This window comes from Paenibacillus silvestris (assembly GCF_009882985.1).
GTDB classification, from domain to species: Bacteria; Bacillota; Bacilli; order Paenibacillales; family NBRC-103111; genus Paenibacillus_E; species Paenibacillus_E silvestris.
Genome location: NZ_WTUZ01000034.1, coordinates 1 through 41,601 on the forward strand (window position 1 = coordinate 1; position 41,601 = coordinate 41,601).

Below are 41,601 nucleotides of genomic sequence, written 5' to 3' on the forward strand. Positions count from 1 at the left end.
GCTAAGCACCGAAGTGCTCCGCTCGACTTGCATGTATTAGGCACGCCGCCAGCGTTCGTCCTGAGCCAGGATCAAACTCTCCATTGTAGAAAAGCTTAATTGTACTCATTGACTTGCTAGCGAGATTTTGCAATCTCTTTTAAAGTCGATTACTCGACTGTGCTTATTCACTCGTTGTTCAGTTTTCAAAGATCAATTTCTTTCCTTCACTGCCGTGTTACCGAAGCAGCGAAAAGTAATATACCATGTCGAAATTTGATTTGCAAGCATTTTTTTAAATTCTTTTTTCGACATGTTTCTGAGTGCTGTATAACCTGTCTTTGAACGACAGATTAGGAATATACCATGGTTCCACAAGGATTACAACCTCTAAATTAGACTGCAAGCCCATGAAAAAAAGAACAAAGCTGTATCCCTACAACTTTGTTCTTCCCTTTATAGTGTAGCACTCACCCTTAATACCAGCTTGTAAATACAGAAGAAGTCCCATAAGCCAACGGAATTGCGGCCCCAATCATCACGATTGGTCCCCACCAAGTGAAGAAGGAAATCCCCAGACATAGACTAATCAGGATCAGTGCAGGCAGTACAAGTATAGGTGTCGATAATTGGAGAGCCTGATGTTTCGCTGTATCCTGGATAGGAAAAAGGGTTAAAAATGGTGATCTTAATTCGTCTTTACAGAATGATTTCCTCCAGAATACCAACGCGATTGCGGCAACAATCCAGACCACAATTTTAAGACTACCTGGCATTATAAACATTGCCGCACTGATCAGAGCCGCAAATTGGATCGTTTGCTTCCACTGCGTGCCATTTCTGAAGAAGGATTTTACTAACAAATCAGCGATTCCGTTACCAGCGCCTTTCCCCTTAAACAAGCGTTGCGAGTTTTTGAAAAATAAAGGGCGTCTGCGCTTCGGTTTCCTTTTTCGCTCCGTAACACGAATTAACATCAAAGAAACGATCCGCATCCGTGAATCTCGCTCTCTGGCGATATCAGCGAAGAAGGCCCCTTTCTCTTGCAAACGCAGCTTGCTTACCACCACAGCCAGTACGAGAAGTAGTAACAGAATCGCCCAAATATAAAGTGCGTTCTGAATGACCATTGCAACCAGCTCTTGATATACGAAGAACAGCCCTGCAAAAGCAACGATCCGCAATATCCAATGGAAGAATCCCTGCATGCGAAGGGCTACTAATTGGCGAAGCAAGCCTAGATTAATTTTCAGCAGATAGGTAAGCAACCACAAGGCAATAAGCTGAGGCACGCGAAAGCCATACGTCTGAACAAGCAAAGGAAGAAAAACGAGCACCAATAGAAGTGTTGTAAACCCCTGCAGCACAAGGGAGTATCGATGTCCAAGACGCATGAGATGCTGAAACCATCTCTGGTTCTGCCGAAGGAACAGCTGATCGCCTTCCTCTACAAAATACCGTATCGTTCCAAACCAAGTGAACAAATAAAAGACCAAGCCCACTAGAAACAACGTGATAAAGCTGAACCAAGCAGGCTGTGCAGCCCACCAGGAGTAATATTGATAACCAGCCACAATGATCAGCGGAATGACAAAATAGATCGCAATAACCCAATCCACCGCCATGCGTAACGCTTTATACTGAAATAACCAATCCGATCGAACTCGCCGGGCAAAAAGCTGAAAGCTATTTTTCAAAGTACGGTCCCCCTCTCTATAGTAAGGAATGGAAGCAGTCGAATAATGGCGCGTCCGGCATGCCGCTTTGTTCTTGAATGTCCTTCAGAGACCCATTAGCCACCAATCTGCCGCCTGACAGGAGCACAAATGAGCTGCAAATCCGTTCTGCCGTATCTAAAACATGGGTACTCATTAGAATCCCGGCACCACGCTTACGCTCCTCATCCAACATCCCTATGAAATCTTTGATCGCCTTCGGATCCAATCCAATGAAGGGCTCATCAACAATATACACGTCTGGTTTATTCAAAAAACCTAGGATCAGCATAATTTTTTGCTGCATCCCTTTGGAAAATTTGCCTGGTAATTGATGCTTCTCATCCAGCAGCCGGAACCTGTGCAAGAGATCATCCGCACGCTCCAGAAATACGGCTCGATCCAGTTCATAAACAGAAGCAGCGAATTCCATGTGCTCCCACAACGTCAACTCATCATACAGAATAGGATGCTCTGGAATATAAGCGTAGCTTTTTCGCTCACCCATAAAAGAAACCTTCCCTTTGAAATCCTTCAACAAACCCAGGATGCTCTTCATCGTCGTGCTTTTGCCAGCTCCATTGGGACCTAACAGACCTACAAGCTCACCTTGCCGCACCTCAAAATGAATGTTTTTAATAATATCCGGAACCTCGTCATAACCAGCCTGATCTATATGTACTTCTAATACAGCTAATCGTTCTTCTGACATTACGGTCACTTCCCTTCTACCCTCATCCTATATAACGCATCTTTACATTTCTGCCGCTTTTTTTCAAGCTATCAATCCCAGATGTATATAATTCTATGATTTGGTCAAATCTAGTATCTATTACTCTATCAATTCATCTACTAACAAAAAGGAGGTGCAGCACATGAAGACAGACACGAAAAAGAACGTCTTGCTCAATCGCTACCATTTTCTGATGTGGGCAAAAACAGGCGACACCATGTATTTGAAATTAATTGGAAACGCTATGTCACATTAATTGAACTCATACCTATCAGCTAAAGCCGTTAAGGGCCCTGTCCCTTCGGCTTTTTGGCGTTTCCACGTCATATTCATCTCCCGCCCGCATAAAATGTTAAGTGAACCAAGAAACCATCCTTAGCGCGAGGGGGGTGTACATCATGTCCGGGCAGAACGAGCATGGATCGGCTTATTTTGAAAAAATGTTGAATATCATTGATGTCGGTGTTCATCTCATTGACCGTGAGGGAATCACTATTTTCTATAATGATAAGATGGCGGAAACAGATGGGCTGAAGCGTGAGCAGGTTGTCGGGAAAAATTTTTTTGAGCTGTTCCCTTCTCTAACCAACGATACGAGCACCTTCATGAAGGTTCTGCAAACGGGTATAGAACTCCGCGAGAAAATCCAAACGTATGTCAGCGTCACTGGCAAAAGAATTACCACAATTAACAGCACGTACCCGCTTCTGGAAAATGGGGAAATTATCGGCGCCCTTGAAGTGGCCAAAGATATTACAAGCATCGTTCATCTCCATGATCAAATTCTAGACCTTCGGCATCAAATTTACGAGTCCCCCTCCAAAGATAAGAAGATCACGAGCACCGCACGCTACCATTTCAGCGATTTAATTGGCAGTAATGAGGCCTTCCTTCAGACGATTTCCTTTGCTAAAAAAGCATCGCGTACAAGCTCGCCTGTTCTCATATGCGGCCCTACCGGCACGGGCAAAGAATTAGTGGCCCAAAGCATCCATAATGCCGGGGCTCGCAGAAGCCGTCTTTTTATTGCGCAAAATTGTGCAGCTGTCCCCAACGAGCTCATGGAAGGCATCATGTTCGGAACGGCAAGGGGCGCATTCACAGGGGCAATTGACCGTGCTGGCTTATTTGAGCAGGCGAATGGCGGGACGCTTTTGCTCGATGAATTGAACAGCCTGGATCTAGTGCTGCAGGCCAAACTGCTGCGCGTGCTGCAGGACGGCCTTGTTCGCCGGGTTGGGGGGACAAAGGAGCAGCAGGTGGATGTCCGCATCATTACGGCCATGAACATTGATCCTAAGGAAGCCTTGGATAAAGGGCTCTTGCGCAGCGATCTTTTTTATAGGCTGAATGTCGTAAATCTAACGCTTCCTCCGCTCGCTGAACGCAAAGAGGATATTCCGATATTGACGAATCATTTTATAGATACATTCAATGACCTGTTTGGCATGAAAATTACGGGCATAGCGCCAGCAGCCATGCAGCGTTTGCTCGACTATCACTGGCCGGGAAATATTCGCGAGCTAAGCCATGCAATTGAATCGACCTATAATATGATGGAGCTGGAGTGCGAAATTATTGAAGAAGCTCACCTTCCCGCTTCGATTGCGGGGAACAATGCTCTCCGAATGGAGCAGCAGGTCGAGAAGTCGATGATCTCACGCGGATTAACCGACAAGGTGAAGCAGCTGGAAAAAGAAGCGATTGTGAATGCGCTCACTCACCATCAGTACAATATTACCCTCACCGCTCAAGCTCTCGGCATCAAGCGTCAAGCCCTGCAATATAAGCTTAATCGCTATGGCATCGTGAGAAAGCCTTAGTCTGTCAGACTCCGCAAGGAGTCTTTTTTGCGTTTTCCTTTTGGTGTGAGGAAATGTTGGCATGCTTTTTGCATCTTCTATTACTGAGCAAATATCAATACTGGAGGTGCCATGATGGAACGACGTCACTGGAAGCAAGTTGCGCTATGGAAAAACGTCACGGATGAGCAGTGGAATGATTGGCTTTGGCAGCTGACACATACCATTCGTTCCTTGGATGATTTGAAAAAAGTCGTGAATCTAACCCCTGAAGAAGAAGAGGGCGTGCGTATCTCAACGCAAACGATCCCTTTGAATATTACCCCCTACTATGCATCCCTGATGAATCCTGATGATCCGAGATGCCCGATTCGTATGCAATCTGTCCCTGTATCCGCCGAATTGCTGAAAACAAAATATGACCTAGAGGACCCTCTGCACGAGGATGAAGACTCCCCTACGCCTGGTTTAACGCATCGGTACCCGGATCGGGTGCTTTTTCTAGTGACCAATCAGTGCTCCATGTACTGCCGTTACTGCACGCGCCGCCGATTCTCCGGTCAAGTGGGCATGGGCGTTCCCAAGAAACAGTTGGATGACGCCATTGCGTATATCCGGAATACGCCTGAGGTGCGCGACGTTCTGCTATCTGGCGGGGATGGGCTGCTGATCAATGACAATATTTTGGAATATATCCTGAAAAATTTGCGGGCGATTCCCCATGTCGAGATCATTCGGATCGGTACGAGGGCACCGGTTGTTTTTCCGCAGCGGATTACGGAGCATCTATGTACCATCATCAAAAAGTATCATCCTGTCTGGCTCAATACGCATTTCAACCACCCTCTGGAAATGACGGAAGAAGCGAAAAAATCATGCGCCATGCTCGCCGATGCTGGTGTCCCGCTGGGCAATCAGTCCGTAATTCTCGCGGGCATCAACGACAGCACCTATATTATGAAAAAGCTCATGCATGATCTTGTAAAAATACGCGTGCGCCCTTATTACATTTACCAATGTGATTTGTCCGAAGGCATCGGCCATTTCCGGGCACCGGTATCCAAGGGGCTTGAGATTATCGAAGCACTGCGTGGACATACATCCGGATATGCGGTACCTACCTTCGTAGTCGATGCTCCCGGCGGCGGCGGCAAAATTGCGCTTCAGCCGAACTATTTGATCTCGCAGAGCCAAGATAAGGTGATTTTGCGCAACTACGAGGGCGTCATCGTCGGGTACCCGGAGCCGAAGAACTATGTGCCTGGCCGAGCAGATGAGTATTTCAACGAAATCTACGGGATTGAGAAGCAGCCTGAAAGCACAGGCATTATCGCGCTGATGAAAGATGAAAAATTCAACTTGGTGCCAGAAAATTTGCACCGGATTGGCAGAAGGAAAGCCTACTCAGAGGCGCCAGAGCATGCCTCATTGAAGGACCGCCGGACGAAACGGGACGAAATGAAGGATAAGCTGATGAAGGCGCAGCAGAAGGAGGGTAAATCTGGTGCTGCGGAAGACAGCCCGCCGGAGGTGCTGGGTGAGGGTAAGGAGCCTAGTGCGGAGAGCTAAAGGCGAGTAAGTGACGGAGGAGCTTGAGGCGGAGCGCTGAGGGAACTACGGTCCGCTAATCTGCAAGAAAGCGGCTTTCCGCCGCATCGCGGGGAACTACGTTCCCCTATTCGGCCATTTCCGGCTGAAATCCAGTCATTTCAGCGGAAATAAGGCCCTGTAGTCCCCATAGATGCCGAATTTGCCTTTTTTCGCTGAATTAGCGCCCTACAGTTCCCTCTTAGCACGCACGTGTGTTGCCATATTGCGCCAGAATAAACAATGAAGGGGAGCCCCAAGTAGAACATTCTACTTAGGGGCTCCCCTTCAACTTTTATCGATGGAGCAGTCAGCGCTACTTTTTAAAACAAATCAGCTTCAGCTCCGTCAGCTCTTCCACAGCGTACTTCACGCCTTCGCGCCCTGTGCCGCTCTCCTTGACGCCGCCATACGGCATATGATCTACACGGAAGGTGGGAATGTCATTAATCATGACGCCTCCCACCTCTAATGCTTCGGCAGCGGCAAACGCAGTCCGAATATTTTGCGTATAGATCCCCGCTTGCAGACCGTACCGGGAGTCATTAACCAGCGCTATCCCCTCCTCGACGGAGGCGATTTTATTGATCATCACAACGGGAGCAAAAGCCTCCCGGCAGGAGATGCTGGACGCCGCTGCAACATGCAGCAGGACTGTCGGATGAACGACATTCCCCTCCTTCTTGTTGCCGGTGGCGACAACAGCTCCCGATTGCTCGGCATCCGCAATCCACTCCAACGCCCGCAAAGCTTCATGCGGAGCGATAACTGCCGACACATCCGTCTTGGGATCAAGCGGATTGCCTAATTGAAGCTGCTCCGTCTGCTTGACGAACTTCCCTACAAATTCGTCAAACTGCTGCTCATGCACATAAATCCGCTGAATTGAAATGCATACCTGACCAGCATAGGAGAAAGCTCCTGTAACCGCCCGCGCGATCATGCTGTCCACATCCGTCCCTTGATCCACAATGAGCGCAGAATTGGAGCCTAATTCTAAAATCACTTTCTTCAGACCTGCCTTACTTCGTATGGCAATCCCGACCTCAGGGCTTCCTGTGAAGGTCACCGCCTTCACTCTTGCATCCGTCACCAGCTTATCGCCAATAACGCTCCCGCTCCCAGTTACAACGTTAAGCGCCCCTGCGGGGAGCCCCGCCTGCTGCAGAAGCTCCGCCAGCAACAACGCAGAAAGCGGCGTCTGCCCGGCCGGCTTCAAAACAATTGTGTTGCCCGCAGCCAGCGCAGGCCCCACCTTATGCGCAACCAAATTCATCGGAAAGTTAAACGGTGTTATAGCCGCAATAACGCCTAGTGGCTGGCGGATCGTATACGCCACACGACCCTCCCCGCCAGGCGCTGCGTCCATCGGAATCGTTTCGCCGTGAATCCGCTTCGCCTCTTCCGCAGCGAACTTGTACGTTGCGATGGTTCGCTCCACTTCAAGCCTCGCTGTTTTCAGCGGCTTCGCCGCTTCAAGCGCGATAATTCCAGCGCATTCATCCGCCCTCTCGCTGATTAAGGCCGCCAGCCGCTCCAATATCGCAGCACGTTCATGTGCCGGCATACGCGCCATCGAAGGTCTGGCTCGTTCAGCCGCCTCAAGGGCATACTGCACTTCAGCCGCTCCTGCGTAGGCAATCTCGGCAATTTGTTCACCGCTGTAAGGTGAGAATAAGGGCCGATATTCGCCGGCTTCTACCCATCGGCCCTCAATGAATAAATGCTTCTTCATCCTGTTTCCCCTTTTCTAACTGCCGCAAGCCCTGAACGCTGCCTCCAGCACATCAAGGCCCTCAGCAAGCTGTTCATCAGTGATCACCAGCGGACTTAAGATACGAATTACATTTCCGTAAATGCCTGCGCTCATTACAATTACACCATGCTGATGCGCCTCATGCAGAATCTGGGCCGTCAGCTCCTTATCCGGTGCTCGGCTCGCTTGATCTATCACGATCTCAATAGCACTCATAGCACCCAATGTGCGCACATCTCCGATAAAGCTGAGTTCCTGCTGCAGCCGTCCAAAACGCTCCGTGACCGCTGCACCGATCCGGACAGCTCTATCAACCAGTTGCTCGGCCTCCAGCATCTCAATGACTTGCAGAGCAGCAGAGCAGCCAAGCGGGCTGCCGCCATATGTCCCCCCAATTTCTCCAACGCCGGGGGCATCCATAATTTCAGCCCTGCCGGTCACAGCACTGATGGGGAGACCTGCTGCAATGGATTTGGACATTGTCATGAGATCCGGCACAACGCCGTGGTGCTCCATCGCAAACATTTTACCCGTACGCCCGAAACCCGTCTGCACTTCATCAGCGATAAGCAATATTCCATATTTCTCGCAAATCGCTTTGACTCCTTGAATGAATCGCGTGGATGGGATAACAAATCCCCCTTCGCCTTGAACCGGCTCCAGAATCACAGCAGCGACGTCCTCGCCCGGAACCTCAGACAAGAAAATATCATCAAACCTCTGCAAGATGAAAGCATCCAGCTCATCCGCAGACATGCCACCAGGAGCACGGTAGTAGTAAGGATAAGGCATTTTATAGGTGTCAGGCGCAAAAGGACCGAAGCCATTTTTGTACGGTTTCACTTTACTCGTGAGCGACATCGCCATGTAGGTTCTTCCGTGAAAGCCGCGCTCAAAGGAAATAATCGCTTTGCGCCCCGTATATTTGCGGGCGATTTTCACGGCATTTTCAACCGCCTCTGCTCCGCTATTCAAAAAGAATGTTTTTTTCTCATGATCACCTGGCGTTATTTCGTTTAATTTCTCAGCAAGAGCCACATAGGGCTCATACATCATCACATGAAAGCATGGATGCAAATAGTTGTCCAGCTGCGCCTTCAGCGCTTCCACCACTTTGGGCGGACAATGGCCAACATTTAGAGAACCGATTGCACCAGCGAAATCGATAAATGTATTCCCGTCGACATCGGTAAGCAGGGCCCCCTCCCCTTTTGCCGCAAAGGTAGGTACGGTATTGAACGGCCCCCGCGGAATGCTGGCCATGCGCCGCTTGAGCAGCTCCTGAGCCTGTGGCCCCGGCAGAGAGGTCTTCATGTCGATGTACTTCGTCCTTCTCTCCCTCACATCCATCCCCTATGCCTCCATTCTGTCAAAACCGCACCACGCAATCAAGGTTAGCGCGATAATCTCAGCTGCCACGAACACATCCTCCAGCACAATGTGCTCATTCGGGTAATGCGCCACTTGCGTAATCCCTGGGCCAAAAACAAGGCAAGGCGTATCGCCCAGCTGCGTTAACAAGCCGCCGTCTGTGCCCCAGGGCGATGCTTCGATGACAGGCTCATCTTGTTTTACCGCGCGAAATTGCTCCATAAGCACTTGCATCAAAGGGTGCTCGGGGTCAACGCTGCCCGGAACCCATTGCGCTCCGAACCATGTTAATTCAGGCGGATGCTCGGCAAACCAAGGATCTACATCCTTCAACTGCTCCAACCACCCTAGCATTTCCTCCTTGGCATCTTGCAGCTTCTCCTCAGGTGCAACGCCCATGCGCCCCTCGAGCTTTACCGTATCTGGCACAGAGGACGGCCAATTCCCGCCTTGAATGACACCCAAATTAATGGGAATCGGAATGGGATTATTCGCGTACAGTGGATCTGTGATCCGGGAGTTCCTTTCCTTCTCAAGCGCTAGGATATGCTGAACGACCTTGATGCTTTTCTCGATAGCGCTAACCCCTTCATACCTTGTTCCACCATGCGCCGAACGTCCCTTGACTTCAATGCGGAACCACATCGAGCCTTGCTGTTTGGGAAAAATACGGAAGTTCGTCGGTTCCGGAATCAGAGCTGCGTCAGCCCGGTAACCTCTTAGGATAGCTGCCAGCGTCCCCGCCCCGCCGCTTTCTTCTTCCACAACGCTTTGAAAGATAACGTCGCCTTTCAGCTTCAATCCGAGACCTTGAATAGCCCCCAGAGCAAGCAAAAGCGCTGTATTACCGCCTTTCATATCCGTTGAGCCACGTCCATATAGCTTGCCGTCAACCACTTCACCGCTATAAGGATCGTACGCCCACTGATTCCGCTGACCCTCTGGTACTACATCCACATGACCGTTCAGCAGGATCGAACGTCCCCCACCTGTCCCCTTCCTCACTCCCACAACATTGGGACTACCTGCAAAGCGGCTCCGTGGTGAGCAAAAATAAGGATGACCTGCAAGCTCCTCTCCGTCCGGCTCCCACATATCCACATCCATTCTAAGACCCCGCAGCTGATCGGCAACAAGTAGTTGAACTTCCTTCTCGTTGCCTTGTGTGCTTGCAATTCGGACCATTTGCTGTAGCAGTGCGGTCCCTGCCTCACGATGAAGCGTGATCCACTCATGAATTCTTTCTCGCAGTTCAGCCTTCGGATTCGGCAAAGGAATTCCCTCCTCTTTCACTTTCCACTATGGAATGTAAGTAATATGCTCAGGAATGATCAAAGCCGCTTCGGTATGGCGGACGACGTCATCGACGGTATAAGGAGTCATGATCTCCTTCAAAAGCAAGCCATGTTCCGTCACTTCCATCACGGCCATTTCCGTAATAATCAGCTTCACACAAGCCCTAGCGGTCAGCGGCAAATCGCAGTGCTTCTTCACTTTGGATTCACCCTGCCGATTGACATGGTTCATGAGGACGATGACTTTCTTCGCTTTTTGGGCAAGCTCCATCGCCCCGCCGATGCCGGCCACCCGCTTGCCAGGCACGATCCAATTCGCCAAATCACCGCGTTCGCTAACCTCCAGCGCCCCAAGGATCGTAATATCAATGCAGCCCCTGCGAATCATGGCAAAAGCAATTGAGCTGTCGCAATAAGAGGCTCCACTCAGAATCGTGAGTGGATATCCACCTGCATTGCAGAGGAACGCATCTTCTTCCCCTGGTTTGGGGGCTCCGCCTGCGTACAAGATGCCATTTTCAGCATGAAAAATGATTTGAACACCCTCCGGCACATAGTCCGCAACCTGGGTTGGGATGCCAATTCCCAAATTGACGGCCATGCCGTTCTTTAATTCCTGAGCGGCTCGTTTCGCTATTCGGTCACGGTTTTCTTTTCCCATACCCATTGCCAATTCACTCCTTTGCTGAGGATGACCATGTCGACGAAAATGCCCGGTGTGACAATACTTTCGGGATCCAGCGCACCAAGCGGCACAATTTCGTCGACCTCGGCAATGGTGAATGTCCCGGCCATCGCCACGAGCGGATTGTAGTTTCGACCGCTTTTATCATAGACAAGATTGCCGAAAGGGTCCGCCTTCAAAGCATGCACAATCGCCACATCAGCCGTCAAAGCCGGCTCGACCAAATACGTCCGCTCGTCGATCGCTATTGTCTCCCTGCCTTCTCCCATCATCGTCCCGATGCCGACGTCCACCAAAATGCCTCCGAGGCCGACGCCGCCTGCCCGGATTTTCTCCGCCAGTGTGCCTTGCGGGTAAAAAACAACCTCCATAGAGCCGTCCTCCATCATTTGACCCGCGTTAGGATTGGAGCCGATATGGGAGGCAATCACCTTGCGCACCCGTCCAGCGGTCACTAAACGGCCAATCCCAATATGCGGAAACCCGGTGTCGTTGCCGATAATCGTTAGGTCTTTGACCCCTTTATCTAAAATGCCATCGATCAACGTCGGAGGTGTGCCGATACCGCCAAACCCGCCGTACATGAGCGTGCAGCCGTCGTTAATCGCATGAAGCGCCTCTTCCAAGCTCTTCACTTTGCTCAGCTCAGAACTCTCCATCCTTGCCACCTCCTGCCGACTCTTGCGTCAACTCATCCATGACTTCGCGAATCGATGCCTCCAAAAGCTGGGCAAGCTGATCCATCTCCGCTTCCGTAATCACCAGAGGCGGCGCCACAATAATGGCGTCCCCAGCTCCATCCACAGCGCCAGCTGCGGGATAAACGAGCAAGCCTTTATCAAAGGCTTTATCTATGATCCGGGACGTGATGCCCGCAGCAGGCGGGAACATCGTTTTATCATCCCGATTGCGAACGAATTCGAGAGCGAGGAGAAGGCCTCTCCCCCTGACATCGCCAATGATTTCGAGGTTATCCGCCATATGACGCAGCTTAGCCAGTAAATAAGCTCCCCTGCTTCGAGCTGATTGCGTGAGTTGATGCTTCAGGGCATAGTCCAGTACGGCCAGCGATATGGCGGCTGACTGCGGGTTGGCGCTGTACGTATGGCCGGCCATGATACTTTTGGAACCCTGCAAAATAGGTGCCATCACATGATCCTTCACCAGCGTAGCGGCCATCGGTGTGTAGCCGGCGCTCAACCCTTTCCCGAGCGCTATCAGATCAGGCTCTACGCCTTCATGCTGCATCCCAAACATTTCCCCCGTCCGAGCGATACCGGTCATCACCTCATCAGCGATAAACAAGATGTCATAGCGATCACAGATTTCCTTGATTTTCTTAAAATAGCCGGCAGGCGGCACAATCGCCCCTCCAGCAGCCCCAACAATGGGCTCTGCAATGAAAGCCGCAATATGTTCGGCGCCGATTCGTTTAATCGCCGTTTCCAAGTCGTCTGCGCACGCAAGCTTGCAAGAAGCTGCATTCATTTTGAACGGACAGCGGTAACAATAGGCGGGAGCAACGACTGGAAAATCCTCTAATAGCGGTATAAACCGCCTTCGTCTAAGGACGTGGCCAGACATCGAAAGCGCGCCCATGGTAATGCCGTGATAGCTCATCCGGCGTGATATCACCTTGTTCTTCCCGAAGCGGCCCTTCTCTTGCCAGTGCTGAATGGCAATCTTCATCGCCGTTTCTGTCGCTTCGGAGCCGCTGTTCACGAAGAAGGCCCAATAGTCGCCTCCTGGCGCCAAATCGCTCAGCTTCTTCGCCAGTTTCTCTGCCGGCTCACTTGTGAACTGTGAACGGTATACGAAAGATACCTTGCTCGCTTGCTCCATCATCGCATCGATGATGTCCTGCACGCCGTGCCCGATGCCGGCCGTCACTGCCCCTGACGATGCGTCCAGATAGGCCTTACCCTGCTCATCGTAGAGGAATACTCCTTTTCCATATTGAACCGTGGGATAAGGATGATCCAACACCGGCTTAATTAAATGCTCCCGCTCCATAAGGCACCCCCCACTATCAGCCATCACTTTTATTTGAGGAACATATTCTTAACCCGGGGGGCTTTCAGCAGTTCGTCATAGTGAAAGGTGCTTCCGAGCGCAGAAACGTCATGCCAATACAGCATCTCTTCGATCTGCTGGGCCGTGCCTTCGAGCACGTACGTTCGGCAGTTCGCGCACTCAATTGCGGGCACGCTCAAAATCTGTACAGCCATCCTCCCGTCCGGCATGATCCAGTAGCAATCTTTTACCCCTTCACGGACATCTTCCGTCTCGCACCACATGCACTGCATAAGCTCTCAGCCTCCTTCATGAGATTGGGTTTGCGCAGCAGCTGCTGCCTAATAACGAAGCAAAATCCATGCCAACTTTGGACCAACAGCGTAAACTTTTGGAAGGCTAATCTAACGCATCCAAGCATATAACCATGTTAAGAAGAAGGAGGGACTGCGAAATGCCAAATGATCTGCCAACATCCCACATGGAAGTTGAAGCCGGCAGCGATTATACGGTAAGCTTTTACCTCGATTTCATGAACAAAAGATTGCGGATAGACGACTATCAAGGCAATGTCCATGCCATCTACGAGCGTATAGCTGATGTAGCCAAGAGTTATGCGTTGACCAAAATTTTCATCAAATCACGCGAGCAGGATTGGCAATTTTTTTTGGGAAAAGGCTGCATGCTGGAGGGCATTTATAAAGGATATTTCCGTGGTATGGACGCTTACTGTATGGCGTTTTATTACGATCTGGAGCGGCGGACCAGTGATTATTGGATGGAAGAGGATCAGATTTTGCACAAAGTGCTAGCGCTTTCCCGGAAGCCCGATCGGCCCGCTGTACCGGAACATTTGGATCTGCGTATAGCGTTGCCCAAAGATGCAGAGAAGCTGTCGCGATTGTACAGCCAGATTTTCCAAACGTACCCAACACCCATGAACGATCCTCAGTATGTTGCCAAAACCATGCAGGAGGGGACGATTTATTATCTCGTCGAATCGCAAGATGAGCTCATCAGCGCTGCATCTGCTGAAATCAACACGATGTACGCCAATGCGGAAATGACGGATTGCGCCACACTTCCAACCTTTCGCAACCAAGGGCTCATGAGGCTTCTGTTGCACGCTTTGGAGGATGAATTGGTCGCTCGCCAGATTACCTGCGCCTACTCGCTGTCCCGAGCACTTTCCTTTGGCATGAATGCTGTTTTCTATCAAATGGGCTATGCGTATTACGGCAGGTTGACGAAAAACTGCGATATCTACGATAAATATGAGGATATGAATTTATGGGCCAAAACCTTAACTCGGCCATGACCCTCTAGGTTAACTATATGCGCTTCCTTCTCAGGGAAGAAGAAATGCCTAGCTCCTCCCGATATTTCGTGACTGTACGGCGTGAAATCTGGATGCCCTCCTCTTGCAGCAGCACAGCCAGCTTAGGATCCGAGTACGGCTTAGCAGGGTTCTCGCTGCGAATCCATTCCTTTAATCTGGCTTTGACACGCTCGGAGGACGCCGTATCCCCACAATCTTGGGGCAAGCCTGATGGAAAAAAATGCTTGAGCTCGAAGATGCCCCATGGCGTCTGGGCATATTTGCCGGCCGTTGCACGGCTGACTGTTGATTCATGCATGCCGAGCTTACTCGCAATATGTTTCAAGTTCATCGGTTTGAGATAGGCCGTCCCCTTCCAAAAAAAATCGCTTTGTTCTTCTGCGATGGCCTGAGCTACACGAAAGATCGTCTTACGTCGCTGCTCCAAGCACCTTAAAAAGAACATCGCCGATTGCAACTTGCCGGTTAGAAAGCGAGCCGCTTCGTTCGTATCTTTTCCTTCCTTCACGAGTCGCTCATAATAGCCATTCATCGATAGCCGAGGCAGCGCTGCCTGATGAGTGAACACTACAAGCCTCTCGCCTGATTTTTCAATAACGACCTCCGGCATCAGATAGTGAATGGCTTCAATATGAAAAGCAGCCCCAGGCCTAGGATTCAACCCCTTGATGACGTCCACGGCTGCTTGAATTTCTTGCGGAGAAGCTTGTAAGCGCTGCGATAGCTTATGAATGCGAAAATCGGCAACATCCTTCAGATGATGGCGAATGAGTGTGGCGACTAGCGGGAAGCTCTCGGTCAAAGACTGTACCTGCAAAAGTAGGCATTCCCGCAAATTTCTCGCCCCTACACCAGCAGGCTCAAAGCTTTGCAGAATCGTAAGTGCTTGCTCCACGAACTCACGCTCCACTTTCATTACATCTGAAATTTCACATATCGAAGGAACTAGATAGCCATTGCTATCCAAATTTCCGATCATAAAAATGACAATTCGGCGCACGCTTTGCGGCGCTTTTTTCATGAAAAATAACTGCTCCTTCAGATGTCTCTCCAGGGAGACTTCATTCGAAGCGGCATGATGCAGCGGATCAAAGGGAGCGTCGCCATCTCTCTTGCGGTTAGGTCGAGGAGGAACAGGACCACCTACCGATCGTTCGTTAGCAGCGGCATATTCCAATACCGGATTCTCGTTCATCTCCTGCTGAACAACCTCCAGCAACTCAGGTGTCGAGAGCTGCAGAATCGATATGGCTTTGCGCAGCTGCGGTGTGAGCCGCATTTTCGCCGATTGTTGTTGGAACATTCCGTATCCTGAGCGCATGAACATCATTCCTTTAGGTTGTTGCTATAGTGTATTCACGTCAGGACGAACGTTTGCCAATCCGTCTGTAAACAGCAAAAAAGCCCGCAAAAGAGCCCCTTACGCGCTTAAATCTAGTAAATTTTCATAGAATACGTATAGAAAAATAGAAATTGGACGAGTCTAGTAGCTATAACTCTATTAACTTTTTGAGGAGGAGCTATGATGTTTCTAAGAATTTTGTTTACGACTCTGACAATTCCTTTGTTAGTAAGCTTATGGCTTGCAGATAAAGCCTATTCCTATCCCAGCAGCGACGCGTTCACGGACCTACCGCAATCTTACAGTCTTGTAGCAAATACCTCTGCCGTTGAGCCTGAAACCACCACCACCACTGCCACCGTACCGCCGACAACGCAGTATCAGGTTAACCGAGGAGACACCTTGTTCAAAATCGCACGTGATTTTGAAGTGGATGTGAACGACCTCATGACCGCTAATGGGATTGGTGATCCGCGCGGACTGACCATTGGACAAACCCTGAAGATCCCTTCAGGCGGAACAGAAACGGCTGCCACGAACACACAGCCCAAAATCATTAAGAAAGTGATCAATACCACACTGACAGCCTATACGGCGGGATTCGAATCAACCGGTAAAAAGGCCTCCCATCCTACGTACGGCATCACCTTCAGCGGGTTAAAAGCGAAAGAAGGACGGACGATCGCCGTCGATCCAGCCGTCATTCCACTAGGCTCTACCGTATTCATTGAGGGGATCGGCATTCGCAAAGCGGAGGATATCGGCTCGGCGATTCGCGGTTCGAGAATTGATGTGTTCATGAACGATTTGAGTCAAGCGCAGGAATTCGGCGTGAAGAAGAATGTGAAAGTTTATTTGCTAAATCGGGAGAACATTTAGTGGTGTGAGCGGTGTGAGCGGTGGTTCCCTCCCTAGTCGCTTTCGGGGAACTACAGGCTGCTATTTCGCTGAAAAGCCTTAGCGGTATTCTCGTTAGGGCTTTGAAATTTGTTGTTGGCAGGTAGGTAGAACGTTGGCTGTATGGTGGATAGGGTGTTGGGAAGGTGTGGAATTGGTAAAGCAGCAAAAAAACCTGACGGTATTTCATTTAATCCGTCAGGTTTTTAATGATTTCTACGAATACGAAGCAAGTTTATGAAAAACAACGTTCATCTCACGCAGTCCCTCATGCAGCGCATCAATGGATACATCGCGAATGACACATGCATCGTCCAAAGCAATGGTAGCAGCAATCCCCGCTGCCTGCCCCAGCGCATAGCAAGTAGGCTGCACACGCATAGAAGACATCGCTACATGGGTAGCGGAGATGGAACGGCCGGCGACGAGCAGATTTTCCACCTCTTCGGGCACCATGCAGCGATACGGAATATCGTAGCCGCTGACTTTGCGCTCATCGGTCGTCTTTTTGCCATCGGGACTGTGGATGTCGATCTCGTAATTCGTCTGGGCGACCACGTCTTGGAAGCGGCGACCTTCCACCACATCCTGCTCCGTCAGTGTGTACAACCCCTGAATTTGATTCGTTTCCCTCACGCCAACCTGATTGGCTACATGGGAAAGCGCATAGGTCTCAAAACCGTTCCGCTGTAAATAATGCACAATGGAGAATACCTGTCTCAGCGCTTCCGTTTCGGCGTAATTGATGTCCTTGATCTTCGCGCCGTTACCTTTGACCCGCGTCATGTTCACCAAGAGCTGACCATCCTTGTTGCGCTCCCAAAATAGATGACGTCCCTGCGGCAGATCGGATACTTTTTCATAATAATAGCAGCTTTCCGGCAGGATCGGAGTTACGGGCTTGCCTGTGTTTTGCATCATAAACATAAGCGTCATCGGCTGGGTCAGCCCATCCTCGATTCTTCCCGACGTATGAGGCACTCCAGCATCGAGAGCGACTCTGCCATCTCCAGTGCAGTCTATGAATTGCTTAGCTTCAAAAGCCTTCAAGCCTTCACGTGTGGAGGCAATCACTGCTTCCAGGCGAGCTCCATCCTTGACCGTCCCAACAAATTCGGTATGGTAGATGACCTCTACGCCTTCCTTTTTCATTTTCTCATTTAAATAATACCGTAGTTCAAAAGGTGAATATTGCGGGGCGATGGACGTGTCATGATGCTCCGGCAAATATTCGGCCAGCACCTCTGCGATCATCTCACGGTATATGCCCGTTACGTTCCCAATCGGCATAAAAATACTTACATTACCCAAAGTACCCATACCGCCAAGCTGCCCTGATTTTTCGAGCAAAATGACTTTCTTGCCTCTTCTTGCCGCAGAAATAGCAGCCGCTGTTCCCGCAGGTCCCCCTCCGATTACGACAATATCCGCGCGATCATAAGTCTCTATCTGTCTTTGAAAATCATACGTTCGTTTTTCGCTCATAGCAGCCTCCCGGTAACAAAGTGTTGTGAATTCCATGACTTCATTATAGGGGAGCTGCGAGCGAATGGCTTTGTCAAAATGCATAGCAAATGTATCAAAACGTCTTTTTATGAATGGCGCCTAACTTGACTTGGCGGATATCCAAAACGCTGCTTATACATCTTGGAAAAATGGTGGACGCTCGAAAATCCGCAGCTGTCCGCAATATCCTGAAGTGGCAAATCCGTGCCACGAAGCAGATCCGTCGCGTAATCAAGGCGCAGCTTAAGCAGAAATTGATGAGGGGACACTCCGAATTGGGAGCGAAAATGCAAGGAGAAATAAGAGCGGGACATGAGCGCCTTATGTGCCATTTCCTCCACAGACAGCGGTTCCGACAACCGGTACTGCATGTAGGCTGGCACCCAACTAAGCGAGGTGGAGCGGCTGTGCTCGGAGGTGCTACGGGTTGTGTATTCTTTTAACAATTCCAGTACAATCTCTGTGGCGTGCACTTGCGCTTGAAGAAGGTCCAGTGCATTTTTGCGGCCCCAGTGTGCAATTGTTTGCTGGAGAGTGTCTAACATCCATTCGTGTCTCGAAAGCATCAATAGATAGGGAATGGAGATATCCGTGAATGTTTGCAGGCTTGGCTGTAGAGGAACCGCTTCTGGGTTATAGCCGTCGATGGGCACGATCATTTCCGGACGAGCTTCGAATGGGGAGGGAAACAATTCCATATGCAATGACATCAGACTAACGGGTGATTCGGATTCCATCTGATGCACAATCCCCGGCTGCACGAAGATGAACTGCCCCTGATTCACCCCATAGTACTCCCCTTCTACTTGAAGGCGAAAAGCCCCTTCCTGCACATATAGCAGCATGTAGTCTGTGATGATTCTCGGCGGCGTTTTCCATTGCTGAAAATGCAGAAGGTCCGCATAACGAATGTACGGCTGCAGCTCTTGATTTAAAATCGATTCGGCGGACATGGGGATTCTCCGTTCTGAAGGGTTTTTCTGATGATTCTATTGTAAAAGAATAAAATAGTGTTGCCAATGATCGCCATAGACTATAATAGAGTCAAAACCCAGGATGAAGGGGCGACGTCGATGCTGCAGACCGTAACCGGACTTATCCATGAAAAAGAAGCTGGAACTATTCTCGTTCACGAGCATGTCCTTGTTGGATTTGTGGAGGATGGCAAGTTAACTCCTGAGGATTACGACCGAGATGAAGTTGTGGCCTCCATCCTGCCGCTGCTGATGCAGTTGAAGGAAGCTGGCTGCTCTACATTTGTAGATTGTGCGCCGGAGTATTTGGGGCGTGACCCCTATGTTCTAAAAGAGCTGTCTGCTAAGTCTGGTCTGCGCTTCGTGACGAACACCGGCTTTTATAAGGCGCCATATTTACCGCCATTCGTTTATCAAGCAACGGAGCGCGAGTTATCCGATCTATGGACTCGTGAGGCGCAAAACGGTATTGGAGATAGCGGCGTCTTCCCTGGTTATATCAAAATCGCTTTAAACGACGGCACGTCGATCAATGAAACGCAGCAAAAAATTTTGCGGGCTGCTATTCGCACGTCCTTTGAAACTGGATTGCCGATTCAATGTCACACCATTGGTGGGGATACCGCCCTGCATGCTGGCGAAATCATGCGTGAAGCCGGCTACGACCGGGAGCGGTTCATCTGGGTGCATGCCCAAACTGGCAAGGATTTGACCGTCCATCAACGGTTGGCAGATGAGGGCATGTGGATCTCGATTGATTCCATTCTGCCAGGCACGTATGACAAGCATGTGGAATTACTGCAGCAGCTACGGAATCATGGTGTAAGCAGCGAGCAAATCCTGTTATCTCAAGACACAGGCTGGTACACGGTTGGCGAGGAGAAAGGCGGTAATCTTCGGCCCTATCACCATCTGCTGACCGATTTCCTCACCTATGCGGCTCAGCAAGGCTTGGACCTGGATTGGCTTCAACAGTGCGTTACCCGGAACGCTTATCGGGCGATGCGTATACGGAGCTAGAATGATGAAAAACCAGCAAGCCCCTGCTCTTGGGCTTGCTGGTTTTTTTTGGAATTGAGGGAACTGGAGTCCGCTATTTGAGTAGAATCAAAGTATTTCCTATTCTGAGAGAACTACAGGGTCCTAATTTGGTCGATAAGCTTGATTTTCGGCAGTAAATCTACAAATAGCGCCCTGTAGTTCCCGCCTACTCGCAAAACCTTCACTTTCGGGGCAAATAACGCCCTGTAGTTCCGCTAAAAGGCTATTGGGTTTTACAAATTACAAAACCCAAGCGTCCAAGCTCTCGAGATGAGCTTCGCCCTTCTCGGCGAACAGCTTGATACCCAGGCTAGCCGCTGCAGGGTAAATCCGATTCGTGACGGTTTTCATGCCGTCATTGGCGAAGAGCTCGACCGACGAGCGGTCGAGGAACAGATGCAGTTTCACGCGGCCATCCGCCATCGGCGCCAATTGCACTTCGCTCACGCCCGCTTCGCCTGCGCCGGAGTGCGTGCGATCCATGCTGAGCTTGCGCTCAGCTGCCGAATAGCACACTTTCGTATACTCGGTGCCATCCTCCGAGCAGCGGAGCAACAAGCCGAAAGCCGCTGCATCAGCGGCTTTCGCCACATCAAAAACGGCGATTACCTCAAGCGTATCGCCATACACATTCGGCAGCGTCAACTCCGTATCGGCACGAATAGTTAAACCATCAACACGTTGGTGAGCCCCGCGTAAAGCTATAAGCTCCGCCACGGGCTCCATCCGCAGCGTACCATCCGCGTTAAGTTTCAGCTCGCGCGGCAAGGTAAAGGCCCCCATCCAGCCCCGCTCCTGCTCAGGCATCGTGGCACCCCAAATGTTCATCCAGCCTTGGAGGATGCGCCGACCCTGCCCGTCCATGAACGTTTGCGGGGCATAGAAGTCGAACCCATAATCCAGCCGCTCCGCATAGCCATAGGCGAATTTACCTGTTTCATAGTTCAACTTGCCGGTTAAGTACATCGTCTTCGTCGTTCCCATATTCATGGGGGAAATGACAAGCACATGATCGTCCCCGCTCCCTAAAGGGAAGAGATCCGGGCACTCCCACATATCACCCATCGTTCCGTCGCTCTCCGCAGCTGCTCCAAGGTAGCGCCACTCCTGCAGATTCTCGGACGTATACATCAGCACTTTGCCCACACCGTCTTTCCCGTATCCGACCACCATATACCATGCACCTGCATGCTGCCATACCTTCGGGTCCCGGAACCCGAGTGCTCCTTCTTCCGGAGCCCCCGCAATGACCGGGTTGCAAGCCTCTTTGCGGAAGCTCACTCCGTCTGTGCTAGTCGCGAGACACTGCACCTCCACGGGTGTGCGTCCATCCACATGCCCTGTGTAAATTAACGTCAGGACACCATTATCGTCCACCGCGCTGCCCGACCAGCAGCCTTCTCCAGCGTCATACTCTTCCGAAGGTGCTAACGCAACTGGGAGATGCTCCCAATTCACCAAATCTCTACTTTTCGCGTGTCCCCAGTGCATAGGTCCCCATTTGGCCTCATACGGATAATGCTGATAAAACGCATGATACTCTTCTTTATAAAAAATCAGACCGTTCGGATCATTCATCCAGCCTGCAGGAGGCATCAAATGATAGCTTAGCTTATAACTGTCACCCTCAAGACCTTCCACCTTTTGCTTCAAAAAAGTATTCGCTTGCTCTACTCGTTCCTCGTGCGTCTTATTTCGCTCCACCGCTTGCTGATCCATGTTTTCTCCCCCTGCCAAGTATGTGCCAAATGTCTTCCACTCCTCACACAAATTCTCCATCGCACCCTCGCTAACCTCTATGCTTTGAACCAAAACCGTCAGGGAAATCCTGATGGTTCTTTCGTGTGTAATTAGCAAACGTAGCTTGCTGAAAGTGCCCCATTCAGGGTAGCATTGGTTGAACTGTGCGCGTAGGTGGAGCGGGGATGTTGTTACAGGCTCAGCGAGATTGGATAGGGGAATGGAGACTATTTCTGGCGCCATACAAATCCTGCAAAAAGTGCAGCTAAATGGGTAACTTCTGCGTATGTCGAGTAAAAAGCAAGGAATGACATGTACTTTTTACATGTTTATGGCTAGAAACGGTAAAAGTGAGATTATTTACTGTACTTTTTGCAGTATCAGGGGTTGGGTTGGCACTTCTCTGGCGCAAGCAAAACCGCCCCATCCAATGAAAACGAGGCGGTCCGTTTTATTTCGCGTTCTTCACCAGCATATCAGCAATCAAATCTGCTTGTCCCAGAATGGAAATGGGATCGTAGTGCAGGTATGTTTTGTAGTCCAGCATGTGGACTTTGTTGTTCTTCACCGCAGGAAGTGTCTTCCAGATCGGACTATCAAGAATCTCCTTTACTTGCGCTTCTGTCGTGCCATCGTTCATGCAGATGAAAATGTAATCGACATTCGCATACTTCGGCAATGTCTCCATCGAGATTTCAACAAGCTGCTTGCCGCTATCAATCGCTCCCGACTTGTCAATCGGCAGCTTCCCCTGCCCCTTCAGAACTCGCCGAACTTTCTCTGCTTCCTCGTCAGAGAGCTTGCCCAAATGCTTTACCAACTTATGCCGATTACGGCCAGACTCATCTTTGTAGGTGCTGACAATTTTATAATACGTATAAGGTTTACCATTCCTTGTAAATTGGCTTTTCTTTAGAAACATGAAGCATCCACCCGCCTTCATTTGGTGACTATGTTGGGTACTTTCTTTTATTATAAAATACGTTCGACAATTCGTGTCAAATTGCACCCGTTTACAATGCTGCGAGGTTTCTTCATAATTGACTATGGACTACCAATAATTACCAAGGAGTGATACCATGTCAAAGAGAATCTTAATTCTTACCGGTGATGCTGCAGAGGTTTTAGAGGTATATTATCCTTATTTTCGTGTATTAGAGGAAGGATATGAAGCTGTCATTGCTTCGCCGACGAAAAAAGTGCTTCATACCGTCGTCCATGATTTTATCGATGGTTGGGAGACATATACAGAGAAGCCTGGGCATTTGCTGCCTTCACACATCGCTTTTGCTGATGTAGATCCAAGTCAGTATGATGGACTTATCATTCCTGGAGGTAGAGCCCCGGAGTACATTCGATCAAATGAACATGTTCCACGTATTCTTCGCCATTTTCTTGAAGCTGACAAGCCGCTTGGCGCTATCTGCCATGCTGCGCAAGTATTCTCCGCTTTAAAAGACAACCATTACTTTGAAGGCCGTACTATGACAGCCTATACCGCGTGCCGTTTGGATGTCGAGCAGCTTGGAGCTACATATGCGAAGGACACACTCCACGTGGATGGGAAGCTGGTCTCTGGCCATGCTTGGCCAGATTTGCCGGGCTTTATGCGTGAGTTCCTGAAATTACTTCGCTAAATAATCTTACATAAATGAGGGGCCGAAACTGTGAAGTTTCGGCCCCCTTATTGAATATTCGTGCATGATCTGTCCTACTATTCCCTCAAGAGAATCTTTACATAAATTTAGACCAAATCACTTGTGCCGGAATACTTGTTTTCAGTGATTGGATAATGATAGATTTCAATATCCGATGCAATAAATCCCCTTCTTTGGGCGGCTAGCAGAGTTTCGTACATATTATTTCGACCAACTGGGTTATCTGTATGCAAGTAGATTCTGTTAACTCTTAGACCATGTTCACAAAAGTATTTGACTAGATCGTACCCGTTTGGAAGTTCTTTTCCATGTTCATCTTCCCCCAAATCATGGTCGAGCGTTAATATATCGATAGTATTCATTCTCAGAATTTCTATGGCCTGTTCAAAGTTTCTTGCTAACGTAAAGCCTACGGGACAATCTCGTAGATCGTCAACAAACAAATTAATTGGTTCTATCCTATTGTCCAATGTTTTATTTTTCAAATGTAACCCTCCCCCAAAAATACTAATTAGATTCCCTCCCCTGCCAAAGGGAACTACAGTCCGCTATTTTCCAGCAAATCCGCGTTTCGACCAGACCGGCGGAACTACGATCCCCTATTCCTCCAATTCCCAATCAAATATAGCCTTTTCAGGGCAAATAAGACCCTGTAGTTCCGCCAAAGGAAGAATTCCAGCCTCCACACAACAAACGAAGAGGCCGCTACCCAAGCAGCAGCCCCCACTAACTCAACTACTCAATAAGCAATAAACATTGATAACCGCCGAACGAAACATCCTCCATATTCGCAGCCTGAGCAGCATATCGGATCTCCGAGACAAGCACATTCTCGTGCAAAACATGATCAAAACGCTCAATCGCCGCTTTCAATGGAGCATCAACGTGCAGCGTCAGGATGATACGTTTTTCAATCGGCAAATCAAGTTTCTTCCGATAATCTTGAATTCCGCGGATCACCTCGCGAACAAGACCTTCCTGTTCCAGCACTTCTGTTATGGCTGTGTTCAACGCGACGTTGATTTGGTACCCCACCGCAGAGGCAAATCCTGCTTTCCCCTGCTTCTCCACAAGCAGCTCATCCAAAGTAAGATGGATGGCTTCGCCGTCAAAGGTGACATCCAGATACCCCTTGTCAACAACCTGCTTAGCTTCAGATGCAGTAAGCTGTTTCAGGGCATTTTGCACAGGACCAACGAATTTGCCATATTTCTTGCCAGCAACTTTCAAATTCAATTTCAACTGATAGTCAACGAAGGTGCTTTCGCTCTGCTCCAAACGAATATGTTTCACGTTAATTTCATCTCTGATGATGTCTTCAAACCGGCTCAGATTAAATTCACGGTCCAGCGAAACAATGAGCTCAGACAGCGGTTGGCGTGTTTTGATTCCGACCTCGTTGCGAATATTGCGAGCGAGCTCAACGATTTGCCTGGCAGTAGCCATATCGTTTTCAAGTGTCGCATCGATGGCAGCTTCATTCACTTTCGGGTAATCGGTCAAATGAATGCTTCCTTCGCCGCCAAGGTTACCGAAAATATCCTCCGCGATGAGCGGGATATAAGGTGCAGCCATCTGAGCTAAGGTGACTAGAACTTCACGCAGCGTTTGGTAGGCGGCAACTTTATCTTCGGTCATTTGACTGCCCCAGAAACGGTCGCGAGAGCGGCGAATGTACCAATTGCTCAGCTCATCAACAAAGGCTTCCATATGCTTGGCTGGGTTCAGGAAATCATAATCCTCCAGCCCCTTCAAGACGTTCTGAAGGGTAGAGTTCAACCTGGAGAGCACCCACCGATCTAACTCGTTCTTTGAAGTTTGCTGCGGGTAGTCCTCGGCCTTGTATTGATCAATGTTGGCATACAACGAGTAAAAATGGTGTGTACTATGGATCGTATCCACGACTTTAGACTTCGCTTCAGCTACAATCTGCTTCGAGAACCGCTTGCTGTTCCACGGAGCACTATCAGCTAGCAGAGCCCAACGGATAGCATCCGCTCCGAATTCTTCAATGATTTCCCAAGGATCAATAACATTTCCTTTGCTCTTGGACATCTTCAGACCATTTTCATCCAAAACATGACCGGTAGAAATAACCGCTTTGTAAGGCGATTTTCCGTTATATAAGGTAGATACGGCCAGCAAGCTGAAAAACCAGCCGCGCGTTTGGTCAATAGCTTCGCAGATCATATCGGCGGGATACTGTTCTGTGAAAAGCTTCTCGTCACCGAACGGATGATGATACTGTGCGAACGGCATCGAGCCGCTATCGAACCACACATCGATCACTTCCGGCGTCCTTTCCATCGTTCCGCCGCAAGAACAGCGCAATTTAACAGCATCCACATAAGGTTTATGCAGATCCAGACTGTCATCGATAGGCGTGATGGATTTCTCATACAGGTCTTTTCTGCTGCCTGGCGCATACTCTGCCCCGCAATCCTGACAAAGCCAGAGGTTCAGCGGAGTGCCCCAATACCGGTTTCGGCTGATATTCCAATCGACAAGCTCCTCAAGGAACTTTCCAAAACGGCCCTCGCGAATATGAGACGGGTACCAGTTCACTTGGCTGTTGTTCGCAAGAAGCTGGTCCTTCACAGCTGTTGTTTTGATAAACCAGCTTTCCATCGCATAGTAGAGAAGCGGAGTTTTGCAGCGCCAGCAGAAAGGATAGCTGTGCTCATATCGTTCCTTGGCAAACAATAGACCGCGTTCCGACAAGCTTTTGACAATATCCACATCACAATCCTTAACAAAACGTCCGGCAAAATCAACTACCTCATCCGTATACCGTCCAGCAAGATTCACGACATTTACAAAATCCAGGTTATGCAGGCGACATGTGCGGTAGTCATCTTCCCCGTGTGCAGGCGCGATATGAACGATTCCGGTACCACTCGAATCACTTACGTAATCCGCATCGACCACGATATGCCCGCGATTCACAGAGATATAGCCAAAAGGCGGCTCATAGGAGGTTCCTACGAATTCCTCCCCTTTGTGTGTAGAGAGGATTTCATAGTCCACTTTTAACACTTTTTCTGCAAGATTTTTGGCGATGACATAGACTTTACCGTTCTTTTTGGCTTTCACGTAGTCGATATCTTTGTTCATTGCAAGCGCAACGTTCGCTGGAAGTGTCCATGGGGTCGTCGTCCAGGCAAGGAATATTTCCGGCCCTTTCCTACTGCGAAACTCCACAGTCGCGCTCAAATCTTTGACATCTTCATAACCCTGAGCTACCTCATGCGAGCTAAGCGTCGTCTGGCAGTCAGGGCAATAGGGGCTGACCCGATGTCCTTTGTAGAGAAGTTCTTTTTTATGGATTTCGGATAAAATGTGCCAAACACTCTCGATGTAATCATTCGTCAAGGTCACATAGGGATTATCCATGTCTGTCCAGTATCCGATTGCTTCTGTCAATTCCCGCCACTGCTTCTCGTATTCGAAGACGCTGTCTTTGCACTTTTCAACGAATTCGGCAATCCCATATTTCTCGATTTCTTGTTTGCCCGAAATGCCCAGTTGCTTCTCCACGCCAAGCTCGACGGGAAGGCCATGTGTATCCCAGCCTGCTTTCCGCACGACACGATAACCTGACATTGTTTTGTATCTGCCGATAAAATCCTTAATGACACGTCCGAGCACATGACCGATATGCGGCTTTCCATTGGCTGTAGGCGGCCCTTCATAGAAGACGAAATTCGGTTTGTCACTCCGATAATCGATCGATGCGCGGAATGTCCCGTTTTGTTGCCATTGATTCAGGATGCGCAGCTCGCGGGTTCTTGCTTTTTCTTTGACATCCACTTTTCTCATACAGATCATCCACTCCCTCATTCAAATGAATACAAAAAAATCCCGTCCCATAAGGGACGAGATTGTATCTCGCTATACCACCCTTGTTCCGATTGATCCATAACTAGACCCTCGGCACCTCCGTCAACGTACCAACATACGCGCCCCATGTAACGGCAGGATCCCGGGTCAGCTTACTCCAGTGGCTTCAGCTTTCCTTCTCGGAGAGGATTTTCGGCTAAGTCTTGAACGTTGGCTTTCAGCGCAGGGCCAACTCTCTGGGCAACAAGGGATTAGCTTACTCGATCTCGTCAATGAATTTACTCAGAACATTCAGTTAACTCATTTCTACACCTTTTTAGCTAAATTGTCAAATGAATGACGGAAAAAGGGCTCGCAGCCGAATCTTTATTTATATCCAGACTTTACCAAGAAGTTCCTCTTCGGGGATGGGATAATGACGGTATCAGTTAACTTACTTTGAGGTGGAGGTCATCCTAGTGTCAACGTTTACGATTCGCACGATGCGGCAGCCGGACGATTATGCAGCGGTCGCACCCCTATTGAATTTGGTCTGGTCAGAGCCGACAACAGCTGAGCGACTGCAACGAGACGAGGATAGCATTCCTCCGGGCAAGCTGCATTACAATGAGGATGGCGAGCTGATGGGATGGGACCGTCCCAAATGGGTCGCGGAAGACGAACATGGACGAGTGGTCGGTTACGCAATTTGCTGGCGAGCGCCTTGGACCGAGCCTGGAGCTTTAAGTCATACAGTTGTCGTTCACCCAGAGAATCGCGGGGTTGGGATCGGAAGAGCTTTATTCGATGCGCTTCATCAATGGGCTGCCGAGGTCAAAGCAACACGATTAATCGACTATATGAGGGAAACGGACGAGAGATCGCTTGCTTTTGCGCAGCGCCGGGGCTACATCAAGGAGCGCCACACGTTTGAATCTGTGCTCGACTTAGCATCGTTCGACGGCGGTTCTCTGTATGATGCGGTAAACAATGCTGAGCAAACGGGGATTCGCTTCATAACTTTGGCGGAGGAGCCTGGAGAAGCTGGCGAGAAAAGGCTTTATGAGCTGTATAAAATCACCCATCCGGATATTCCCGGTTACTCCGGCAGCTTTCCATGGTTCGAAGAATGGAAAAAGTGGACCATCACGCAATCCGGCGTACGTCCGGAGTGGATTCATATCGCCAAGGATGGCGATCGTTACATTGGCGTTGTCACGCTCCAACAGAACGAACAAACACGGGCTATGTATCATGAGTATACCGGCGTGCTGCCGGAATACCGTGGCCGCCGCATAGCTCTGGCTTTAAAGATGCTCGGCATACGAACAGCCGCAGCATGTGGTGTCCCTTATTTAAGGACACACAATGATTCCATGAACGCACCCATGCTGCGAATAAACCGTGATTTGATCGGTTTCCGGGCGGAGGCTGGGAGTTACAAAATGGTGTGTGAACTCAAGTGAGGACCCTGTGTGGAAATAACAGGAAAACCTACCGTTAATCTGCGCTGCGAGGGCTCGGGGAATGGAATAGCGGGAGAAACTCCTGCTAAATCGTCGATTTGCAGACGGAAACTGCTAGAGCGGTCAGATTAGCTGGAGAAATTCCAGTTACCGGGCTGAAAGTGTAACAATTGTATAATTTAGCAGGAGTAATCGGCGTTAATTGCAAGGAATGGCTCCGCTCGGTAGCCTACAAGCTCCCTCCCAAACCTCACGTTACATTCCCAAATACTAGACATCACAACAGGATCTTATTAACGCCATGCTGCCCCAATAACAGAAAGCGCATTCCCCCATGGAGTGAATGCGCTTTAATTGTTTACCCCTGAACCCTTAACTTCTTCTTAATTTTTGAAGCGAGCAATTCAAGCAAGATGGCAAACGCAAGGATGAGATACGTAATAGCCCCGATTTCCCTCACATCATAGTAGAAGGAACTGGCCATGAACATATCGAACCCTATGCCCCCTGCTCCAGCAGCTGCCCCCATGGCCAAAGCGACTGCGAAGTTGATCTCAAATCGCATAAACGTCCATGAGATTAAGTAGGAAACGGACGACGGCAGCACAGCCTGAAACACGATTTGCCACCAATTGGCTCCACTCGCCTTCAAGGCTTCAATAACTCCTTTATCCAGCTCCTCGAATGATTCCGAGTATGCTTTGACGAGATAGCTGATGGAATGGAACGTCATTCCGATGACGGCCGCCACACTTCCAAGCCCTGCTGCAACAGCAAAAATTAACACCCATAATACAGTTGGAACCGCCCGAATGAAAGCAACTCCGGCTTTAATGACGATAGAAAGTTTAGAATTAGATAGATTACGAGCTGCCAATAAACCGAGAAACAGGGCGATGATCGAGCCGAACAACGTCGTCAGGAACGCAAGGCCCAGTGTAATGATCAATTGTTTAATCGCCTCGAAAAAAGTGATGTGTTTAAAAAGCGGTTGAAAAAACATGGTTTTAACCGTAAGGGCTGTCGAAATGACGGCTTCTAGCAGGTTAATGTCCTTATAGTCAAAAGTTGCAAATGCAAACACCGTCAGTAAAGCCAGCGCAGTTAATGTCAGCCGAATAACAAAGGATTGTTTGTTAAAAGGTTTCTTGGGATACGTGCTCTTGGTGCGATCCCAGCTGGTGTCTTTATTAGAGACAGCTTTCAACGACTCCTGAAGTCCCATTTTACAAAATCGCCCTCCTCACATAAGTAGACACCGATTCGATGGCAAAAATCGCAAGGATGATAACGATAACGACCAAGGAGGCAGAACTGTAATTAAGGCCTTTGTAGTACAGACTGAAAAGAAAACCAATTCCGGTACCTGTCAAGATGCCGATTAATGTTGCCTGACGAATATTGGTTTCTACCATAAATAGAACCCAGCTTAGTAATTGAGGAATGCTGGCAGGGATCACGGATTGAAAGATGATCGGAAAATACCCTGCTCCTGTAGATCTTAAGGCCTCGACAGAGCTATTGCTTACTTCATCGATGGACTCCATAAATGCTCTTGTCAGAAATCCGAATGAGCCGAAAAAAAGTGCAAAATATCCAGTAAGTACATTTTGTCCGAAAGAAATTAACAAAATCATCGACCAAGCAGCCACATCAATATTGCGAAACAGGGTTGCGATCGATCGGCTTACGAAGCTGAATACACCGCCAACGCCTGTCGTATGTGAGCCCGCAATTGCGAACAACATGGCAAATACGGCAGCAACGGCGGTTGCAGCTATTGACACAAGAATCGTCTCAGATAGACTGCTAATAATTGCGGGAAGCCGCTTCATTGCTTTTTCATTGGGATAGAAATTGTCCGCAGCCCATTCAGCTGCTTTCGGTATAGAGGTGAAACCTTTAATGACATTATAGTCCGTAACGATCATAGCAACTAGCGTGACTAACAATAGGAAAGCACAGAAAAGCAGCGTGTTCATGCGCTTTTTGGCAAAGAAGTTATCCCGCATATTTGCCCTCCAGCTCCTCGGCATGCTCTTCAAGCTCCGAACCGTAAATCTGGGAAAGCTGATCGCGTTTGATCTCTTTCGGGGAACCGTCATAGACGATAGCTCCCTTGTTCACACCAAGGATACGATCCGAATATTTAAGAGCTGCATCCACTTGGTGCAGGTTAACGATGACCGTGATGCCCATGTTGGTAGAGATCGTGCGTAAGTAATCCATGATCACTTTGGAGGCGTTCGGATCCAAGGAAGCAATCGGCTCGTCGCACAAAAGCATCTTTGGATTCTGCACAAGAGCTCGGGCAATGCCAACTCTTTGCTTTTGTCCACCGCTTAACTGATCACAACGCTTGTACACCTGATCTTCTAGCCCAAGAATACTCAGTATATCAAAAGCCTGCTTCTTCTCTTCTTTGGTATAAAGCCCCAGAACTCCCTCTAACGTTGACTTGTAGCCAAGACGTCCGTGCAGGACATTCTCGACTACCGTCAATCTGTTCACCAAATTGTAATGCTGAAACACCATACCCATTTGCGTTCTCAACCGTTTCAATTCGTGCTTCTTGAAATTCATAATGTCCGCGCCATCAAATATGATTTCTCCACTGCTTGCATCGATCATCCGATTAATACAGCGAAGGAGCGTTGATTTGCCTGCGCCAGAAGGTCCAATAATCGACAGGAACTCCCCTTCTTTCACAGTGAAATTAACATCAGATAACGCTCTTGTATCCGCACCGTACTGTTTAGAGACCTGCTTGAATTCCAATAACGTTGTCATGGCCGCTCCCTTAATTCATTAGTTGATTCGTGGTGACATTAATTGCTAGACAGCATTCTGACTGGTGCGAAAAAGGCATCATCTACAGGCAGGAATTTCTCTTTGCCCGATTTTTGTTTGAACACGCCGGCATCTTTGGAGTCTTTAGGCAAGAAGATCTTCGGGTTTTTCGTAATTGCATCTGATGTGAAAGCATCTTTCAATTTTTTCGTATCTTCGGCGCTAACCGTACCTGTGTTAATAGCAAATGGAGAGTTCAATACTGGTGTAACGGAAATGAGACTAAACTCTTTACCAACCTGCGTGTTAAACGGTTCAGCTGCTCCTTGTTTCACTTTGTATACCGCTCCTGGCGTGTTAGCTGTCCCTGAGCTTACTTCAACATAGTTGGCCACACATGTATCACAGAAAGCTGCTACATCAGCTTTGCCTGTTAAGAGATTGACAGCCGCTCCTTGGTGAGTGCCTCCGAAAAGAACTTCACTGAAAAACTTGTCCTTGCCGCCTTGAAGCAGATCATCCACGGTTAACTTTTTGTATTGGTCCTGTTTGCTGAAATAGTTAACGATATTGGCAGATGGCACCTTAAATCCGGATGTAGAAGAGTTAGATACGAATGAGAACTTTTTGCCGGCAATTTTATCGATGGCAAATGCGCTGCCGTTTTTATATGCCGCTTCTTCACCTTTACGTACGCCCAACCAGCTATAGTACACAGCGTCTTCCAACGTGCCTGACTCACCGCTTGAAACAACCAGAGGCTGTACCTTGTTATTCTTTGCATTAGCTTCAACGTAGCCTTGTGGACCCATATAAGCCAGATCCGCACCACCGCTTGCAATAGCTTCAATCGCGATAATGTAATCCGTTGTTGTCTTATGCTCAACTTTTTTACCGGTTGCTGCAGCGACCGCTTTGCCTAGTTCTTCACGCGCATCTTTCAACTCGGCGCCGGATTCATTCGGATACCAAGCAATTGTTATGGTGTCTTTTGTCTTAACTGGAGCTGCTGCACCCTTGGTGTCGCCTGCTGCTTTTGTACCGCAACCTGCCGCCACGGCAACTAGAGATAAAGAAATGATGAGTGTTAAAATTTTTTTCATTTGAAAAAATCCTCCTATTATTCCTATTTTATCTAGCATACCGCCCAATTATTTTCTGAATATTCTGTCTACTTTAAGAGATTGTAAACTTGTCCTTCTTTTCAGCTGTATAAAATCTGCCATCCCTGATTTGATACTCCCGGTCGCACAGATGATCCATGAATTCCAAGTCATGAAAAATACCAAGCATCGTAGTCCCTTGCTTCATCAACTGCTCGATCAATTGTTTGACTTTCAATTTGGAACCGTGATCCAGACTCGCCGTCGGCTCATCCAGCAGCAGCAGTCTCGGGCGCTTCACCATCGCTCTTGCGATATTTAACCGCAGCTTCTCGCCTCCCGAGAAAGTTGCTGGATAGCTGTCCCACAGGCTGCGGTCGAGCTCGAAGTGCTCAAGCATCTTGATCGTCTCTGCTTCCGCATACTGCGCGTCATCGCCCATTTCCACGATGGCATTATGGACCAGTTCCCGTGCTGTAGTACGAGGCATGACACTAAGGAATTGCGACACATACCCAATTTCATGCTTGCGCAGTTCGATGATGGTGCGCTCGGGAGCAGCTGCCAGATCAATGCGGCCGAACCTCTCCGAGTTGTACCAAATATGTCCCGCATGAGGCAGGTAGGTACGGTAAATGCATTTCAAAACCGTGGATTTCCCACTTCCGCTCTTCCCGGTAATCCCTACGAATTCGCCTTCTTTCAGAAATAAGCTAACATCTTCAATCGCAGAGATTTGTTTATTTAAATTATGCAGGGTAAAAGATTTGGACAACTGTTCTATCGACAGCAAATTTTCCATGCCATCACCTCCTGTTAGATCCTGTAGTTCGTCTTCTGAATCAGCTTTCCGTCTACAAAAACGGTGGTCACAACGGGGAAATCATCCGGCTCCAATCGCTCAATGATCAGCAGGTCTGCCTTCTTTCCTTCCTGGACGGATCCATATTCCGCGTCAATGTTAACAGCTTGCGCCGGATGAAGAGTGACCAGTTTGAACATGTCAACAAGGTTATCCCGGCTCGGTCCTGCGAGTTGGAATACGGCGTGAAGCATCGCTGCCGGGTAATAATCGCTGCACAATATATCGATGCAGCCATCTTCAATCGCTTCAGCTGCGGACAAGTTGCCGCTATGCGAGCCGCCTAGAATGACATTGGGTGCACCAGCTACGGTATGCAAGCCCTTCTCCTTCGCTTTGCGAGCGATGTCGAGCGTGATTGGGAATTCGCTAATGGCGGTGCCAAAGCTTTTCACCAAATCCAGCTTCTCTACAGAATCATCATCATGCGAGGCGATGGCGATGTTGTGCGCTTTAGCCATTTCGGCAATTTCCCGAATCGCGTCTACCGTCATTTTCTCTTTGGTCTGGTGATTGGCAATTAACACGGCGATGTTCTCATCTGACAGTGTATCGTAACCAAGAACCGTTTTTTTGTACACTTCCAGATCTCTGTATTGCCCTTGTCCAGGCGTATGGTCCATAAAAGAAACCAAATGGACCTTCTCTTCCGCAATGTAGCTCTTCAAGTTGTCGATCTGATCCAGATTATCGATTTCAAATCGTGCATGAAAACGATGGCGGATCAAATGCTTGCTGTTATGCGTACTATCGATCAAATCGATTAGCTTCCTTACATTTTCAGGCTCACGGATCGGACGGTACTTGTAATCAACTGATTTGAAAATGGACAAAGAGTGGTACATTGTCGTAATACCGTGGGAAATAAGTTCTTTCTCCGTTTCGCGCAAACCTATTTTAAAATCGATAAGTGAAGTCGGTCTAGGCGCCGTCATATGTTCGATGTAGTCGGAGTGGATGTCGATCATCCCTGGTGTCACGTAACCTCCGCCTGCGTCGATGACTTCCATGCCGCTCACTGCCGCAATCTCACCTTTGGGAGCAATTCTGGCGATTCGCCCGTCTTGGACCAGTAGATCATAACCCTCCAAAAGCGCTTCTTCCGTAATAATGATGCCGTTCGTTAGTAGATACATCATAAAGACAAGACCTCCACTCTGGATTCGTTATAACAGGGAATGAACCAACTGTTGTGTATACGCGTGTTGTGGATCTTCAAGGATTTGGTCCGTCAAGCCTTGCTCAACGACACGGCCGTCCAGCATTACCATTGTCCGGTCTGCCAGCATTCGGATTACTCCAAGATCATGCGATACTAGCAACATGCTGATCTTCAGCTCTCTTTGCAGGTGCTTGATTAAATCCAAGACATTGGCCTGTACGGATAAATCAAGTCCAGTTGTTACTTCGTCCAGCAATAAAATCGGTGGATTATTAGACAACGCTTTGGCAATTTGAACGCGCTGCTGCATGCCGCCAGAGAAATTCTTCGGTGCTTCCTTCATCCGGTAAACGGGAATATGAACCTGCTCTAACAGCTCACTTCCCCGGGATTCCATGGCGCTGACCGAACGATTTCCAGCAGCAATCATCTTTTCCGCAATATTACCAATCGAGGAAAAGTTCATCCGTAAGCCCAGAACTGGATTCTGATACACCTTGCCCATGAGATGATTGCGGATATGTTTCTTCTGTTGGGATGACTCCTGAAAAAGGTTGCTCTCGCCATCCTTGTAAGGCTGAAGGTAAGCCTCGCCACCGGACACTTCCTGATCGAAGTAGAGACATCTCATCAATGTGGATTTGCCGCTGCCGCTTTCGCCTACAATACCAAGCACCTCGCCGGGATACAGATCGAAAGTGATATCTTGGCACGAATAGACGGTGCCGCAAGCCCGGCAGTAATTTCTCTCCAACTGCCTATGCGCCGGGTTGCTGCACGCTTCACAGCCTGAGCCGAATTGTTTATTTAAATGATTAACACTCATAATAGGGGCTGCAATTTCTCCCATCCGCAAGTCACCTCTCTCTCTTTAGAGCAATTATGGATTCATTCGATCTAAGCAATAACTTGTATCATTACATTGGTAAAAGGTTTCATCTGTTTCGGCGTCATAAAGCTCATCCATGAATACATCTTGTGCTCCGCATTGTCGGCAGCTTTGACCTGGGAATGACTCCGGTTCGAAAGGAACATCGTCAAACGCCAAGGAAACCACTTGCGTATAGGGTGGAACGGCATAGATTTTCTTCTCACGTCCTGCACCCAGCAAAATTAAGGCCTCAGAATAGTTCATCTTCGGATTGTCGAACTTCGGAATCGGGCTCGGCGCCATAACATAACGGTCATGCACCATAACCGGATGATCCGCACCTGTCGATACACTGCCGTACTTCATGATTTGCTCGAATAACATCAGCCACGCTCCGCTGTAATCTTTCTCCCCATGCAGACGTTTGGTTTCGAGCTCACTGGATTCGTACATCCGCAGCGGCTCCGGCATCGGAACCTGCAACACGAGGATTTGCCCTGCGTCCAGCGGGACTTCCGGAATACGATGTCGGGATTGGATCAGCGTAGCATCCTTGGTTGCATCTACCGTAGGAACACCCGTTGTTTTGTCGATCAACTTCTTAATGCTGACGGCATTTACCGATTCATCCGAACCTTGGTCGATCACTTTCAGCACGTCTTTTTTCCCGATTAAGGACAACGTCAGCTGTAAGCCTCCAGTTCCCCAACCCCGTCCGATGGGCAGTTCTCGGGAAGCGAATGGGACCTGATAACCCGGAATCGCTATCGCTTTAAGCGTAGCTCGGCGGATCTCTCTCTTGGACCCTTCATCCAAAAATGCAAAGTTATATTGGATTCGCATCTGCCTTACACCTCCTGGCCTTGGCCCAATGGGGTTTTTCTCGTCTTACGAACATCGTTAAGCTTCGCTTGGAACGTAACATAATGCGGCATTTTCAAATGAGAAATGAAACCTGTTGATTCGACAGAATCGATATGGAAAAGGACAAACTCCTCGTTTTGCGTTGGAATTGACTTATCGCCTTTTTCAAGGCTTTTGTCCAAGATGCTCATGGCAATGGCTTTCGTTTCATTTTGTCCGTAACAAAGACCGTATCCGAATTCAAGCTGCAATTCTTTCCGTCCATTCTCTTTCTCGACCGTTACTGGCACGAGCATTTCTACCTCAGTTACCTTGATGTCACCGATAAAATAGGAATCATCATCATCCTCGGATTTCGTGAGCGGACTATCGATATAAACGGGAAGTTCTCCGACACGCAGCTCGCCAACCGTAGGATGGACCATGCCATAACCACGGATGACCGCGTAGGCCAATGAAGTAACGGCGCCCGTTTGTCCTCTTGTCAAAATTTGCAGCTTCTCACTCCGAGTTGCTGGGAACGTAAGGCTCGTACGGGTAACATCATCCGGTTCAGTCGGATCTATTGGACATTCGGCAATGAGTCCTTCTTTTCTTAAGTAATCCAGCACTTTGGGAAATCTGCCATCATCTGTATCCGTCATCTCTTGAGCCGTGATTTCTTCCGCTTTACGATACTCTCCCATCCATTCGGCTACAGTTTCTTCTGTCTCATCAACGAGATCGAAATCCAATAGCCTATGGGAGTAATCCATGGAAGCACCTAAAATTTGTCCGCCGGGAATGTCTTTGAACGAAGCGGAAATTCGTCTTTCCACCCGCATCTCTTCCGAGTGCACCGTTCTGGAATAATGCTTCCGGGGCAGTGTGGAACGATAAGCACGGAGCAGGAAAACCGCTTCCTCCGGGTTACCTTCCGCCTGTTTAATCGCTAGTGCCGCAAGTTGCTCACTGTACATGCTGCTTTCTGACATGACCTGATCAACGAGCCCTCTCATTCCGGCTTCAATCGCAGTTACATCCAGCACCTTGCCCTGCCGCAACCGTTCATACTGGATTCGTTGCAAAGATTGTTCTATTGCGCGTGTTCCGCCTTTTACCGCTACATAACCCATCGTCTAGACTTCCTCCTTCATGACCTGAGTTGTCCTGGGCAATGCCAGCATACGGTGCGAGGAATCCGTAAATATCAGGTCCAGCCCAAGTGGAAACTCGATATTTCGTTCAGCTCGAATGTCAATCCAGTCGTAGGTTACCTGTATCTCGGCTTTGGCGGTCGTCTGAATACCAGGGCCGCTCAAAAGCAGCATCGTTCCGCCAGATAAGCCTGCCGTTTCGATAATAATCGTCGCTGAGCTGTGCGGGTCCTGAAGCTCTCCGATTTTGGCTGATTGTAGCGCGCCAATGAAATCCGAAGGCTCAGCATCGCTGAGAATGAAGATGAAGTCTGCTTCCTCAAGTTCAACCTCTTTCGCATACGTAGATTGACTAAGAGCAAGTGCCATCTCCTTTTCCCGCTTAGACACCACCTTGAAAGTAACTTCTGTATCAAGCAGCATACGAGCTGCAATATATGTGGCAGGCAGATAGCCTTCTAACTGTTCCAGCTTCCCAGCTTCCTCCGAAAGGTCTGAAATTGTCCCCGGCTTTGACATCGAGTCAATTAACTTTCTATACGCGGTTTGGATGTCGTGCACCATATCCAGCATCATCGGTTAAACTCCTTTCAATCTATGTCCATGGTTTCAAAATCTACCTTTGTTCTTAAAACACTCTTGTGCTGCGCTTGTCGTCTTGCCGCTAATTGTTCACCTTCCGACTGCAGCCGAGCTGTCCAAGCCTCTGTCTCCTTCAAGCCGGCGCCATAAGCTGCATCGATGACAGCCAGTTCATAGGCTTTCTTCGGCTCGTCGCCTTTCAATATCCCGATCCCAACTGTGCCTTCAATCCGTACCTTACATTCGGTTACCAGCACCTCGCCTAAGTAAAACAGGCTCTTTTGTGCCGTTTCCCTCACCTTCACCATAACAAGTCCATGGTTCGGCTCTTCGATTAAAGCAACAGGATAACGGCTTTCAATCTCATTAGCCAAAGCAGCTGCGAGCTGGGGCGAACCGTTAATCAGCATTTCCGTTCTTTGCTTCCGATTCATGTGTAAACCTCCTTCCTCCCTATGCAAACCAACTTCACAAACCCACAATATGCGAACTTATCTCAAATCACCTACATTAAAGCAAACGGACCTCAAATCACCTACAATAATGCAAACCGACTTCAAATCATCTACAATATGCAGGCTTACCTCACATCACCCACAATATCTTGTTGCCAGGTTGGCAGCTGTTAAGTTTGTGTAAAAAATATTCCTATATGACATAAGTGAACAAATCGCCACGATACATCGTTTTACTGTATTCCAACGTACGGCCTGACTCGCTGTCCTTGCACTGACATTCTAGGACTAGCAATGGAATCAGACTGGAACAAGCTAGAAGCTCCCTTTCATATTTAGAAGGATGCGTTAATCGAAGTGTTGATTCTGTAGATTGAAAATTCTCGTATCCCTGACTTTTGTAATAGGTAAACATCGATGTAATATCTTTACCCGATCTTTCTATATCAGGAAAGACGGATTCGGCAATATAGGAAATATGCAGCGCGATTGGCCTCCCGTCGATGATGCGAAGACGGCCAATTTTATACACACGATCCGTTTCCTCTACGCCAAGCGTCTCGTATATTTTGTGATTGAATTCAATCGGCTCACAAAAAATATTTTTCGACTCATATTGATACCCGAGTTCAATCATTTTCTGGCTGAAGCTTTTATTGGCGGAAAGCACCAGGGGGATTCGCAGATTCCTATCTTGCACGAAGCTTCCTTTTCCCTGTTTGGAGTAAATGTAGCCGAGCTCCTGAAGCCGCTCATAGGCTTTGCGGGCCGTGATTCTAGGAACCTTGAACCAATCTGCGATCTCATTCTCGGATGGCAGTTTGTCATCTGGCTCATACTTACCCGATTGAATCATCTGGATGAGATGGTCCATAATATCCATTTCTTCAAACATGCTTGCCGCCTCCCTTCACCGTTACGCGTATTTCTTGATGAAACTCGTGATATCGTTCAATTCTTGGAATCTTTCCTCAATGAGTTCACGGGGCCAATCCCACCATGCAATCTGAAACAAAGCATCGATGATTTCCTGAGGAAATCTTTGCTTGATCGGTCTCGCAGGTACACCTACTACGACCGTGTATGGAGCTACATCCTTGGTAACAATGGCTCCTGAACCGACAACAGCGCCTGTCCCGATATGAACACCTTTCATAACAGTTGCTCCATGTCCAATCCAAACATCATGTCCGATCGTGACACGATTGCCTCTGCGCCAGTTAAAAATCTCCTCGTCATTCGTCTCACTCAGTTCGTAAGAGGCTCCCCGGTAAGTCATGTGATGCTGTGTCACCCGATCCATCGGGTGATCTACCGGGTTGATACAAACGTGCGAGGCAATGGACGTAAATTTGCCTACCTCGGCATAATTGATCGTCACATCATCCATCGTATAGGTATAGTCACCGATGCGGGACTCGATCATATGATTCGTTGGTCCGATAGAGGTCCACTCTCCGGCAAAACTGTTCGTAATAAAACTGCTTGCATGAACTCTTGGCTCGGACGATAATGGGAGGCTAGTATGGACTTGATGGATGGGCTTCATTTCAAATCATCTCCTTACCTAATAGTGTTTGTTTTCGTTCACGCAGGTTGTTCACGACTTGGATGCCGGGCGATTTACTTCCCAACTGCACATCTTTTTCACCATAAAATCCATGGAAATCAGAGCCTCCGGTCATCACTAGGTTGAACTCCAGGGCGTACTCATGCGCTCTTCGTTCATCCTCTTGGTTATGCAGCGGATGCCATACCTCGATGCCTTGGAGACCTGCTTCCACCAGATCTGGAACCAATTCGAAGCTCCGATATTGCCCCGGATGTGCCAACACAGGGACTCCGCCTGCCTGCAAAATAACTCTAACGGCCTCACACGCATCTACATATTCTGTCGGAATGTACGCTATACCCGGCTGCTCGCCGCTTTGACCGCGAGAAAACAGCTTTTTATATAAATCGCCATATATCGTTGTTGTATAACCCTGCTCTATCAAGGCATGCATGATATGCTGCTTGTAGATACCTGTTCCGCCTTCCGCGTGCTTCATCACGTCATCCAACGTAATCGAATATCTCGCCTCAATCAGTCTATCTATCGCAATAAGGCAACCTTGGTGACGTTTTTCCAGCAGCGGAGTGCATAATGCCTCAATCGCAGCATTTCCTTGCTCAATATAGTAACCAAGAATATGAACCCTTCTCTGTCTTGTAAAATCATAGCCTGAGATTTCTATACCAGGAATAATCTCTACTCCTCTCTCCTGCCCAGCAAGCACCATTTGTTGAAGGTCACGGGTTGTATCGTGGTTCGTGATAGCCAAATGACCGATACCTTCTTGGACAGCCAGATCTACTATTTCATCAAAAGTGAATGAACCATCTGATAGTCTTGTATGGCAATGCAATTCTACTTTCATAGAATCATCCTCCTTGAAAAGTTAATGTGGAAAACGATGTTAATTTCGTGTGTTTACTTGTTTTTATTTTGTTTTGTTTTATAAATCAATTCTAACTTGATGCCAAGTTAGTAGGGTCAATACTGTGTAATCCCCAGGTTAAGATATTGTAAGGAAATTAAAAAAAGGATCTAGCGGGAGGCTAGATCCTTAAAGATACTCCTGATTTAACGTCAGGGGCTGGAGCGTAAAGGCATTGTTTGTCCAACTGTTGCTAGATATAACAGAGTAGGCGGCAGGTTTTGGCATGGCTGTTCCCCATGGTTAACTGCAAAAAGTGCAGGTAATTATGTTCCAATACTTAGTTTAAACAACATTGATGTAAAAGGTGCAGTAAATTTCAAACAAGGCAGATGATTCCAGTGTTTTCTCTTAATTTACATGTAGGAAATGCAGGTAATCCATCAATATGGGGAATTTACTGTAGTTTTACTGTACTTTTTACAGTTGTGCTGCTGGGGAGTCTCAGCTTGCATCAGAAAGTAACAAAAAAACCTTACGAGGATTTCTCCTTGTAAGGTTCTTCATAGTGCTTGGCAACGTTCTACTCTCCCAGAACCCTGCGGTTCAAGTACCATCGACGCTGGAGGGCTTAACGG

37 protein-coding genes, 1 rRNA gene and 1 other annotated feature are annotated in these 41,601 nt (G+C 48.6%); of the genes, 7 read left to right on the top strand and 31 right to left on the bottom strand.

Annotated features, from left to right (window positions below; translation table 11 throughout):
• The 3 genes from GQF01_RS26730 to GQF01_RS26740 form a co-directional block, all read right to left on the bottom strand.
• Nucleotides 1-87, bottom strand: a 16S ribosomal RNA gene (locus GQF01_RS26730); the annotation flags it as partial.
• 368 nt (nt 88-455) lie between these two features.
• Nucleotides 456-1,676, bottom strand: coding sequence for an ABC transporter permease (locus GQF01_RS26735; RefSeq protein WP_161410010.1), 1,221 nt, complete (start codon nt 1,674-1,676; stop codon nt 456-458).
• Nucleotides 1,677-1,692: 16 nt separating this feature from the next.
• Nucleotides 1,693-2,406 carry an ABC transporter ATP-binding protein gene (locus GQF01_RS26740; RefSeq protein ID WP_161410044.1) on the bottom strand — a complete coding sequence of 238 codons (714 nt, stop codon included), beginning with the start codon at nt 2,404-2,406 and terminating at the stop codon, nt 1,693-1,695.
• Nucleotides 2,407-2,825: 419 nt separating this feature from the next.
• On the opposite strand from GQF01_RS26740, the gene GQF01_RS26745 reads away from it, so the two are divergent.
• Nucleotides 2,826-4,250, top strand: a complete 1,425-nt coding sequence (locus GQF01_RS26745) for a sigma-54 interaction domain-containing protein (protein ID WP_161410011.1) — start codon at nt 2,826-2,828, stop codon at nt 4,248-4,250.
• A 111-nt stretch (nt 4,251-4,361) separates the two neighbouring features.
• On the top strand, nt 4,362-5,798 hold the full coding sequence (gene kamA, locus GQF01_RS26750) for a lysine 2,3-aminomutase (protein ID WP_161410012.1): 1,437 nt from the start codon (nt 4,362-4,364) through the stop codon (nt 5,796-5,798).
• 334 nt (nt 5,799-6,132) lie between these two features.
• Here kamA and GQF01_RS26755 read toward each other — a convergent pair whose 3' ends face one another.
• Genes GQF01_RS26755 through GQF01_RS26785 form a run of 7 tightly spaced genes read right to left on the bottom strand, consistent with a single transcriptional unit; the run spans nt 6,133 to nt 13,229 of the window.
• Nucleotides 6,133-7,551, bottom strand: a complete 1,419-nt coding sequence (locus tag GQF01_RS26755) for an aldehyde dehydrogenase family protein (RefSeq protein ID WP_161410013.1) — start codon at nt 7,549-7,551, stop codon at nt 6,133-6,135.
• A 15-nt stretch (nt 7,552-7,566) separates the two neighbouring features.
• Nucleotides 7,567-8,922, bottom strand: coding sequence for a 4-aminobutyrate--2-oxoglutarate transaminase (gabT, locus tag GQF01_RS26760; protein ID WP_161410014.1), 1,356 nt, complete (start codon nt 8,920-8,922; stop codon nt 7,567-7,569).
• A gap of 3 nt (nt 8,923-8,925) precedes the next feature.
• On the bottom strand, nt 8,926-10,215 hold the full coding sequence (locus GQF01_RS26765) for a peptidase (protein WP_161410015.1): 1,290 nt from the start codon (nt 10,213-10,215) through the stop codon (nt 8,926-8,928).
• 27 nt (nt 10,216-10,242) lie between these two features.
• Entirely contained in the window at nt 10,243-10,905 is a 663-nt protein-coding gene (locus GQF01_RS26770; protein WP_161410016.1) for a 3-oxoacid CoA-transferase subunit B, read from the bottom strand.
• Nucleotides 10,872-11,582: a CoA transferase subunit A gene (locus tag GQF01_RS26775; RefSeq protein WP_161410017.1), complete on the bottom strand. Its 711-nt coding sequence runs from the start codon at nt 11,580-11,582 to the stop codon at nt 10,872-10,874. The genes GQF01_RS26770 and GQF01_RS26775 overlap by 34 nt, the downstream gene beginning before the upstream one ends.
• Nucleotides 11,569-12,936, bottom strand: a complete 1,368-nt coding sequence (locus tag GQF01_RS26780) for an aspartate aminotransferase family protein (RefSeq protein ID WP_161410018.1) — start codon at nt 12,934-12,936, stop codon at nt 11,569-11,571. The genes GQF01_RS26775 and GQF01_RS26780 overlap by 14 nt, the downstream gene beginning before the upstream one ends.
• Before the next feature lie 29 nt (nt 12,937-12,965).
• Nucleotides 12,966-13,229 (bottom strand): YokU family protein, encoded by a 264-nt coding sequence (locus tag GQF01_RS26785; RefSeq protein WP_161410019.1) that lies wholly within the window; start codon nt 13,227-13,229, stop codon nt 12,966-12,968.
• Nucleotides 13,230-13,390: 161 nt separating this feature from the next.
• Between GQF01_RS26785 and ablB the strand changes: the two genes are divergently transcribed.
• Nucleotides 13,391-14,254, top strand: coding sequence for a putative beta-lysine N-acetyltransferase (ablB, locus tag GQF01_RS26790; RefSeq protein WP_161410020.1), 864 nt, complete (start codon nt 13,391-13,393; stop codon nt 14,252-14,254).
• A 13-nt stretch (nt 14,255-14,267) separates the two neighbouring features.
• On the opposite strand, the gene rpoN is transcribed toward ablB, so the two are convergent.
• On the bottom strand, nt 14,268-15,578 hold the full coding sequence (gene rpoN / locus GQF01_RS26795) for an RNA polymerase factor sigma-54 (protein ID WP_161410021.1): 1,311 nt from the start codon (nt 15,576-15,578) through the stop codon (nt 14,268-14,270).
• 222 nt (nt 15,579-15,800) lie between these two features.
• On the opposite strand from rpoN, the gene GQF01_RS26800 reads away from it, so the two are divergent.
• Entirely contained in the window at nt 15,801-16,496 is a 696-nt protein-coding gene (locus tag GQF01_RS26800; protein ID WP_235960528.1) for a 3D domain-containing protein, read from the top strand.
• A gap of 234 nt (nt 16,497-16,730) precedes the next feature.
• On the opposite strand, the gene GQF01_RS26805 is transcribed toward GQF01_RS26800, so the two are convergent.
• On the bottom strand, nt 16,731-17,999 hold the full coding sequence (locus GQF01_RS26805) for an FAD-dependent oxidoreductase (RefSeq protein ID WP_235960530.1): 1,269 nt from the start codon (nt 17,997-17,999) through the stop codon (nt 16,731-16,733).
• A gap of 107 nt (nt 18,000-18,106) precedes the next feature.
• Nucleotides 18,107-18,973: an AraC family transcriptional regulator gene (locus GQF01_RS26810; protein WP_161410024.1), complete on the bottom strand. Its 867-nt coding sequence runs from the start codon at nt 18,971-18,973 to the stop codon at nt 18,107-18,109.
• Between the two features lie 120 nt (nt 18,974-19,093).
• Between GQF01_RS26810 and GQF01_RS26815 the strand changes: the two genes are divergently transcribed.
• Nucleotides 19,094-20,014 (top strand): phosphotriesterase family protein, encoded by a 921-nt coding sequence (locus GQF01_RS26815; RefSeq protein ID WP_161410025.1) that lies wholly within the window; start codon nt 19,094-19,096, stop codon nt 20,012-20,014.
• A 261-nt stretch (nt 20,015-20,275) separates the two neighbouring features.
• Here the strand turns inward: GQF01_RS26815 and GQF01_RS26820 are convergent, their stop codons facing one another.
• Complete coding sequence (locus tag GQF01_RS26820) at nt 20,276-21,754, bottom strand: glycoside hydrolase family 32 protein (protein WP_161410026.1); 1,479 nt, start codon at nt 21,752-21,754, stop codon at nt 20,276-20,278.
• A gap of 472 nt (nt 21,755-22,226) precedes the next feature.
• On the bottom strand, nt 22,227-22,697 hold the full coding sequence (locus GQF01_RS26825; RefSeq protein ID WP_161410027.1) for an ABC transporter substrate-binding protein: 471 nt from the start codon (nt 22,695-22,697) through the stop codon (nt 22,227-22,229).
• Nucleotides 22,698-22,854: 157 nt separating this feature from the next.
• Between GQF01_RS26825 and GQF01_RS26830 the strand changes: the two genes are divergently transcribed.
• The gene (locus GQF01_RS26830) at nt 22,855-23,412 is read left to right on the top strand and encodes a DJ-1/PfpI family protein (RefSeq protein ID WP_161410028.1); all 558 of its coding nucleotides are present in this window, start codon (nt 22,855-22,857) and stop codon (nt 23,410-23,412) included.
• Nucleotides 23,413-23,519: 107 nt separating this feature from the next.
• Here the strand turns inward: GQF01_RS26830 and GQF01_RS26835 are convergent, their stop codons facing one another.
• Both GQF01_RS26835 and ileS read right to left on the bottom strand, forming a co-directional pair.
• A complete protein-coding gene (locus GQF01_RS26835; protein WP_235960531.1) occupies nt 23,520-23,918 on the bottom strand; it encodes a cyclic-phosphate processing receiver domain-containing protein in 399 nt (132 codons plus the stop codon).
• 250 nt (nt 23,919-24,168) lie between these two features.
• Entirely contained in the window at nt 24,169-27,252 is a 3,084-nt protein-coding gene (gene ileS / locus GQF01_RS26840) for an isoleucine--tRNA ligase (RefSeq protein ID WP_161410029.1), read from the bottom strand.
• 49 nt (nt 27,253-27,301) lie between these two features.
• Nucleotides 27,302-27,555, bottom strand: a binding site (T-box leader).
• A gap of 176 nt (nt 27,556-27,731) precedes the next feature.
• Here ileS and GQF01_RS26845 point away from each other — a divergent pair.
• Nucleotides 27,732-28,718 carry a GNAT family N-acetyltransferase gene (locus GQF01_RS26845; RefSeq protein WP_161410030.1) on the top strand — a complete coding sequence of 329 codons (987 nt, stop codon included), beginning with the start codon at nt 27,732-27,734 and terminating at the stop codon, nt 28,716-28,718.
• A gap of 358 nt (nt 28,719-29,076) precedes the next feature.
• On the opposite strand, the gene GQF01_RS26850 is transcribed toward GQF01_RS26845, so the two are convergent.
• From GQF01_RS26850 to GQF01_RS26915, 14 genes are all read right to left on the bottom strand, one after another.
• Nucleotides 29,077-29,943 (bottom strand): PhnE/PtxC family ABC transporter permease, encoded by an 867-nt coding sequence (locus GQF01_RS26850; RefSeq protein WP_161410031.1) that lies wholly within the window; start codon nt 29,941-29,943, stop codon nt 29,077-29,079.
• A 1-nt stretch (nt 29,944) separates the two neighbouring features.
• Nucleotides 29,945-30,730, bottom strand: coding sequence for a PhnE/PtxC family ABC transporter permease (locus GQF01_RS26855; RefSeq protein WP_161410032.1), 786 nt, complete (start codon nt 30,728-30,730; stop codon nt 29,945-29,947).
• Entirely contained in the window at nt 30,720-31,508 is a 789-nt protein-coding gene (phnC, locus tag GQF01_RS26860) for a phosphonate ABC transporter ATP-binding protein (RefSeq protein WP_161410033.1), read from the bottom strand. The genes GQF01_RS26855 and phnC overlap by 11 nt, the downstream gene beginning before the upstream one ends.
• 38 nt (nt 31,509-31,546) lie before the next feature.
• On the bottom strand, nt 31,547-32,611 hold the full coding sequence (locus GQF01_RS26865) for a phosphate/phosphite/phosphonate ABC transporter substrate-binding protein (RefSeq protein WP_161410034.1): 1,065 nt from the start codon (nt 32,609-32,611) through the stop codon (nt 31,547-31,549).
• A 73-nt stretch (nt 32,612-32,684) separates the two neighbouring features.
• Nucleotides 32,685-33,413 carry a phosphonate C-P lyase system protein PhnL gene (locus GQF01_RS26870; RefSeq protein WP_161410035.1) on the bottom strand — a complete coding sequence of 243 codons (729 nt, stop codon included), beginning with the start codon at nt 33,411-33,413 and terminating at the stop codon, nt 32,685-32,687.
• A gap of 14 nt (nt 33,414-33,427) precedes the next feature.
• Nucleotides 33,428-34,609 (bottom strand): phosphonate metabolism protein PhnM, encoded by a 1,182-nt coding sequence (gene phnM / locus GQF01_RS26875; protein WP_161410046.1) that lies wholly within the window; start codon nt 34,607-34,609, stop codon nt 33,428-33,430.
• Nucleotides 34,610-34,639: 30 nt separating this feature from the next.
• The gene (locus GQF01_RS26880) at nt 34,640-35,485 is read right to left on the bottom strand and encodes an ATP-binding cassette domain-containing protein (RefSeq protein ID WP_161410036.1); all 846 of its coding nucleotides are present in this window, start codon (nt 35,483-35,485) and stop codon (nt 34,640-34,642) included.
• A 30-nt stretch (nt 35,486-35,515) separates the two neighbouring features.
• The gene (locus GQF01_RS26885; protein ID WP_161410037.1) at nt 35,516-36,349 is read right to left on the bottom strand and encodes an alpha-D-ribose 1-methylphosphonate 5-phosphate C-P-lyase PhnJ; all 834 of its coding nucleotides are present in this window, start codon (nt 36,347-36,349) and stop codon (nt 35,516-35,518) included.
• 5 nt (nt 36,350-36,354) lie between these two features.
• Nucleotides 36,355-37,485, bottom strand: a complete 1,131-nt coding sequence (locus GQF01_RS26890; protein ID WP_161410038.1) for a carbon-phosphorus lyase complex subunit PhnI — start codon at nt 37,483-37,485, stop codon at nt 36,355-36,357.
• Between the two features lie 3 nt (nt 37,486-37,488).
• On the bottom strand, nt 37,489-38,082 hold the full coding sequence (gene phnH / locus GQF01_RS26895; protein WP_161410039.1) for a phosphonate C-P lyase system protein PhnH: 594 nt from the start codon (nt 38,080-38,082) through the stop codon (nt 37,489-37,491).
• A 14-nt stretch (nt 38,083-38,096) separates the two neighbouring features.
• On the bottom strand, nt 38,097-38,522 hold the full coding sequence (gene phnG / locus GQF01_RS26900; RefSeq protein ID WP_161410040.1) for a phosphonate C-P lyase system protein PhnG: 426 nt from the start codon (nt 38,520-38,522) through the stop codon (nt 38,097-38,099).
• Between the two features lie 214 nt (nt 38,523-38,736).
• A complete protein-coding gene (locus GQF01_RS26905; protein WP_161410041.1) occupies nt 38,737-39,438 on the bottom strand; it encodes a GntR family transcriptional regulator in 702 nt (233 codons plus the stop codon).
• Between the two features lie 21 nt (nt 39,439-39,459).
• The gene (locus GQF01_RS26910; RefSeq protein ID WP_161410042.1) at nt 39,460-40,092 is read right to left on the bottom strand and encodes a DapH/DapD/GlmU-related protein; all 633 of its coding nucleotides are present in this window, start codon (nt 40,090-40,092) and stop codon (nt 39,460-39,462) included.
• Between the two features lies 1 nt (nt 40,093).
• A complete protein-coding gene (locus tag GQF01_RS26915) occupies nt 40,094-40,963 on the bottom strand; it encodes a PHP domain-containing protein (RefSeq protein ID WP_161410043.1) in 870 nt (289 codons plus the stop codon).
• Between the last annotated feature and the right edge of the window lie 638 nt (nt 40,964-41,601).

Excerpts from the sequence above, each read along its gene's own strand:
- GQF01_RS26740 (WP_161410044.1), bottom strand. The coding sequence starts at position 2,406 with ATGTCAGAAGAACGATTAGCTGTATTAGAAGTACATATAGATCAGGCT.
- GQF01_RS26745 (WP_161410011.1), top strand. The coding sequence starts at position 2,826 with ATGTCCGGGCAGAACGAGCATGGATCGGCTTATTTTGAAAAAATGTTG.
- kamA (WP_161410012.1), top strand. The coding sequence starts at position 4,362 with ATGATGGAACGACGTCACTGGAAGCAAGTTGCGCTATGGAAAAACGTC.
- GQF01_RS26755 (WP_161410013.1), bottom strand. The coding sequence starts at position 7,551 with ATGAAGAAGCATTTATTCATTGAGGGCCGATGGGTAGAAGCCGGCGAA.
- gabT (WP_161410014.1), bottom strand. The coding sequence starts at position 8,922 with ATGGATGTGAGGGAGAGAAGGACGAAGTACATCGACATGAAGACCTCT.
- GQF01_RS26770 (WP_161410016.1), bottom strand. The coding sequence starts at position 10,905 with ATGGGTATGGGAAAAGAAAACCGTGACCGAATAGCGAAACGAGCCGCT.
- GQF01_RS26775 (WP_161410017.1), bottom strand. The coding sequence starts at position 11,582 with ATGGAGAGTTCTGAGCTGAGCAAAGTGAAGAGCTTGGAAGAGGCGCTT.
- GQF01_RS26780 (WP_161410018.1), bottom strand. The coding sequence starts at position 12,936 with ATGGAGCGGGAGCATTTAATTAAGCCGGTGTTGGATCATCCTTATCCC.
- GQF01_RS26785 (WP_161410019.1), bottom strand. The coding sequence starts at position 13,229 with ATGCAGTGCATGTGGTGCGAGACGGAAGATGTCCGTGAAGGGGTAAAA.
- ablB (WP_161410020.1), top strand. The coding sequence starts at position 13,391 with ATGCCAAATGATCTGCCAACATCCCACATGGAAGTTGAAGCCGGCAGC.
- rpoN (WP_161410021.1), bottom strand. The coding sequence starts at position 15,578 with ATGTTCCAACAACAATCGGCGAAAATGCGGCTCACACCGCAGCTGCGC.
- GQF01_RS26800 (WP_235960528.1), top strand. The coding sequence starts at position 15,801 with ATGTTTCTAAGAATTTTGTTTACGACTCTGACAATTCCTTTGTTAGTA.
- GQF01_RS26805 (WP_235960530.1), bottom strand. The coding sequence starts at position 17,999 with ATGAGCGAAAAACGAACGTATGATTTTCAAAGACAGATAGAGACTTAT.
- GQF01_RS26810 (WP_161410024.1), bottom strand. The coding sequence starts at position 18,973 with ATGTCCGCCGAATCGATTTTAAATCAAGAGCTGCAGCCGTACATTCGT.
- GQF01_RS26815 (WP_161410025.1), top strand. The coding sequence starts at position 19,094 with ATGCTGCAGACCGTAACCGGACTTATCCATGAAAAAGAAGCTGGAACT.
- GQF01_RS26820 (WP_161410026.1), bottom strand. The coding sequence starts at position 21,754 with ATGGATCAGCAAGCGGTGGAGCGAAATAAGACGCACGAGGAACGAGTA.
- GQF01_RS26825 (WP_161410027.1), bottom strand. The coding sequence starts at position 22,697 with ATGTTTCTAAAGAAAAGCCAATTTACAAGGAATGGTAAACCTTATACG.
- GQF01_RS26830 (WP_161410028.1), top strand. The coding sequence starts at position 22,855 with ATGTCAAAGAGAATCTTAATTCTTACCGGTGATGCTGCAGAGGTTTTA.
- ileS (WP_161410029.1), bottom strand. The coding sequence starts at position 27,252 with ATGAGAAAAGTGGATGTCAAAGAAAAAGCAAGAACCCGCGAGCTGCGC.
- GQF01_RS26850 (WP_161410031.1), bottom strand. The coding sequence starts at position 29,943 with ATGGGACTTCAGGAGTCGTTGAAAGCTGTCTCTAATAAAGACACCAGC.
- GQF01_RS26855 (WP_161410032.1), bottom strand. The coding sequence starts at position 30,730 with ATGCGGGATAACTTCTTTGCCAAAAAGCGCATGAACACGCTGCTTTTC.
- phnC (WP_161410033.1), bottom strand. The coding sequence starts at position 31,508 with ATGACAACGTTATTGGAATTCAAGCAGGTCTCTAAACAGTACGGTGCG.
- GQF01_RS26865 (WP_161410034.1), bottom strand. The coding sequence starts at position 32,611 with ATGAAAAAAATTTTAACACTCATCATTTCTTTATCTCTAGTTGCCGTG.
- GQF01_RS26870 (WP_161410035.1), bottom strand. The coding sequence starts at position 33,413 with ATGGAAAATTTGCTGTCGATAGAACAGTTGTCCAAATCTTTTACCCTG.
- phnM (WP_161410046.1), bottom strand. The coding sequence starts at position 34,609 with ATGTATCTACTAACGAACGGCATCATTATTACGGAAGAAGCGCTTTTG.
- GQF01_RS26880 (WP_161410036.1), bottom strand. The coding sequence starts at position 35,485 with ATGGGAGAAATTGCAGCCCCTATTATGAGTGTTAATCATTTAAATAAA.
- GQF01_RS26885 (WP_161410037.1), bottom strand. The coding sequence starts at position 36,349 with ATGCGAATCCAATATAACTTTGCATTTTTGGATGAAGGGTCCAAGAGA.
- GQF01_RS26890 (WP_161410038.1), bottom strand. The coding sequence starts at position 37,485 with ATGGGTTATGTAGCGGTAAAAGGCGGAACACGCGCAATAGAACAATCT.
- phnH (WP_161410039.1), bottom strand. The coding sequence starts at position 38,082 with ATGATGCTGGATATGGTGCACGACATCCAAACCGCGTATAGAAAGTTA.
- phnG (WP_161410040.1), bottom strand. The coding sequence starts at position 38,522 with ATGAATCGGAAGCAAAGAACGGAAATGCTGATTAACGGTTCGCCCCAG.
- GQF01_RS26905 (WP_161410041.1), bottom strand. The coding sequence starts at position 39,438 with ATGTTTGAAGAAATGGATATTATGGACCATCTCATCCAGATGATTCAA.
- GQF01_RS26910 (WP_161410042.1), bottom strand. The coding sequence starts at position 40,092 with ATGAAGCCCATCCATCAAGTCCATACTAGCCTCCCATTATCGTCCGAG.
- GQF01_RS26915 (WP_161410043.1), bottom strand. The coding sequence starts at position 40,963 with ATGAAAGTAGAATTGCATTGCCATACAAGACTATCAGATGGTTCATTC.